This is a genomic window from Vibrio sp. SG41-7, assembly GCF_014164465.1.
Lineage (GTDB): Bacteria > Pseudomonadota > Gammaproteobacteria > Enterobacterales > Vibrionaceae > Vibrio > Vibrio splendidus.
Window position 1 is genome coordinate 1 of record NZ_JACJFF010000042.1, and the last position, 42496, is coordinate 42496.

Annotated in this window: 42 protein-coding genes; 24 read left to right on the forward strand and 18 right to left on the reverse strand. The window is 43.8% G+C overall.

The window, feature by feature from the left end; all coding sequences use genetic code 11:
* Positions 1-288: 288 nt before the first annotated feature.
* The 3 genes from H5300_RS12825 to H5300_RS12835 form a co-directional block, all read right to left on the reverse strand.
* Complete coding sequence (locus tag H5300_RS12825; RefSeq protein ID WP_102566678.1) at positions 289-2013, reverse strand: ATP-binding protein; 1725 nt, start codon at positions 2011-2013, stop codon at positions 289-291.
* Positions 2013-3197 (reverse strand): FIST signal transduction protein, encoded by a 1185-nt coding sequence (locus H5300_RS12830; RefSeq protein ID WP_004733673.1) that lies wholly within the window; start codon positions 3195-3197, stop codon positions 2013-2015. Before H5300_RS12830 ends, H5300_RS12825 begins: the two co-directional genes overlap by 1 nt.
* 115 nt (positions 3198-3312) lie before the next feature.
* Positions 3313-3678, reverse strand: a complete 366-nt coding sequence (locus tag H5300_RS12835) for a hypothetical protein (RefSeq protein WP_017083692.1) — start codon at positions 3676-3678, stop codon at positions 3313-3315.
* A 258-nt stretch (positions 3679-3936) separates the two neighbouring features.
* Here H5300_RS12835 and ccoN point away from each other — a divergent pair, with 258 nt between their 5' ends.
* The 10 genes from ccoN (at position 3937) to uspE (ending at position 12932) form a co-directional block, all read left to right on the forward strand.
* A complete protein-coding gene (ccoN, locus tag H5300_RS12840; protein ID WP_032497766.1) occupies positions 3937-5364 on the forward strand; it encodes a cytochrome-c oxidase, cbb3-type subunit I in 1428 nt (475 codons plus the stop codon).
* 11 nt (positions 5365-5375) lie between these two features.
* Positions 5376-5996: a cytochrome-c oxidase, cbb3-type subunit II gene (gene ccoO, locus H5300_RS12845; protein WP_004733677.1), complete on the forward strand. Its 621-nt coding sequence runs from the start codon at positions 5376-5378 to the stop codon at positions 5994-5996.
* Positions 5997-6005: 9 nt separating this feature from the next.
* The gene (locus H5300_RS12850; RefSeq protein WP_004733679.1) at positions 6006-6179 is read left to right on the forward strand and encodes a CcoQ/FixQ family Cbb3-type cytochrome c oxidase assembly chaperone; all 174 of its coding nucleotides are present in this window, start codon (positions 6006-6008) and stop codon (positions 6177-6179) included.
* Positions 6179-7153, forward strand: coding sequence for a cytochrome-c oxidase, cbb3-type subunit III (gene ccoP, locus H5300_RS12855; protein WP_004733681.1), 975 nt, complete (start codon positions 6179-6181; stop codon positions 7151-7153). Before H5300_RS12850 ends, ccoP begins: the two co-directional genes overlap by 1 nt.
* A gap of 108 nt (positions 7154-7261) precedes the next feature.
* Positions 7262-7741 carry a FixH family protein gene (locus H5300_RS12860; RefSeq protein WP_004733683.1) on the forward strand — a complete coding sequence of 160 codons (480 nt, stop codon included), beginning with the start codon at positions 7262-7264 and terminating at the stop codon, positions 7739-7741.
* Between the two features lie 5 nt (positions 7742-7746).
* Complete coding sequence (locus tag H5300_RS12865; protein WP_054542106.1) at positions 7747-10119, forward strand: heavy metal translocating P-type ATPase metal-binding domain-containing protein; 2373 nt, start codon at positions 7747-7749, stop codon at positions 10117-10119.
* The gene (ccoS, locus tag H5300_RS12870) at positions 10119-10355 is read left to right on the forward strand and encodes a cbb3-type cytochrome oxidase assembly protein CcoS (RefSeq protein WP_017087782.1); all 237 of its coding nucleotides are present in this window, start codon (positions 10119-10121) and stop codon (positions 10353-10355) included. Before H5300_RS12865 ends, ccoS begins: the two co-directional genes overlap by 1 nt.
* A complete protein-coding gene (locus H5300_RS12875; protein WP_004733688.1) occupies positions 10345-11019 on the forward strand; it encodes a sulfite exporter TauE/SafE family protein in 675 nt (224 codons plus the stop codon). The genes ccoS and H5300_RS12875 overlap by 11 nt, the downstream gene beginning before the upstream one ends.
* 86 nt (positions 11020-11105) lie before the next feature.
* Positions 11106-11852: an FNR family transcription factor gene (locus H5300_RS12880; RefSeq protein ID WP_004733691.1), complete on the forward strand. Its 747-nt coding sequence runs from the start codon at positions 11106-11108 to the stop codon at positions 11850-11852.
* 132 nt (positions 11853-11984) lie between these two features.
* Positions 11985-12932: a universal stress protein UspE gene (uspE, locus tag H5300_RS12885; RefSeq protein WP_004733693.1), complete on the forward strand. Its 948-nt coding sequence runs from the start codon at positions 11985-11987 to the stop codon at positions 12930-12932.
* A 100-nt stretch (positions 12933-13032) separates the two neighbouring features.
* Here uspE and ttcA read toward each other — a convergent pair whose 3' ends face one another.
* The 4 genes from ttcA to H5300_RS12905 form a co-directional block, all read right to left on the reverse strand.
* Complete coding sequence (ttcA, locus tag H5300_RS12890) at positions 13033-13926, reverse strand: tRNA 2-thiocytidine(32) synthetase TtcA (RefSeq protein ID WP_004733695.1); 894 nt, start codon at positions 13924-13926, stop codon at positions 13033-13035.
* 342 nt (positions 13927-14268) lie between these two features.
* Complete coding sequence (locus H5300_RS12895; protein WP_182796130.1) at positions 14269-14919, reverse strand: DUF2987 domain-containing protein; 651 nt, start codon at positions 14917-14919, stop codon at positions 14269-14271.
* A gap of 123 nt (positions 14920-15042) precedes the next feature.
* Positions 15043-15891, reverse strand: coding sequence for a glucosaminidase domain-containing protein (locus H5300_RS12900; RefSeq protein WP_102441569.1), 849 nt, complete (start codon positions 15889-15891; stop codon positions 15043-15045).
* Complete coding sequence (locus H5300_RS12905; RefSeq protein WP_004733700.1) at positions 15884-16738, reverse strand: membrane protein; 855 nt, start codon at positions 16736-16738, stop codon at positions 15884-15886. The genes H5300_RS12900 and H5300_RS12905 overlap by 8 nt, the downstream gene beginning before the upstream one ends.
* A gap of 329 nt (positions 16739-17067) precedes the next feature.
* On the opposite strand from H5300_RS12905, the gene potA reads away from it, so the two are divergent.
* The 6 genes from potA (at position 17068) to H5300_RS12935 (ending at position 23122) form a co-directional block, all read left to right on the forward strand.
* Entirely contained in the window at positions 17068-18183 is a 1116-nt protein-coding gene (gene potA, locus H5300_RS12910) for a spermidine/putrescine ABC transporter ATP-binding protein PotA (protein ID WP_017077234.1), read from the forward strand.
* A complete protein-coding gene (potB, locus tag H5300_RS12915; protein ID WP_004733704.1) occupies positions 18167-19024 on the forward strand; it encodes a spermidine/putrescine ABC transporter permease PotB in 858 nt (285 codons plus the stop codon). Before potA ends, potB begins: the two co-directional genes overlap by 17 nt.
* Complete coding sequence (gene potC / locus H5300_RS12920; protein ID WP_009846722.1) at positions 19024-19794, forward strand: spermidine/putrescine ABC transporter permease PotC; 771 nt, start codon at positions 19024-19026, stop codon at positions 19792-19794. Before potB ends, potC begins: the two co-directional genes overlap by 1 nt.
* Before the next feature lie 148 nt (positions 19795-19942).
* Positions 19943-20977: an extracellular solute-binding protein gene (locus tag H5300_RS12925; RefSeq protein ID WP_017080468.1), complete on the forward strand. Its 1035-nt coding sequence runs from the start codon at positions 19943-19945 to the stop codon at positions 20975-20977.
* A 227-nt stretch (positions 20978-21204) separates the two neighbouring features.
* Positions 21205-22242 carry an extracellular solute-binding protein gene (locus tag H5300_RS12930; RefSeq protein ID WP_004733709.1) on the forward strand — a complete coding sequence of 346 codons (1038 nt, stop codon included), beginning with the start codon at positions 21205-21207 and terminating at the stop codon, positions 22240-22242.
* A gap of 91 nt (positions 22243-22333) precedes the next feature.
* Complete coding sequence (locus tag H5300_RS12935) at positions 22334-23122, forward strand: GGDEF domain-containing protein (protein ID WP_102566872.1); 789 nt, start codon at positions 22334-22336, stop codon at positions 23120-23122.
* 144 nt (positions 23123-23266) lie between these two features.
* On the opposite strand, the gene cobB is transcribed toward H5300_RS12935, so the two are convergent.
* The 11 genes from cobB to H5300_RS12990 all read right to left on the reverse strand — a co-directional run bounded on the left by cobB (position 23267) and on the right by H5300_RS12990 (position 34968).
* Positions 23267-24001, reverse strand: a complete 735-nt coding sequence (gene cobB / locus H5300_RS12940) for a Sir2 family NAD+-dependent deacetylase (RefSeq protein WP_182796131.1) — start codon at positions 23999-24001, stop codon at positions 23267-23269.
* A gap of 260 nt (positions 24002-24261) precedes the next feature.
* Complete coding sequence (locus H5300_RS12945; protein ID WP_017077239.1) at positions 24262-25482, reverse strand: ammonium transporter; 1221 nt, start codon at positions 25480-25482, stop codon at positions 24262-24264.
* A 453-nt stretch (positions 25483-25935) separates the two neighbouring features.
* Positions 25936-26352, reverse strand: a complete 417-nt coding sequence (locus tag H5300_RS12950) for a hypothetical protein (RefSeq protein WP_017083675.1) — start codon at positions 26350-26352, stop codon at positions 25936-25938.
* Positions 26336-27409: a formate dehydrogenase subunit gamma gene (locus H5300_RS12955; RefSeq protein ID WP_061024186.1), complete on the reverse strand. Its 1074-nt coding sequence runs from the start codon at positions 27407-27409 to the stop codon at positions 26336-26338. The genes H5300_RS12950 and H5300_RS12955 overlap by 17 nt, the downstream gene beginning before the upstream one ends.
* Before the next feature lie 13 nt (positions 27410-27422).
* Positions 27423-28031, reverse strand: coding sequence for a formate dehydrogenase FDH3 subunit beta (fdh3B, locus tag H5300_RS12960; protein WP_004733723.1), 609 nt, complete (start codon positions 28029-28031; stop codon positions 27423-27425).
* A gap of 11 nt (positions 28032-28042) precedes the next feature.
* Complete coding sequence (locus H5300_RS12965; RefSeq protein ID WP_004733725.1) at positions 28043-30898, reverse strand: formate dehydrogenase subunit alpha; 2856 nt, start codon at positions 30896-30898, stop codon at positions 28043-28045.
* 10 nt (positions 30899-30908) lie between these two features.
* Positions 30909-31109: a twin-arginine translocation signal domain-containing protein gene (locus H5300_RS12970; protein ID WP_004733728.1), complete on the reverse strand. Its 201-nt coding sequence runs from the start codon at positions 31107-31109 to the stop codon at positions 30909-30911.
* Between the two features lie 76 nt (positions 31110-31185).
* Positions 31186-31854: a molecular chaperone gene (locus H5300_RS12975; RefSeq protein ID WP_372179097.1), complete on the reverse strand. Its 669-nt coding sequence runs from the start codon at positions 31852-31854 to the stop codon at positions 31186-31188.
* Positions 31855-31863: 9 nt separating this feature from the next.
* Complete coding sequence (locus tag H5300_RS12980) at positions 31864-33525, reverse strand: 4Fe-4S dicluster domain-containing protein (RefSeq protein WP_182796133.1); 1662 nt, start codon at positions 33523-33525, stop codon at positions 31864-31866.
* A 299-nt stretch (positions 33526-33824) separates the two neighbouring features.
* The gene (locus H5300_RS12985) at positions 33825-34514 is read right to left on the reverse strand and encodes a DUF3306 domain-containing protein (RefSeq protein WP_182796134.1); all 690 of its coding nucleotides are present in this window, start codon (positions 34512-34514) and stop codon (positions 33825-33827) included.
* Positions 34504-34968 (reverse strand): DUF3305 domain-containing protein, encoded by a 465-nt coding sequence (locus tag H5300_RS12990; protein WP_065606983.1) that lies wholly within the window; start codon positions 34966-34968, stop codon positions 34504-34506. Before H5300_RS12990 ends, H5300_RS12985 begins: the two co-directional genes overlap by 11 nt.
* A gap of 370 nt (positions 34969-35338) precedes the next feature.
* Between H5300_RS12990 and fdhD the strand changes: the two genes are divergently transcribed.
* From fdhD to cydB, 8 genes are all read left to right on the forward strand, one after another.
* On the forward strand, positions 35339-36163 hold the full coding sequence (gene fdhD / locus H5300_RS12995) for a formate dehydrogenase accessory sulfurtransferase FdhD (RefSeq protein WP_102441559.1): 825 nt from the start codon (positions 35339-35341) through the stop codon (positions 36161-36163).
* A gap of 333 nt (positions 36164-36496) precedes the next feature.
* On the forward strand, positions 36497-37438 hold the full coding sequence (locus H5300_RS13000) for an MBL fold metallo-hydrolase (RefSeq protein ID WP_182796135.1): 942 nt from the start codon (positions 36497-36499) through the stop codon (positions 37436-37438).
* A 1-nt stretch (position 37439) separates the two neighbouring features.
* Entirely contained in the window at positions 37440-37754 is a 315-nt protein-coding gene (locus tag H5300_RS13005) for a hypothetical protein (protein WP_017112074.1), read from the forward strand.
* 98 nt (positions 37755-37852) lie between these two features.
* Positions 37853-38755, forward strand: coding sequence for a DUF692 domain-containing protein (locus H5300_RS13010; RefSeq protein ID WP_182796139.1), 903 nt, complete (start codon positions 37853-37855; stop codon positions 38753-38755).
* The gene (locus tag H5300_RS13015) at positions 38748-39515 is read left to right on the forward strand and encodes a putative DNA-binding domain-containing protein (protein ID WP_182796136.1); all 768 of its coding nucleotides are present in this window, start codon (positions 38748-38750) and stop codon (positions 39513-39515) included. The genes H5300_RS13010 and H5300_RS13015 overlap by 8 nt, the downstream gene beginning before the upstream one ends.
* Positions 39512-40120: a DoxX family protein gene (locus H5300_RS13020; RefSeq protein WP_102327410.1), complete on the forward strand. Its 609-nt coding sequence runs from the start codon at positions 39512-39514 to the stop codon at positions 40118-40120. Before H5300_RS13015 ends, H5300_RS13020 begins: the two co-directional genes overlap by 4 nt.
* 108 nt (positions 40121-40228) lie before the next feature.
* Positions 40229-41845 (forward strand): cytochrome ubiquinol oxidase subunit I, encoded by a 1617-nt coding sequence (locus H5300_RS13025; protein ID WP_182796137.1) that lies wholly within the window; start codon positions 40229-40231, stop codon positions 41843-41845.
* 9 nt (positions 41846-41854) lie between these two features.
* A partial coding sequence (gene cydB, locus H5300_RS13030) for a cytochrome d ubiquinol oxidase subunit II (RefSeq protein WP_182796138.1) occupies positions 41855-42496 on the forward strand: 642 nt, incomplete at its 3' end.

Sequence of the window (42496 nt, forward strand, 5' to 3'; positions counted from 1 at the left end):
GCCATATGAGACAGACCAGCAAGCAATGGAACATGCACGTAAAACCTTGTCAGTAACAACGTTCAGAATCTCTGTATGAGCCCAGAAAGCCCCTCAAAAGCAAACTAGTCTTAGTGCGTATTATGTATATTATGTTAAATTGATTTTGGCATTTATAAGGCAGGTATCTTTGTGTGATGCCCTGCCTCTTGTTTATCTACCAAATTGGTGTTCTATTTAACAGTAAGGCTATTTACCATAAAATACCTAATAAACATATATCCTAATCTTCGATTAAGAATACGTTTATTAGATTTCAAGCATTAATCGATCAATAGCCTCTGTGATCTCTTTGGTTCTTACTGGTTTGGTAACGAAATCATTCATGCCTACATCTAAGCACGAACATTTATCTTCTAGTGATGTGTGTGCTGTTAGCGCGACAATTGGCGTTGTGATGTTCGCATCTCTCATGTATTTAGTTGTCGTTAGGCCATCCATTACTGGCATAGACACATCCATCAAGATAATGTCTATCGAGTCGTTTCCTCTTTCAACAAAGCCAATTGCTTCTTCACCGTTACTTGCGATGAAAACTTCGTGGCCTTGTCGCGTTAGAATCAATTTAATCACCATTTGATTTGTAGGATTGTCTTCGACAACTAAAACTGAATAGCGGCTTCTGAGTTCTCTTGAAGATTTGTCTTCTTCACAGTGAGCTAGATTGTTCGTGACTCTGGTAAGCACTGGTAACTGTACTTCGAATTTAGAGCCTTTACCTGGCTCACTTTCTACAGATATGCGTCCTCGCATCAATTCTACCAGTCGTTTGGTTATCGCCAGGCCTAAACCGGTACCACCAAATCTGCGTGTGATTGTGCTATCAGCTTGCACGAATGGGCTGAATAGCGACGAAAGTTGTTGTGAGCTAATGCCAATCCCGGTGTCTTCTACTGTTATATAGAATGAGCTCTGCAGGTATTTGATAGAAACATGGACATGCCCACGCTCAGTAAATTTAATCGCGTTGCCAATCAGGTTAAATAGGATCTGTGCCAAGCGGCTTGGATCGATGTAATGAAGTTCACCTTCAGGGATATCGCTGGTTACCGTTAGCGCCAACCCTTTATCGTCTGCTGTCTTCTTTTGTTCAGACAATACAAACGTTACAGTGTCTCTTACGTTGCTCCATTGAGGCGCAAGCGAAAAACATCCTGACTCGATCTTAGAAAAGTCCAATACATCACTGATAATTGCCAGTAGAAGCTCAGATGATGTGCTCATATTAAGCAGTATAGACTGTTGTTCGTCGTTCAGAGGTGTGGATTTTAGGGCGTCTATCAAGCCAATGATGGCATTTAACGGGGTTCTTAATTCATGACTCATCATTGCTAAGAATTCAGACTTGGCCTTGTTGGCTCTTTCTGCGTCTTTTCTTGCTGTGACAAGCTCTGCTGTACGCTCTCGAACGGTCGCTTCAAGCTTTTCTTTGTTTTCAATATCGAAAACAGCACGCTCAATCAGTGGTCTAAAGCGGTTTAGGGTTGCTTTGGTTTCAACACTAAAGTGCTTGGTATTGGAGTGGATAAAGATGATGACGGATTGTGTTAGTCCGCTATCGATACCAGTAATTAGAACAGAGTTGATTTGATCGAGAATAATAGGATGTAAGGAATTGAATTCACCCAGAGACTTTGGTTCAAAAAGGATGGCGCATTCTCCATTGATCACTCGAGATAGCTTGCCACAATCACTCCAATTCATTTGTTCGAAGACTTTGTTATTGGTTAACAGGGTTTTGAAATTGCCTTCGTTCCCTACCCTAGATATTACGATAAAGTCATCAAATTTAATGTATTTTTTGAGCACAAATTCAAGACTATAAAATATCTCAGATATGTTACTTGCCTTACTGATCGCAGAGATGGTTGATAAGATCACCCTGTTCTCTTCAGCCAGTTTTCGCTCACGGGCTTTTAGTTTTTGCAGTTCAATACGTGCTTCTTGCAGCGCTTCTTGACCTTCAGAACCCATTACTTTTTCAACCTATAAAACGTAGCAGACGATACCATTAAATTTCCGTGCGCACTCTCACCGCCAGATAACCTTCCTTGTTCACCAAAGGTGAATGGGCATATGTATGGGAGTCCGTTAAGTGCTTGATTTATTTGATCGCATACTTCGTCCATATCTTGCTTAAGGTTCAACATTGGACCTGCACAGAAGATGTTGATCGCACCTAGTTTCTCTTCTAAATCCATGTCGTTGTAGTAAGAAGAGTGAATAATATTAGCGGCACGGCTTATCAATTGCTGTTTAGAACCCTGCATCAAATAAATGGTGTCGCCTTCACTGATATCTGTGAATAGCTCGATTCCATTGCACTCTGTTTCTCTGATTGAGTGGGACAATTTGAAATATGGGTAGTCGTATGAAGAGCCAACTTTTCGCCCTAGCGGATACACAGACGACTTTTCGAATATATAGCCATCATCACTACCACCTAGATGGAAATTGGTCCATTCGTTATAAACGGTGACGGCTGGTCTATGGTCAATCTCCAACAATATTCGGTTTCTTACTTTAGTCACGGTCCCAGAATAGCGCGTGGGCGTATGGCCTGCACTAAAAGACGAATAGATGGACTGAGAAGCAAATACCACAGTTAAAGATACGCCATTGATAGAGAGTGACTCTTCGGTAAAGATACTCCAGTTTCCAGAAACCTGATTGTCCGCCGCGCTGCCACCAATAACAGGTACCTCAGTACCAAACTTCTTATCGATAGCCGCCATGACCTTCTCTTCATTGCCAGGAGTGGAATGCAGTAAGATAAGATCAGGGATTTCACCTTCTCGGTTGGCGTTCTTAAGTGCTTTATCGATGGCGCTGAAGGTGCTTTGGTTTATGGAGTCGCTAAAGTGCTCGATACCCGTACCATAGGCGTTGATCCCGGAGTCATAGATGATGAGTACGCCTATCACTGGGCCGGAGTGGAACCCAGTTTCGGTCATAATGCCGTGACAAGTGGTGCAGCCATGTATTGGGGTGTTAGGGAGAGCATCTACGAAATATCTCTGCACAGCGAGTGTTGAGTACTCTTCTGTGCAGTAGCAAATAAGACAGGCAATATCGTCAGGGTTTTCTACCCCATTGAGCAACTCATCTACTGCGATTTTATCGTCTAGGGAATAAGAGACTTTTGATAGAAATTTCATAGATTCCGGGAAACTTTATTAATGTCCTCTTTATAACACTTTAATGCATGGTGTTTCACTGATTTGGTACATATTTCTATCAAAAGAACCGAGGCGTGACTCAGTTTTCCCTCTATTACTCTTTAGAAAGGTTTACGGAAAACGTGCTTATCTGTTGTGGAAATGTAACTGTTATTGAGGAGGTCTTATCATTAGTTTGTAACAGCCAATTCGATGGCCCTTTTTCTTCTAGAATTCCGCTCTCATTGTAGCTAATGATAAATTTGCCAGTTTTAGATGTTTCGATTGAATACCCTGATCTATCGCCCGAAATTAAAACATTATGATTATCAATACCAAATTCACACGGTTTTGAAATTATACAGCTTACTGTTTCGTTATTGTCGTATGTTACTGTTCTCCAAGTAAATGCCGCTATTAAAATAACCAACATGCCGATAATTTGTACGAGCCTGCCCTTTGTTAGCTTTTGTGCCGCCATTATAATCTTTACTCCTTGTTACAAAGTTCAAAGTTTTTAAATAAAAATCCAATTCCAGACCAAGCGTAAGGTTACTACTCTGTCATTGATTTGTTAATTCAAGTATAGTGTCGCGTTGAAAATGCCACTTTTTTTCAAAATCAGCAAGTGGAAATAAAGCCCTGAATAGGCTGAATTTCCTTTTCTAATTTGGGTGGCATTACGACGTGAGTCGTGTTGGAAGTAAAGTGTAGTAAATAAGAAATTGGAAGCATGCAAATGAGCCAAGAAAAGCAGCTTGAACAAAACTACAACTATACGGTCGTCCGTCAATTTACCCTCGTTACAATTTTGTGGGGTATTGTCGGTATGGGCGTTGGTGTTTTGATTGCCGCTCAATTAGTTTGGCCACAGCTAAACTTTGATACGCCGTGGTTGACGTACAGTCGTTTACGTCCCCTGCATACTAATGCGGTTATTTTTGCGTTCGGTACAAGTGCGCTGTTTGCAACATCATATTATGTTGTGCAACGTACCTGTCAGACGCGTCTCTTTGGTGGCCCTCTCGTAGCCTTTACCTTTTGGGGTTGGCAAGCGATTATCCTGTCCGCTGCAATTACTTTACCGTTAGGTTTAACCTCTGGTAAAGAATATGCAGAACTTGAATGGCCAATCGATATTGCTATTACTCTTGTGTGGGTAGCTTACGCAGTCGTGTTCTTTGGAACCATGATTAAACGTAGGACATCGCACATTTATGTAGCAAACTGGTTCTTCGGAGCCTTCATCATCACGGTTGCCGTGTTGCACATAGTTAACAGCTTAGCTGTTCCTGTATCTGCGTTTAAATCTTACTCGATTTATGCAGGTGCAATTGATGCAATGGTGCAATGGTGGTACGGACACAATGCGGTAGGCTTCCTATTGACAGCTGGTTTCCTAGGTATGATGTATTACTTCGTTCCTAAACAAGCTGGTCGCCCTGTTTACTCTTACCGTTTGTCGATTGTTCACTTCTGGGCTCTTGTGTCACTGTATATCTGGGCTGGTCCTCACCACCTACACTACACTGCACTTCCAGACTGGACTCAGTCTCTAGGTATGGTTATGTCTTTGGTTCTGTTTGCTCCATCTTGGGGTGGCATGATCAACGGTATTATGACTCTATCTGGTGCGTGGCATAAGCTACGTTACGACCCAATCCTACGTTTCCTTATCGTTTCTCTATCATTCTACGGCATGTCGACTTTCGAAGGCCCTATGATGGCAATTAAAACGGTTAACGCGCTATCTCACTACACGGACTGGACTATCGGTCACGTTCACTCTGGTGCGTTAGGTTGGGTTGCTATGGTTTCTATCGGTTCGGTTTACCACTTAGTTCCTAAACTATTTGGTCAAGAGCGTATGTACTCTGTATCCCTAATCAATGTTCACTTCTGGTTAGCAACGATTGGTACGGTTTTCTACATTGTTGCAATGTGGATTTCTGGTGTGATGCAAGGTCTGATGTGGCGCGCAGTTAACTCTGACGGTACATTGACTTACAGCTTCGTAGAGTCTGTAGAAGCTTCTTACCCGTTCTACTTTGTACGTTTCTTAGGTGGTCTTATCTTCCTATCTGGTATGTTCTTACTGGCATACAACACGTACAAAACTGTTTCTGCACCTAAAGATAGCCTTAAAGCTATCCCTCAACCGGCTTAAGGAGATTTAGAATGAGCTCAAATTCAAATAATCGCCATGAGTTGGTCGAGAAAAACGTTGGTCTACTCGCGATCTTAATCGTTATCGCAATCAGCTTTGGTGCTTTAGTAGAAATCACCCCGCTTATTTTCCAAAAGCAAACGACTGAACCTGTAGAAAACCTACGCGTTTACTCTGCTCTGGAAATGGAAGGTCGTGATATTTACATTCGTGAAGGTTGTAACGTATGTCACAGCCAAATGATTCGTCCTTTCCGCTCTGAAACTGAACGTTACGGTCACTACTCTGTAGCTGGCGAAAGTGTTTGGGAACATCCATTCCTATGGGGTTCTAAGCGTACTGGCCCAGATCTAGCGCGTGTTGGTGATCGTTACTCTGATGAGTGGCACCGTGTTCACCTTCTCGACCCTCGCGAACTTGTTCCTGAATCAAACATGCCTGGTTTCCCATGGCTTGCTGAGAATGTACTTGATGGCAAATTGACTAAGCAGAAGCTTGAAATCTTCCGTAATCAATTTGGTGTTCCTTACACAGACGAACAAATTGCTAACGCTAAACAAGATGTTGAAGGAAAAACAGAGATGGATGCAATCATCGCTTACCTTCAATCGCTTGGCCACGCAATGAAATAAGGAATAATTATGGACATTATTACATTTCAAAGTGTTTGGACTGTTACTGTTTTTGCTTGTTTCATCGGCATCGTTTGGTGGGCTTTCGGTAAAAATCGTAAGTCGCGCTTCGACGAAGATGCAAACCTAGTGTTCGCTGATGAAGCACCTGCGAAAGATAAAAATCAAGGAGTGACGAAGTAATGAGTACATTCTGGAGTATTTGGGTAACAGTCATCACAATCGGTACGCTGATTGGCTGTGCAGCCTTACTTCGTTGGTGTTCCAACGATAAAACAGGTGTAGAAGAAGGTCATGACATGGGCCATGAATACGATGGTATTCGTGAGCTTAATAACCCACTACCTAAATGGTGGACATACCTTTTCGTTAGCACAATTGTGTTTGCAGCTGTTTATCTTGCTCTATACCCGGGCCTTGGCAACTTTAAAGGTCTACTAGGTTGGACGAGTTCAAACCAAACAGTTCGTAGCGTAGAAGAGTCTCGCTCTGCAATCGCTGCAGCTCAAGCTAACAAACAGTTAGATGAGTACGCAAAAGAGCTTGATGACGCGAACACTTACTTTGGCGAAGCATTTAAAAAGCTAGCTCATGATGAGAACGGTCTTCGTTCTGTTCCTGACATTGCATCAGATGCTGACGCAATCAAAGTTGGTCAACGCTTGTTCCTGCAAAACTGTTCTCAGTGTCATGGTTCTGATGCTCGTGGTCAAAAGGGCTTCCCTAACTTGACTGACGATGCATGGCTATATGGCGGTGAACCACAAGCGATCGTTACTACCATCATGCATGGTCGTGTCGGTCAAATGCCAGCGTGGAAAGACGCACTTGGCGAAGAAGGCGTTAAAGAAGTGGTTAGCTACACTCTTAGCCTTTCTGGTCGTAGCGTGAACGTACGTGAAGCAGAAGCTGGTAAAGCACGTTTCGTAGTGTGTGCTGCGTGTCATGGTACAGATGGTAAGGGTAACCCTGCTGTTGGTGCACCTGACCTAACAGACCGCGATTGGTTGTTTGGCGATTCTCGTGCTGATGTAACTGAAACAGTAATGAACGGTCGTTCTGGTGTAATGCCGGCTTGGAAGGACATCCTCGGTGAGGATAAGGTACAGCTCGTCGCTGCCTACGTCTGGAGCCTCAGCAACTCAGATAAAGAGTAACATAATAATAACAGCCCCTTCTTAAGGGGCTGTCTTTCTTTTACAGTTATAACCTTAAGTGTTTGTAAAAATTAGTTTTATTTCATTGGATATATTGAGAATAATAATATGGTACAACCTTGGTATAAGCAGTTTTGGCCGTGGTTTTTGATCTTCCTAACCGTTGGCGTTTCTATGCTAACATTGGTTCGAGTCGCGATACTTACCAACCATTCAGTTAACGTTGTCACTGAAGATTACTATAAAAAAGGTAAAGGTATTAATGTCGACATTTCAAAAGTAAACGTTGCTAAAAAGCTTGGCCTATCAGCTTCAGTTAGCGAGAAAGGTAACTCAGTTATCATTACCCTAGACAAAGGCAAGCTAGACCACTTCCCTGCTATTAGCGCAATGTTCGTGCACCGAACGCTCCCTGACCGTGATTTTACTCAGCTACTGACCGCTGATGCGAGCGGCAACTACACGTTGACTCTGGACCATGAAATGCAAGGTCCATGGTTTATCGAGCTTTCTCCGCATGATTCTGAATGGTTAGTGCAAGGTCGCATGAACTTCCCAATTGATACTCCTACTCAACTAACGAACTAAAGCTTATGTGTGAATCCTGTTATCACTGCGGTGAAGATGTACCAGCGGAAACGGATTTTAAAGTAGAAATCTTAGGATCGGTTCGACCGATGTGTTGTCCAGGTTGCGAAACCGTAGCCCAGACAATCGTTGATAGCGGTTTGGTCTCTTATTACCAATATCGTACCGCTCCGGCTGAGAAAGCGGATCTAGTTCCAGAGCAACTTCTAGCACTCAGTCATTACGACAACGAAGATGTTCAATTGGAGTTCGTCCGTAACTCTGAAAATACTTCTGAAGTGACATTGTCACTAGAAGGTGTCTCTTGTGCTGCTTGTGCATGGCTTATTGAGAAGCAAGTCTCTTCAAAGTTAGGGGTTGTTAGTATTCGTGTTAATACCACGACTAACCGCGCCCTGCTCAGCTGGGACAACACTCAGGCTAAACTGAGCGAGCTGTTGTCTGCAATCCATACCCTAGGCTACAAAGCCGCTCCATTCGAGGCTGATCAACAAGAAGCCGCCTATCATCGATCGATGAAGAATTATCTCTATCGTCTTGGTATTGCTGGTTTAGCGACCATGCAAGTCATGATGTTAGCTGTAGCACTCTACCTCGAAGTATTTGGCAGCCTTGAACCTGAATTCAAAAGTTACTTCCGTTGGGTAAGTTTGATCTTCGCAACACCTGTTCTCCTATACTCTGCGTTGCCTTTCTATATTAATGCGTGGCGCAGTATTAAAGGCCGAACATTGGGTATGGATGTACCCGTTTCGATCGCTCTGCTATTTGCTTACGTTGCGAGTTTAGTGGCAACAGTGACAGAGCAAGGTGAAGTGTTCTTTGAATCTATCTCGATGTTCACCTTCTTCTTGTTGCTTGGTCGTTTCCTTGAGATGCGCGCGCGTCGTAAAGCTGCAGCAGCTAGCGGTAACCTGCTTAAGCTCGTTCCTGCGATGGCGACAACGCTAGATGGTGAGCAAGTACCGGTAAAAACCTTAAAAGTTGGCGACCAGATTCGCGTTCTACCGGGGGAACATATTCCCGCAGATGGCAAAGTATTGTCTGGCAGAATTCATATCGATGAATCCATGCTGACTGGCGAATCTATCCATGTGGTTAAGAATGAAGGTGATACGGTCTTTGCTGGCACATTGAATGGTGATGAATCGTTTGAATTGGAAGTGATGACCTCTAAAGCGGATTCGGTTATTTCTAATATCGTTCGTCTTCAAGATGAAGCTCAATTGTCTAAACCCCGAATTGCTGAAATCGCCGATGTGGTGGCTCGATACTTTGTCGCGGTTATCTTAATCATTTCATTCGGGACTTGGTTCTACTGGCATCAAACACGACCAGAGGACGCTTTCTGGATCATGCTTTCAGTATTAGTGGCGACCTGCCCTTGCGCTCTTTCTCTTGCGACGCCGACCGCGATTACTTGCTCAACTTCTCGTATGGGTAACTTTGGTATTTTGCTGCGCAAAGGTCACGTATTTGAAACTTTGTGTAAGGTAAACCACTTGATCATCGATAAAACGGGCACTCTGACTGAAGGTGATATTCGTATCAGTAAAGTTGAGACGTTTGCTGACCTTGATAAAAACACTTGTTTGCAAGTTGCAGCAAGCCTAGAGCAACACGCTAACCACCCTATCGCTAAAGCGTTCAAAACTTATATTTCTGATGGTATCGAAGTAGAGTCGGTAAACAACGTGATTGGCTCGGGCATTACTGGCGAGTTGAATGGGCAAGAAGTGGCGATTGGTAGCAGCGAGTTCATTCTAGGTGAAGCTCAGCCATCTGAAAGTAATGGTATTTACTTGTCGATGTCTGGTCGTCATATTGCAACATTCACTTATGAAGATCCGATTCGTAAAGAAAGTATCGAGTTCATTAAGCAATTCAAAGAAGCGGGAATCAAAACCACGCTGCTGACTGGCGACTCTTTGATTAATGCGAAGCCTGTTGCAGCAGAGATTGGTATTACTGACATTGTTGCTAACGCGAAGCCGGAAGACAAGCTGGCTTATTTAAACTCTAGAGACGCAAGTGACATCACCATGATGGTTGGTGACGGTATTAATGACGCCCCTATTCTGGCCGGTGCTCACCTGTCTGTTGCTATGGGCGGCGGAACTGATGTGGCGAAAGCCTCTGCGGATATGGTGCTATTGGGTGATAAGCTCGATAGATTACTTAAGTCCCGTACTTTGGCGCTAAAAACGCGTAGGATAATCCGTGAAAACCTAGCTTGGTCACTAGGATATAACTTACTTATTCTTCCATTGGCTGTCGCAGGCTTGGTTGCTCCATACATTGCCGTTGTTGGCATGTCTGCTAGCTCTATTATTGTAGTATCTAACTCGTTAAGGCTTTTAAAAGAGCAAGGTAAATAATGGAAAGTTTATACATACTCATTCCAATTGCGATCGTACTTGTATGTATCGCGGTTGGAATCTTTCTATGGGCAGTGAAGAGCGAGCAGTTTGAAGACCTTGAACGCCAAGGCCATAACATTCTGTTTGATGAAGATACTAATGTTCATCATCATTCTGATAGTAAACCTGTCAAGAATGAGAAAGCTAACGTAGAAAGCCAAACTAACTTAGACAAAAATAACGATGACGCCTGATTGGATTGGCGCTTTTGTTGTTGGATTGATCGGCGCAGGCCATTGCATGGGAATGTGTGGTGGTATTGCGTCGCTTCTTTCGATTGGCAACAGTAAACCTTCCCCTGTCATTCCCCTGCTTTATAACTTAGGGCGCTTGCTAAGCTATGCTGTGATTGGCGGTGTGATTGGCGGTGCAATCTCTTCGATAGGTCAGCTAAGCGATTTTAACGCTCTGCTAGGTTGGCTGCGATTATTTGCTGCTGGCTTTATGATCGTCTTAGGTTTGTATATCGGTAAATGGTGGTTCGGCTTGTTGTTCTTTGAAAAAGTCGGACAGAAGTTATGGCGCTATATCTCTCCTTTAGGCAAATCATTTCTACCATTGAAGCACCCTAGCCATGCTTTACCTTTTGGTTTTATCTGGGGTTGGCTTCCATGTGGCCTTGTTTACTCAATGCTAACGTGGGCGGCAGTGTCAGGAAGTTGGTATAACGGAGCGGGTATCATGCTTGCTTTCGGTTTAGGTACTCTTCCAGCAATGCTCACGGTTGGAATGGGCGCCAATTTCCTCAAAAAACTGCAACAAGCTGACTTATTTCGCCAGTTTGGCGCAATTTTAATCCTTATTTACGGCTTCTATACCGGTTATATGGCGCTACAGCTCATTATTTATACCGTATAGCGGAGTCTTTAATCCGGTTTTTTTACTACCCTTTAGGATTAAGGAATGCTAAAATATTGACGTATATCAAATAGTGAAAGATTGTTATGATTTCTGAAAAGCCTGTGACGAAACGAGTTCAGTCTGGTGGCTGTGCGATCCACTGCCAAGATTGTAGTATTAGCCAACTCTGTATCCCATTTACTTTGAATGAATCTGAGCTAGATCAACTTGATCAGATCATTGAAAGAAAGAAACCTATTCAAAAAGGCCAAGAGCTATTTAAAGCGGGAGACGAACTTAAATCTCTTTATGCTATTCGCTCTGGAACGATTAAAAGCTATACGATTACCGAGCAAGGTGATGAGCAGATTACTGCATTCCACTTAGCGGGCGATCTTGTTGGCTTTGACGCGATCACGGGTGACGAACACCCTAGTTTCGCTCAAGCTTTGGAAACTTCTATGGTATGTGAAATTCCATATGAGATTCTCGATGACTTATCAGGGAAAATGCCTAAATTGCGTCAGCAGATTATGCGTTTGATGAGTAATGAGATTAAAGGTGACCAGGAAATGATTCTGCTTCTTTCTAAAAAGAACGCGGAAGAGCGCCTTGCGGCATTCCTTTACAACCTTTCAACTCGCTTCTCTCAGCGTGGCTTCAGCCCTCGTGAGTTCCGCTTAACGATGACTCGTGGCGATATTGGTAACTACCTTGGTTTGACTGTTGAAACAATCAGCCGTCTGTTAGGTCGTTTCCAAAAAGCGGACATCTTGAGCGTTAAAGGCAAATACATCACTATCGAAGATCACGATGCGTTGATGGAACTTGCTGGCGTTTCAAAAGAATAGTCTAGATATCAATGATGTAGTTCAATAATGAGCTACATCATGTTTCTCTCTTAAAACCTCTTATATTTCTCTTATTCTCTCCATAACTACGCTACATTATTTATATGTTCGGTCTGAAAAGTAGGCTTAGTTATGAGTATCTATAACAAAATTTTAGTTGTCGCAGACATTAATCACGATGAGCAACCTGCTCTAGTTCGTGCTATCCAACTTGCCAAGAAAAGCACCTCAACAAGCCACATCACTTTCTTTTTGTCGATCTACGATTTCTCGTATGAAATGACATCTATGCTCTCTGTCGATGAGAGAGACGCAATGCGCAAAGGCGTAATTCATCAGCGTGAAATTTGGATGAATAAGGTTGCTGCTCCTTACCTTGATGATTCTATTGAATTTAACGTACAAGTGGTTTGGCATAATCGCCCGTATGAAGCGATCATTGCTGAGGTTTACAGTGGTGAGCATGACATTTTGATCAAAGGCACGCGTAAGCACGATACCTTAGAATCGGTCATATTTACTCCAACCGACTGGCATCTATTAAGAAAGTGCCCTAGCCCAGTGCTGTTGGTTAAAAATGATTTCTGGCCAGAACACGCGAAGATCTACGCTTCCGTTCATGTAGGCTCTGAAACAGAAGCTCACTTAGAGCTCAATGATACGATGGTCGACAGATTACTTGAGATCACTGGTCGTTTGGATGCTGAACCGTTCTTGGTGAACGCCTACCCGGTGACACCGGCGAATATCACAATCGAATTGCCAGAGTTTGACCCAACCTCTTATACTGATGCAGTTCGTGGCCACCACTTAACCGCGATGAAAGCACTACGCCAGAAACACGGTATGTGTGAAGAGCAAACCGTGGTTGAGCAAGGCTTGCCTGAAGATGTTATTCCTCGTGTAGCGTCTGAACACAATGCGGCTATGGTTATCCTTGGTACAACAGGCCGTACTGGCTTGTCTGCTGTGTTTATCGGCAATACTGCGGAACATGTCATCGACAAGATTAACTGCGATGTACTTGCTCTTAAACCGTCAGGTTACGTTAGCCCGCTCGATCCGAACCTGTCTAAATAGCTGATTTTTTAATTATAAAAAAACGCCTCAAGCAATGCTTGAGGCGTTTTTGTTTATCTAAAGCTTACGCGACTCCAACAACAGAATTGTTTATATCGCGTTATACGTTAGTTACGTCGATGAACATTGACTCATCAATGTTTGAAGACGAGATTTCAGCTTCTTCGAATTCGTATGCTTTGCGATCTTCGCTACGATCCAGTGGAAGGTTAATGAAATCAAACAACTCACGGTCAGCCAATTGGCTTGGGCTCACGTTCTGAATTGACTTGAAGACCTTCTCAACACGGCCTGGAGTCTGTTTATCCCAATCAATTAGCATCGCTTTGATGTTTTGACGTTGCAGATTTTCTTGAGAACCACACAGGTTACATGGAATGATCGGAAACTCTTTATGCTCTGCGTATTTGATTAGGTCCGTTTCGCGACAGTAAGTCAGAGGACGGATTACAACGTTACGACCATCGTCAGAGCGAAGCTTAGGTGGCATAGCCTTAAGGCGAGCACCGTGGAACATGTTCAGGAACATAGTCTCAACAATGTCGTCTAGGTGGTGACCTAGAGCAATCTTCGTTGCGCCAATCTTCTCTGCAAACGAGTACAAAGTACCACGACGAAGACGAGAACATAGACCACACGTTGTTTTACCCTCTGGCACTTTTTCTTTTACCACTGAGTACGTATCTTTATCTACGATGTAGTAAGGAATGTTCAGAGTTTCAAAGTACTCAGGAAGAATATGCTCAGGGAACCCCGGTTGTTTTTGGTCTAGGTTTACGGCAACAACATCAAATTTGATGGGTGCTGCTTCACGCAAACGTAGCAAAATGTCTAGCATCGCAAATGAATCTTTACCGCCACTAATACACGCCATTACTACGTCATTCTCTTCGATCATGTTGTAGTCGACGATGGCATTCCCAACATTTCTTCTTAGAAGTTTCTGAAGCTTGTTGAATTCAAGTGTATCTTTTTTATTTTCGTTTTGGTTCATTGCGACTCTCACACCGTCGTATTACCGACTGTAGATTGCTAGTGGGACTGTTTTAGGGCGTGGATTATACGGATTTTTATTTCAGGTTGGAACAGCAACGACAGGATAAACAAGCCAAGCAGGAGAAAGATTCCGCCTTATCATACGATCTGTCCTCTAGCGGTGAGAAAAATATGTCTTAATAAGAGGTTAGAATCAAAGATGAAAGGCCGTTGAGATATGTGATTTGGCAAGATTTAAAGGTTTAGGTTTAAGACTTTAAACGAAAACAGCCTGTTCAAAGAAGAACAGGCTGTTTCGTCAAGATCTTAAGCTGAGCAAACAGCTTCTGGCCGGTAGTTATTATTGCGCAGGGATGTAGGGCAAAACGCGAACTGTGGCTTCGGGTAACGTGATGCTGTCACTTCCGTTCAGTTCGTCCAGCGTGAATTTCGCACGCCCTTCTTTGATTGGGATTTGCTTACCATTAGACAGGGCAATATTGCCTTCAAGTTTACTATCAAACTCTAGCGTCAAACCTTGAATATCAGGAGTGAACCAACTAGAGAACATGCCGCTGACGTCTTCTAGCATCGCTTGCATCTGTGGTAAAAGGTTTTCTAACTGTGCAACCTCAACCGTTCCAGCCAAAGGCTTCTGAGTCATTACGACGAGCGAATACGCACATTCTTGTTCTTGGGTTTGTACAAAGATAAGAGGGTTTGCTGAGCGTAGGTTTTTATCTACCGGTAGAAGCAGCTCATTCGCAGGAGACACTTTTAACTCTTCGTAATGCTCTTCTTTCTCCATCCAAGCTTTGCTGATGTGACAGGTTTTCTGTGCTTGTTGGTCAACAAAGAAGACCGCAACTTTGACATCATCGTGCCTTTCTTTGGTGTTGTTTTTCAGCTGAGTATAGAGTTTAGAATACGTGAACATGTATTCTTGCGCCGAAGCAGGAAGAGAAACGCCAAGGCTTAAAGTGGCTAATAGAGCGAGTACTGTCTTTTTCATTATTATAATCTTGTCGAAGTTGAGCGTTTATAAATAGAAAGAGCAGCCAATGAGCTGCTCTTTTTGTGATGTTACTTGGTGTAAGCCGACTTTCGAAGGCAACCAAGTTGGTATCAAAATGAGTTACTTTTTCCAGTATACCTTGTTGTGACGGATCATAGCTTGTAAATCAGTCACATAGTCTGAACCTCGCTCAGAATATTTTAATAAGCCGTTGGTGAGCTCTGTCGCTGTTTCGGTTGTTAAAAGGTCATCACCTTGTGCAGCAAGTTTTGCGCGAATGGCTCTTAAATCAGAGTAAGCACGGTTGCGGTTAAGGTTCATGAAGTAACGATGCACCGATTCTTGGCTTGAAGAGAATGTTGCTACTTCATGCGAGCTACCTTCGTTACGTTGTAGCGGAACAAGTCCACAACCTTTGGTGTAACACCAGTGTCCGAAATAGTTGTTGGCTTTGGTGGCGAAACGCGATGTCCCCCAAGCCGATTCATTAGCAGCCTGTGTCAGTACCAGCGCCTCTGGCAGTACGTTGACACGGCTCAGCATCTCTGTCAGCCATGCCTGATTTAAACCTTCACTAGGTACTGGTAAGCTGTACAACTTCCCTAGCCTTTTCGCATAAGACGCGTCTTCAGAGTCAATATTGCTCAAACCAGATTCAGATAGCTTAGTTAAAAACGCGCGCTCTTTGGTGATACGTTTGTTTTCAATATTGATGCTTGGGCGAAGGAACGAAAAGAATGTGTCTTTTTTCACGTTCACATCTTCGATAGCAGCAAAATTTGGTCGATCTGAAGCCACGGTCAAATCACCAAACTCACTTGATGTATTTGAACTTTGGTCTGCCGAACGTCGGCGCTCTTCTTCTTGGTAAATGTATGGACCAACCAGTGAGATAGACCCCACAATCGCTAGTGCAGTTACCTTTAGCGCAAGTGATTTACTTGCGCTGCCTTTGACATTATTACGCATCGAACACCTGAGGGTTTTTGTTTTTGTTACCATCGTTACTGTTGTTGCCGTCGTTATTACTGTCGCCGTTGCTGTTGTCGTCATCACTATTAGGTCGATCTGACGCAATAACCTTCAGTTTGATACCAAACATTTCACGGTAGATGATGCCTTTCACATGAAAGAAGAACGGAAGAACGAATATCAAGCCAATGCCGTACATCATTGCTGCCACAATGAACATCAGCATAACCATTAAGTAGATAGATGCGACGACGAAGATTTTCTTATTTACCGCTCTTAGAGAAAGCAGCAACGATTGCATTGGCGGTACTTTCTTATCACAAATCAGCAGAATTGAATTGCTGAATGCTAGTGAGAAGTAGATAGACAAAAATGGCAAAAGCATACCTGCGATACCTTGAAGCATGAGGCTGAACAAAGTAACGAGAATGACTGGAACCGTGAACTGTAAACCTTTTCCGATATGACGCACTTTGGTTTGTAAGCCTGCGACGTGGCTCATTGCCATTAAACAGATGCCAGCATAGATAGGCGCGCTGATTACTTCGTAGCTAAAGTTAGCAATAAAAATGGATTCAACGACCTGTGGTGTAAATGCCTCTGGGTCGATAACCGCGTCTAAGATAATCGCGGGGTCACCAAGCTGCAGTTTTAGTGCGATATAAAAGATAGCCAATTGCACGAACATTAGCGCAACAATCGCAGGGGAAAACGAAAGAAAGTGACTTATCGTATGTTTCCAAGCTTCTTGGAATACAGCCGTTGCTTTGAGCTCATAATCGCCGGAAAGTGCACGGTCGATACTACCGCCCAAATTAAAATCTTTTTCGATGTCGTTGTTCATATTGATACCTAGGTGCGCCAACTAAACGAAGCCACCTAACTTATTGATAAAAAATTGCCTTCATTATACCCATATGTCGGCTGCAAACTAAAATATGAATCTGTAACAAGGCTTGCTTTTGCGTCTTAATGGTTAATAATTAGACACTTGTTAGGGTGTGAACCCAATAAATAACAGTATGGTAAAGGATGTTTACTTTTACCTGCGAATTTTTTTATCTATGAATGGTAAAAAATGCTTTGAATTCACGTTTTTGGTGATTATGATGCGCGCCTTAAAGGTGTATAGCAACAGGTCTCAAATAGAACCAAGGTGGAGAAAAACAGACGTTGAACGCTAAAAAATCAGTAGGAAAGCCAGTCGTACAGTTAACTGGCATTAGTAAAAGTTTCGATGGTAAGGAAGTCATCGGCAATCTTGATCTAAACGTAAATCATGGTGAGTTTCTCACGATATTAGGCCCGTCTGGTTGCGGTAAAACCACGGTACTAAGGATGATTGCAGGGTTTGAAACGGCAGATAGTGGTGAAATACTATTAGCTCAACAGAATGTAACCCAAGTTCCTGCTGAACAAAGGCATGTTAACACTGTATTCCAAAGCTATGCCCTATTCCCACATATGACCGTTTTCGACAATGTGGCATTTGGTTTACGCATGCAAAAAGTGCCAAACACCGAGATTGAACCTCGTGTCATGGATGCTTTAAAAATGGTGCGCCTAGAACAAATGGCACAACGAAAACCACACCAGCTATCCGGTGGCCAACAGCAACGTATCGCAATCGCTCGTGCTGTCGTTAATAAGCCTAAAGTTCTTTTGTTGGATGAGTCTCTCTCTGCTCTAGATTACAAACTACGTAAACAGATGCAAATCGAGCTTAAACAACTGCAACGCCAACTTGGTATCACGTTCATTTTTGTAACGCATGACCAAGAAGAAGCATTGTCCATGTCTGATCGTATTATTGTTATGCGTGATGGCGTGATTGAACAAGACGGAACACCAAGAGAAATCTACGAAGAGCCTAAGAACTTATTTGTTGCTCGTTTCATTGGTGAAATTAACGTATTCGAAGCGACAGCGAAATCTCGTCAAGATGAAAAGCGCATTGTTGCGACAATCGAAGGTGAAGAGTCAATTATCTATCATGATAAAGACGTAGCACCGGGCCAAAAACTGCAAGTACTACTTCGCCCTGAAGATCTTCGTATCGAAGAAATTAAAGAGTCGGATCAAAGCGGTATTGTCGGCCACATTGTCGAGCGAACCTATAAAGGCATGACATTAGATTCAGTCGTAGAACTTGAATCAGGTATGCGTGTCATGGTTAGCGAATTCTTCAACGAAGATGACCCTGATGTTGATCACTCACTGGGCCAAAAAGTTGCAGTAACTTGGGTTGAGAGCTGGGAAGTGGTGTTAGAAGATGAGCAAGAAGTTTAATTTACAAAACGCGATTGTTGCTTTAATCACAGGTTGGTTAGTGCTGTTCGTGATGATTCCAAACATCATGATCATCGGCACTAGCTTTCTAACTCGTGATGAAGCGAACTTGATCGAGATGACCTTCACTCTCGATAACTACTTGCGTTTGGCTGATCCGCTGTATTTTAAAGTGCTGATGCACTCTTTCTATATGGCGATTGTCGCAACCCTACTTTGTTTAATTATTGGTTACCCATTTGCCTATATCGTGGCAAAAATGCCTACGAAATGGCGCCCAATCATGTTGTTCTTAGTGATTGTGCCATTCTGGACCAACTCTTTGATTCGTACTTACGGGTTAAAAGTGGTTTTAGGTACACAAGGTGTGTTGAACAAAGGTTTGTTGGCGTTAGACATTATCGATAAGCCACTTCGTATCATGTATTCAGAAACGGCAGTAATGATCGGGTTAGTGTATATCCTATTGCCTTTCATGATTTTGCCGTTGTACTCAGCGATTGAAAAGCTAGACGATACTTATTTAGAAGCGGCTAAAGACTTAGGTGCGAACAAACTTCAAACGCTATTGAAGGTTGTTCTACCCCTAACGATGCCAGGCATTATCGGTGGTTGTTTACTTGTATTGCTCCCTGCGCTTGGAATGTTCTACATTTCAGACTTGTTGGGCGGTGCTAAGAACCTTTTGATCGGTAACGTCATTAAGAGCCAAGTGCTGAATGCCCGTGATTGGCCGTTTGGCGCCGCAACCAGTATTGCACTGACTACCGCTATGGCCGTGATGCTTTATGCCTACTACCGTGCAGGCAAGTTATTGAATAAGAAAGTGGAGCTAGACTAATGGGTCGCACAGTTAAGTTCAGCTTTATGGCGCTAGTATACGCTTTTCTATACCTACCTATTATCGTGTTAATTGCCAACTCTTTTAATGCCAATAAGTTTGGTATGAAATGGGGTGGCTTTACCACCAAGTGGTATGACGCGCTGATTAACAACGATAGCCTAATGCAGGCTGCGTGGCACTCGATCAACGTAGCGGTATTCTCAGCAACTGCCGCAACGATTGTTGGCAGCCTGACAGCAGTAGCCCTATTCCGTTACCAATTTAAAGGTAAAGGCATAGTCAATGGCATGTTGTTCATCGTGATGATGTCTCCAGATATCGTAATGGCGATTTCGCTTCTTGCGCTATTCTTAGTTATGGGTGTACAACTTGGGTTCTTTACCCTACTTGCGGCGCACATTACTTTCTGTCTGCCGTTCGTTGTTGTTACGGTTTACAGTCGCTTGAATGGCTTTGATGTGAAGATGCTAGAAGCTGCAAAAGATTTAGGGGCAAGTGAATGGACGATTCTAAAACAGATCATCTTGCCTCTTGCTAAGCCAGCTGTTGCTGCGGGTTGGTTATTGAGCTTCACTCTGTCTTTGGACGATGTGATCATCAGCTCTTTCGTAACGGGCCCAACGTATGAAATATTGCCACTGAAGATTTACTCGATGGTTAAAGTCGGTATATCTCCAGAGGTCAACGCCCTAGCAACAGTGATGTTAGTGGTGTCGTTAGTACTGGTGATCATTTCCCAGTTGTTAGCGAGAGAGAAAATCAAGTAAGTCTCCTACTCTTTACTGAGGCTGACTTGATAAGAAGTTAAGATACTTCAAGTTTAACAAAAGTGTTATTCATAAACAGAATGGTAAATTGCCATTCTGTTTTTCTATCTACTGCCTTCGGGCAACGTTTAGTTTGGAGCTAACGTCAATGAAAAAATGGGCTACTCTATTAGCTGGTAGTGCATGTGCGCTTTCAATGTTATCTGCACCATCATTTGCAAAAGATAACAAAGAATTGGTATTCATGAACTGGGGACCTTACATCAATAGTGAGATCTTAGAACAGTTCACTGATGAAACTGGCATCAAAGTGATTTACTCGACTTACGAATCGAATGAAACTTTGTACGCAAAATTGAAAACGCACAATAAAGGTTACGACCTTGTGGTTCCTTCGACCTACTTCGTGTCTAAAATGCGCGACGAAGGCATGCTTCAAAAGATCGACAAAACCAAGCTAAACAATTTTGCGAATCTAGATACGAACTACCTAGATAAGCCATATGATCCGAACAACGACTACTCGATTCCACATGTTGTTGCTATTACGGGCCTAGCTGTTAACACAGACATGTACGATCCAGAAGATTTTCAAAGCTGGGCTGACCTATGGAACCCTGAGCTTGAAGGTCAGCTGATGATGATGGACGACACGCGTGAAGTGTTCCACATCGCACTGCGTAAGTTAGGTTACTCAGGTAACACGACTAACGAAAAAGAAATCGACGAAGCCTACGCTGAACTGCGTAAGCTGATGCCGAACGTTCTTGTGTTTAACTCAGATAACCCAGGCGCGCCATACATGTCTGGCGAAGTTGGTCTTGGTATGCTTTGGAACGGTTCTGCCGCAGCAGCGCAAAATGAAGGGCTACCGATTAAACTGGTTTTCCCTAAAGAAGGCGGCATTGGTTGGGTTGATAACTTTGCTATCAGTTCTGGCGCAATCAACGTAGAAGCAGCTCATAAGATGATCGACTTCCTACTTCGCCCAGAAATCGCAGAACAAATCTCTCGTGACACCGGTTACCTAACGGCAGTTAAAGCGTCTAATGAAAAGTTCAAAGACAGCCCTGCTCTGTTCCCGTCGCAAGAAGATCTTGACCGTGTTGAATGGCAAGCCGCGGTTGGCGATAAGACAGTGAAGTACGAAGATTACTTCATGAAGCTTAAAGCGGGTCAGTAAGCGAGTTCGTTATCTCATTGCTCTGGTCAACAGACGCTGATAAGTAACTGGTTTACTTAACAACCCGAGTTAGGTAATCAACACGTTAAAAATAAGAATATCAATGAATAGGCAGCTTAGGCTGCCTATTTTGTTATATCACTGCTATAATCTAGCGCGATTTTTAGAAATCCATTTACTTTGGGTTCACTACCCAGCTCCAAATCAAACAAATGAACGGAACAGTAATGAAAAAAACACTGTATACCGGCGCATTGTGTGCTGCTACTTTACTTTCTACACCCTCTTTCGCAGCTGACCAAGAACTGTATTTTTACAACTGGTCTGAATATATTCCAAATGAAGTACTAGAAGACTTCACAGAAGAAACTGGCATTAAAGTCTATTACTCAACTTATGAGTCTAACGAAAGCATGTACGCTAAGTTAAAAACTCAAGGTACGGGTTACGACTTAGTGGTTCCTTCTACTTACTTCGTTTCTAAGATGCGTAAAGAAGGCATGCTTCAAGAGCTTGATAAAACTAAGCTAAGCCACTTTGCAGATTTGGATCCAAATTACTTAGATAAGCCATTTGACCCAAACAACAACTACTCGATCCCATACATCTGGGGCGCAACGGGTATTGGTATCAACTCAGATATGCTAGACAAGTCTTCAGTTAAAAACTGGGGCGACCTGTGGGATACACAGTGGGAAGGTCAACTGATGATGATGGATGACTCTCGTGAGGTTTTCCATATCGCACTGTCTAAACTGGGTTACTCTCCAAACACGACGAACCCTGAAGAAATCAAAGAAGCGTACGAAGAACTTCGTAAGCTGATGCCAAACGTATTGGTATTTAACTCAGATTTCCCAGCTAACCCTTACCTAGCAGGTGAAGTATCTCTTGGTATGCTTTGGAATGGCTCTGCTTACATGGCACGCCAAGAAGGCGCGACAATTGACATCATCTGGCCAGAGAAAGGCGCTATCTTCTGGATGGATAGCCTAGCGATCCCATCAGGTGCTAAAAATGTTGAAGCGGCACATAAGATGATCGACTTCCTTCTTCGTCCTGAAAATGCCGCTAAGATTGCTTTAGAGATCGGTTACCCGACGCCAGTTAAAACGGCTTACCCTCTTCTACCTAAAGAATTTTCTGAAGATAAGAACGTTTTCCCACCGCAATCTGTGATGGATAACGGCGTTTGGCAGGATGAAGTTGGCGAAGCGAGCGTTATTTATGACGAGTACTTCCAAAAACTTAAAGTAAACAACTAGATTGTTACTGCCAGGTTAATAAAGCGGCGTAAGCCGCTTTATTTTTATCTAAGTATTATAAATAATCATAAACGATTGAAACGTAACTGATATGCCAGCAAACCCTCTTTTATTGTTAACTGCTCTTATGCTAATGGCATCATTTATGGCGCTTGGCTTAAGTTCGATTATTCAAGTAGATTCCATTTATGATTTGTTTTTTGAAACGAATACTCTTGTTATTGCCTTGTATATTTACTTCATCGCACGTAGTGCGATTAGTCCACAAAAAGTGCTTCATTATGGTGCTTGCCTACTTATTCTAAGCCTTATTTACGATGTATCTACAGAGTTTAGAGTTTTCGATGAATGGTCTGATAAGCATGAACTATGGAATACGTTGCTCGATGATGGCTTGTTACAAGTCGCTTTTTTACTCATTGCATACGGGCTCACGGAGCTTATTAGTAAGTTAAAAGATCAAAGTAAATTAGATGAACTTACGGGTTCATATAATCGCAAAAAGTTCGATGCGATTAAGCTTGAAGAGTTTGAACTCATCTACTTCGATTTAGATGGTCTAAAAATGGTGAATGACCGTAAAGGACATCAAATGGGTGACTTAATGATTGTTCGTTTCTCTCAAGCCTTGAACCAAGTGACACTTGAAGATGAAATGGTATTTCGTGTTGGTGGCGATGAATTTGTAGTAACGGCTCAACTTGGCCGTGGTGGTAAGTTTGTTAAGCAAGTAAGTCGCTTACTCCAAGGGGAGGAGATATCGTTTTCATATGGTATTGAGGTCACTTGCAGGGATAATTTTAAGCAAGCATTGGTTGAGTCGGACAGAGCCATGTATGAGATGAAAAAAGCCCAGCGTTCTGAAACTGACAAGTCTTAGGTGTTATATGAATAGCAGAAACAAAAAAACAAACACCCATCTGACTTAGTTGCAGTCAGACACGCATTTGCCTTTTTAGCTAAACGTAATAAACATTTTGTAACTGTTGTAACTGTTGTAACTGTTGTAACTGCTATAACGGGTTTAAGCCGTCAAAGAGCCCTTCTCTGAACACAACAGCTCACCCACTAATTTCGGCACTTCAATACTGGCTTTACCGTAGCGTTTCTCTTCAAACTCACTTTCAACTGCACTAGGTTCGAGATTTATCTCGATGGTATGCGCACCATGCATTCTAGCGTCATGTACAAAACCTGCGGCTGGATAAACCACACCTGACGTGCCAATCGAGATAAACAAATCAGCTTCTTCTAACGCTGAATAAATGTCGCCCATTCTTAATGGCATTTCGCCAAACCAAACAATATGAGGACGCATTTGAGCTGGTATCTGGCAACAATGGCACAATTCGCCGGTATGGATGTCGTCTTTGTGTTCTAGAACTTGGTTTGATTCGCTGCAACGTGCCTTAAGAAGTTCACCATGCATGTGAATAATATTGTTGCTACCGCCTCTCTCGTGCAGGTTGTCGATGTTTTGAGTGATGATTGTTACTTTGCCGTCTAGTTTGTCTTCAAGCTCTCCTAGCGCCTTATGGGCAGAGTTTGGCAGAATACTTTCGTTCTGTAAGCCATGGCGACGCTTATTGTAGAACTCTTGCACCAAGTCTGGATCTTTTGCAAAACCCTCTGGTGTCGCGACATCTTCGATTTTATGGTTCTCCCATAATCCGTCTTGTGCTCGGAATGTTTGAATCCCCGACTCCGCAGAGATTCCGGCACCAGTAAGAATTACGATATTTCTGTATGGGAAATGCATATAACGTCCTTTTAGATATGTCACTTGGTAACAGCTTAGCACTGTTCAAATTCCAACAATAGTTTTAGGGATTAGACCATAGTCTTAGCCAACTGAATTCATTGATTATTTGTGACATAACTCGCTTGTTCTCTTTCGTTCTTTCTTTCTGACTCGTATTGCTTTCTATTTCCCCTAAACGCAAAAAAGCGGCCGAAGCCGCTTAGTTATAATTTAATTTGTGTCTAGCAAGGGCTTAACACTCATCAAGGTTGATGACGTTAGTCTTCGTTAATCGAAGAGATCTTGTGGATGGAAAGATCCGCACCGTTGAACTCGTCTTCTTCACTTAAACGTAGGCCTGTCACTTTACTTAGAACACCGTATACAACCAATGCACCGGCTAGAGCGACGATAATACCTGCAAGTGTTCCCATTACTTGCGCACCAAAGCTCACGCCACCTAGTCCCCAGAGTGCTTGCTGGCCGAAGATGCCAGCTGCAATGCCACCCCAAGCGCCACACACGCCGTGCAATGGCCATACACCCAGCACATCATCAATCTGTGTTTTGTTCTGCATGTAAGTAAACAGGTAAACGAACAATGCGCCCGCTACACCACCTGTAACGAGAGCGCCAAGTGGGTGCATTAAGTCTGAACCTGCACAAATCGCTACGAGACCAGCCAAAGGACCATTGTGGATGAAGCCTGGGTCATTTTTACCTGCGACTAAAGCCGCTAGAATGCCGCCGACCATCGCCATAAGTGAGTTCATGGCTACTAGGCCACTGATGCCATTGATCGCTTGAGCTGACATCACGTTGAAGCCAAACCAACCCACACATAAGATCCAAGAACCTAGTGCTAAGAATGGGATGTTAGATGGTGCGAAGTTAGTGTGTTTACCTGCACGAATACGACCTTTACGCATACCTAAGAAGTAAACCGCGACCAAAGCAATCCAACCGCCAACGCCGTGAACTACTACAGAGCCTGCGAAGTCATGGAATCCATAACCGAATTGCGCTTCAAGCCAATCTTGGAAACCAAAATTACCATTCCAGATGATGCCTTCAAAGAATGGATAAACAAACCCAACGGTGAAAAGTGTTGCGATGAGTATTGGATAGAAACGTGCACGCTCAGCGATACCACCAGAAACGATCGCTGGAATCGCCGCCGCAAACGTCATCAAGAAGAAAAACTTCACCAGCTCGTAACCATTACCTTGCGATAAGGTTTCTGCATCTGCAAAGAAATGCGCACCGTAAGCCACCCAGTAACCGATAAAGAAATAGGCAATGGCAGAAACGCCGAAATCCGAGAGGATCTTAACCAGCGCGTTCACTTGGTTTTTCTTTCTTACTGTACCGACTTCCAAAAATGCAAAGCCTGCGTGCATTAAGAAGACCATGATGGCGCCTAATAATAGAAATAGAGTGTCTGAACTCTGCGTCAAGCTCTCTACTGCGCTATGAACTTGGGTAACCGTTTGACTCATTAAAGCTCTCTCCCTTAGCTTTGTCTCAATTGCACTAGAACCGTGCGAATTGATGTCGTAATTAATTAAAGACTCAACAGTAAACGCAAGATGCGTTCCAATACGCTCACGTAATTTTCGTGCAACAGGTTTTCATTCTAAGCTTATGATTTTAATGGGTTAAAATTACCACTGCACTTTTTTGGATATTTTAGATGGAGGGGTGTTTAAAATTAATTGCACCAATTAAGGGAGTTGCACCATATTGGCGCGGTCAATATCAGGCTTGGTTCTGTTTTAGAACTACCCCAAACATTTTGAACAATTCACTAAAAACCTTCTTCTAAGTTGACTAGACACTTGTTCTAGGTGGACAAAAAAAGCCCAGCGACTCGAATCACTGGGCTTTCTATACGATGGTTGTTTTGAGTAAATCGCTCTAGATAATTTGTTATCTAGTTCGTCTGATACACACTACAGGTTTGGTCCTGTTGTCGGGTTTTGCGGCAGGTTTTGACTTAAACGCTGCATGCCTTGATACATACGAATAAACCACACCACAATCGCCACACCACCAAACAACATGCCGACATAGGGAATGTAGTAAGCGATGTCATCGATTATATGGTTTTGATACCAGTAATCGTTCACACCGATCAACACGCCATTAGAGGTCGCTACCGTGACGATAAGCACGACAAAGAACGTTAAGTTCAAGAAGAACGAGCGAATCAAGCCATAGTAATGCGTATCCACTACTTCACCGTCTTCACCTTTATCTAAACGATAACCCGCGTAGACAATCGCAATCACGCCAGAGATCAGACAAGTAAATGGTGTGAAGCAGCTTAGGATGTAAGCGACCCAAATACCTTTATGAGGTTTGTTCATTCTTATTCACCCCTTCTGTTTTCTCTGTTGCTGCGTTTGCGCTTTGTTCAGCGCCGTTTTTCTCTTGTTCCATCACTTCTTTGTACCAAAGGTCATGGTGCTCTTTAGCCCAAGTTTCATCAACTTCGCCTGTTACCATACCCTCAAGTGCACCTTCCATACCGAACAAGCCGATGTAGATGTGGAACACAAAGCCACAGATAAGGATTAAAGCAGCCAACATATGGACTAGGTTTGAAAGCTCCATATCACGACGGGTTTGGCCGAAGATTGGGAAGTCTAAAACCAAGCCACTGATCGCAGCGACACTACCCATAACAATCAATAGCCAAAATAGCGCTTTTTCCCCCGCGTTCGAAAACTCTGCAGATGGATGAGAACCTTTGTGTTTCCCTACCATGCCGCCTAGTTTGATGAACCACTGGATATCGACCATTTTGAAGATCGACTTACGCCACCACTTGATAAGAACAGCCATCAACAGCACATAGAAAATAGGGCCGATGTAGTTGTGGTATTGCTTCGCCAATAGAACGATGAAGCCCCATAAATCGGTTGGAATATAAGGTTTCAAGAAGTGTTTACCGTAAACCAACATCAAACCACTGAACGCCAGTGTTAAGAAGGTAAACGCCATGCTCCAGTGCAGTGCGCGATCAAGTCGAGACCAACGTTTGATCTTACGACCCGTTCTTGGCGCACTAAGCATTAGTGGGCCAATCACAACGTACATTAAGGTAACGAAAGCAATACTGCCAAAGATAGCGACAGCACCGGCTGGTGACATCCACTTCTCTTTCAATATGTACCACGTTTGACCTGGAGTACTGATCAACACACCGTGCTCAGCAGATTGAGATGTGGTGTAACCTTCTTCACCGTTTCTTACTTGTCGCCAAAAATCGGCGCCAGCAAGTTGTGTGATTTCTCTTTCTGCACTACTCGATTGAGTTTGTGATGAGTTCGTCTCTGATGCATGGCTCAAAGGAGACAGCATTGTTAGTGCTGCCAACATTGGCAGCACAACAAGGAAGAGACGCTTAAACATTGTAAGCATATGTCTCTCCTAACTAGCTCTTCATCGCATCGTAAGAAAGGTCATTGCCGTCTGTCCAGCCTGCACCCTTCGCACCACGCTCAACAACACGCTGACGGAATACATCAGAGACTTTCTCTGCATCACCCGCTAGTAGTGCTTTGGTCGAACATAAAGAAGCACACATTGGTAGCTTGCCTTCAGCAATACGGTTCGCACCGTACTTCTGACGTTCTTCCACAGAACCTGGCTCTGTTTCTGGGCCGCCAGCACAGAAGGTACATTTGTCCATTTTACCGCGCTCACCAAAGGCTTCCTGTTTAGGGAATTGAGGTGCGCCAAACGGACAAGCAAACAAGCAGTAACCACAACCGATACATAGATCTTTATTGTGAAGTACGATGCCGTCTTCTGTATGTTCAAAACAGTCTGCAGGACAAACTGCCATACATGGCGCATCAGTACAGTGCATACATGCTACAGAGATAGAGTTTTCACCCGGTTCACCATCGTTCAGTGTGACAACGCGGCGACGTTGAATACCCCATTCCAGAGCATCATCATTTTCATTCTTACATGCAGTGACACAACCGTTACATTCGATACAACGTTTGGTGTCACAAAGAAATTTCATTCTAGCCATTTTAAGACTCCTTACGCTTTACGAATATTACAAAGGGTTACTTTCGTTTCCTGCATCAACGTGACAGGGTCGTAACCATATGTGGTTGCTGTATTGGCTGCTTCACCAATAACGTAAGGATCGGTGCCTTCAGGATATTTAGAACGCAAATCTTCGCCTTCAAACTTACCACCGAAGTGGAACGGCAAGAACGCTAAACCCGGTTTCACACGACGAGTGACCATCGCTTTCACCTTGATACGGCCTTTCTCTGCACCCTCAACCCAAACATCATCGCCATCTTTGAAGCCAATGTCGTTTGCATCTTTAGGGTTCACTTCAACAAACATCTCTTGTTGTAGCTCTGCTAGCCAAGGGTTAGAACGTGTCTCTTCACCACCACCTTCGTACTCAACCAAACGACCAGACGTAAGAATAATCGGGTATTCACCAGACTTATCTTGGTCTTGAATGGATTTGTACAGCGTAGGAACACGGAAGATTGCTTCCTTGTCATCCCACGTTGGGTAGTCAGCGACTAGATCACGACGTGGTGTGTAAAGTGGTTCACGGTGCAGTGGTACGCGGTCTGGGAATGTCCAAACAATCGCACGCGCTTTCGCGTTACCAAAAGGAATACAACCATGCTTGATAGCAACACGTTGGATGCCACCAGAAACGTCAGTCTTCCAGTTTTTGCCTTCAGCAGAGGCTTTTTCTTCTGCTGTTAGGTCGTCCCACCACCCCAGTTGTTTCAGCAGTTTGTCACTGAACTCTGGGTAACCATCTTTGATTTCGCTGCCTTTTGAGTAGCTGTCTTCAGCCAATAGGCTTTGACCTTCAAATTCCACACCGAAACGAGTACGGAAGTTACCGCCGCCCTCAGCAACCGGTTTAGATGTATCGTAAAGGATATGCGTCCCTGGGTGTTTCATTTCTGGGTTGCCCCAACATGGCCAAGGCAGACCGTAAGTTTCGCCATTCGCTGGGCCGCCTTCTGCAGCAAGCGTTGTTTTGTGGAACGTGTGCCAGTTTTGTTGGTGTTCTTTCAAACGCTCTGGGCTTTGACCTGTATAGCCGATCGTCCACATACCTTTGTTGAATTCACGAGTGATGTCTTCAATCAATGGTTGATTGTTCTCAACACGGATGTTTTTGAACAGTTGATCAGAGAAACCAAGCTTCTTAGAAAGAAGGTACATGATTTCGTGGTCAGGCTTAGATTCGAACAGAGGATCAACAACCTTATCACGCCACTGTAGAGAACGGTTTGACGCCGTTACACTGCCGTAGGTTTCAAATTGAGTGGTTGCTGGAAGTAAGTAAACGCCGTCGGTGCGATCGTTCATTACTGCCGCGACTGTTGGGTATGGGTCAACGATAACCATCATATCCAGCTTCTGCATCGCCTTCTTCATCTCTGGACCACGAGTCTGAGAGTTCACCGCGTGACCCCAGTAGAACATGGCGCGGATGTTTTCGCGTTGACGAATCTTGTCTTTGTCTTCAAGCACGCCATCAACCCAACGAGAGACAGGAATACCTGCACTGTTCATTGGTTTTTGACCACCGTATGCGTTGTCGTCAAATCGTCCTTTAACCCAGTCAAAGTCGATATCCCAAACTTTAGACCAATGGCGCCAAGAACCTTCAGACAAGCCGTAGTAACCCGGTAGTGTGTCTGATAGTACGCCAAGGTCAGTTGCGCCTTGTACGTTATCGTGACCACGGAAAATGTTTGCACCGCCACCTGATTTACCGATGTTACCGAGCGCAAGCTCAAGTACACAGTAAGCACGTGTGTTGTTGTTACCCGTAGTATGTTGAGTACCACCCATACACCAAACGATACAACCCGGACGGTTTTCTGAAAGCAGTTTTGCTGTGTGGTAAACGTCTTCTTCGCTAACGCCTGTTACACGCTCAACTTCTGCTGGGTTCCACTTCGCAACTTCTTCACGGATCTCGTCCATGCCGAATACACGTTGGCGAATGAATTCTTGGTCTTCCCACTTGTTAGCAAAGACATGCCATAACAGACCCCAGATAAACGCAACGTCTGAACCTGGGCGTAGAGAAACATAGTGATCAGATTTCGCAGCAGTACGCGTACGACGAGGATCCGCAACAACGATCTTACAGTTGTTCTTCTCTTTCGCGATTAGGATGTGTTGCATCGCAACCGGGTGAGCTTCTGCAGGGTTCGAACCAATGAACAGCATCGACTTACAGTTATGCATGTCATTGAACGAGTTTGTCATCGCGCCGTAACCCCAAGTGTTTGCAACACCGGCTACTGTGGTTGAGTGACAAATACGCGCTTGGTGGTCAACGTTGTTGGTACCCCAAAGCGACGCCATCTTACGGAATGCGTAAGCTTGCTCGTTACTGTGTTTCGCACTACCTAGGAAGTAAACGGAATCAGGACCAGACTCTTTACGAAGTTCTAGCGCTTTATTACCGATCTCTTCAATCGCTTGTTCCCAAGAAAGCTTCTTCCACTTACCGCCTTCCAATTTCATTGGGTACTTAAGGCGACGTTCACCGTGGCCGTGCTCACGCAGAGCTGCGCCTTTCGCACAGTGTCCACCAGCGTTGAATGGGTGATCGAATGCAGGCTCTTGACCCGTCCAAACACCGTTTTGAACTTCAGCGTAAATACCACAACCCACAGAACAGTGGGAACAGATAGTGCGTTTCACTTCTGTTTTCGCTTCAGGGTCGACTGACTTAGCTTGCGCCTTTTTCATCATACCCGGAGCGAATAGACCAGCGCCTACTACCGCACCACCAGCCGCTAGAGAGGTATTTTTCATGAAGGCACGTCGAGACACACCCAGTTGATTGGTTTCTTTGCTCACACTATCGGAGCGTTTGACAAGTTTCATCCGTTATCTCCTAAAGCGTGTCGTAGTAATCGCGAATGTGTTGCGTTTCACGATAGCCCGTCTTCTTCATGTCTTCTTTCGGCATTTCAACCGTTTCTGAAGCAGTTGCCACCTTCGTTGTTCCAGCGACAACGGCACCCGCTACGGCTGCAGTTGTTAAGCCTTTGAGTAAGTCCCTACGGCTTGTGTTTATTTCTTTATTATCTTTCATCATTGCTTCCTTACCTTGCGGTAGATCTTTTTGGAGGCTTAATGCCCCTCTATCGATATAATCGCGTACTGCTCGATTACTCGTAATCAGTGACGTTTTTCACATCAATCTTTAATTTATGTTTACTGCTTTTTGTATTAACGCTAAAACGCACTTGCTCTAACGTTAGGAATGCTTCACACAGCTGAGCTACCGATTTGTAGAAGTTCGCACTTTCTGCACTTTCAAGCTGACGCGTAAAAGAGTTGAACCAAGGACCAAGGTGCTTATTGAAAACGGCTTGTTGAAGCGCTTCTTCTTCACCGGTTAGCATTGCCATTACTTCACACAATGCAGCAATATGATCTTCAGGCTCTTTCACTTGATCATCACGTTCAATGCCTAAAAGCTCTAAATCATGACGAATCTCTGCTAATGGTTTTTCCATCATGGCGCCAGTTCTATGCCAAGAACCAAATGGAACTATCTCTCCACGGCCAATGCCAATGAACAGATCTTGATATTCGTCTTCTAACGCTTCGCGATTTGATTCCGTTGCCGCTTGTTGAATGGCAATCCAAGCTTTTTGCATTGCACTCTCAGACGCTTCAATGTCTAACGTCTTTAGGAAATCAATGACCTCTTCAGAAGGTGCGCTACGGAACAATGCAGAAAGAACCAAATAGATTTCAGTTCTTAGTGTCTGTTCTTGCTTTAATTCTTTTGCGAGCTCAGGCTCTTGTGCCTGATCCAAATTAGTATCCAATGCCAACTCCTAGTATTTCAATTGATTCAATGGGTCTTGAGCCATTGAGTCGAACATGTCCACTACACGACAGTCTTCACACATCGCAATCCGATTAATCGCAGTTTCATCTGAAAAATGAGAGTGACCGCGTAACTTGTTCTGTAACATGTCAATCATAGACTGTGGAGCGAATGGCTTATGGCAACGTAAGCATTCCGCCGCTTTCTCTTCATGAATCACAACTGCTTGTTGACGTTCTTCTTTCACCCAATTCATACGAGGTGTCAGAGTGAGAACATTCTCAGGGCATGCCTTTTCACACAAACCACATTGAATACAGTCTTGTTCTACAAACTTAAGTGATGGAGAAGCACCGTCGGTATGAAGAGCACGTGTAGGACAAACCGCCACACAACTCATGCATAACGTACAATCTTTGCTTTCACACGAAACCGTGCCGTATGGTGCATTCGAAGGAAGTTCAACGATATTCTCGACAGGAATGCGAGATGAAGACATAGCATCGAGAGCAGTGAATAGACGTTGACGTTTGTTGCCTTGAAGATCGCCAAGTGCAAGGTCGAATGAATCAACGCACAGTGTTGGAGGCCCTTCACGTAGAGATTCTAAATACAGGATATCGATGGTTTCTTTTGGAACACCGATTTGGTCTAGTAGCTCTTGAGCAATCCCTACTTCGTTATTCAGAACACGAATGATCGTCTCTGGCATAAAACGAGAAGCAGCAAACAGAACCTGAGTCGCCCCATTCACTAATGCTGCAAACCAAGTATCAATACCAATAGAAGGCAGTTCTTCAACCACGATTGGAATCACGTTATCTGGTAGTGCTTTTAGCGCCATTACATTGTAAGTCTCATGACGAGAGCTACAGATAAGTACGATTGGATCCAGACCGCCCGCATGTTCATAGTTAGCTAGCGTACGTTCAATGAACTTTTGAGTATCGTCAGGGTTTGGAAGCGCATAGGTAATCGCTTCTGTAGGACAGCTTGTTGCACAAGTTCCGACGCCTTGACATAGATAAGGGTTAATCTCGATCTTGTGACCTGTTTTGTCTGAGCCTTCACTTGATAGTGCGCCAGCAGGACAAGCATCAACACAACGTTCACAGCCTTTTACGCCACGCGAACTGTGCGCACAAAGGTCAGTGTCTAAACGGAAGAACTTAGGCTTATCAAATGTGCCCATTAGCGTTGGAATCTCTTCCAGTGCTTCGGCCAGTTTTGGATAGCCACGGCCTACTGGGTAATAACCCGGTACAGGCACTTCTTCTGTCATGCAGCTATTCAGACATAGGTCTAGAACAACATCGAAACAATCGTGATTAATCGCGATTTTCGCCAAGTTGCTTGATGTGCCTTTACTCTCAATCATAACTTCAAACGTGCCAAGGAAACCGGATACTTGAACCGAATTCGCGAAGTACAGTTCTGGGTTTTTGCCCTTTTCGCCGTCTGTCGACAATAAGGTTAAGCTCGTCAATTGAGGTAATTGAGCCGCAGCACTTTCAATGATCGCAGTTGGACCAATAACAAGAGTATTACCGCCGCTTTCGTAGCTAACAGTAGGTGGAATCAGATTTGTTAACTCAACTGTATTTTCAAATGCATACAGTCTTGCTTTAGCGTTATTTGAAGTTGCTTGTTCTAATAATTGTTTAAGCATTGCTCAGTTCCATCTTTGGACATGGATAATCTGTTCAACCTTCATTGTAGTAAGCGATAGAGAACTTGCTGAGTAATCCGTTAACAACTAACCCTTTAGCCAGTGTCCCGCTAGTCAGACTATGAATTCGTCTATCTACAAAAAAGTTGATAATAAACGTTATTTAGCAAATGCCATGCCAATTTAATAAGCCTTATATATCAATAATTTAATTCTTTATAGCGTTTATTGTGCGTATAAAAAAACCGCTTGGGACATTTTGTCGCAAGCGGTTCATTGAGTATTTAGTCAAAATGTACCTATTCTTTGTGTGGTATATTTTGTCCCATCTCTTTCAGGTCAGCTCCGTCTGACATTGTAGCGCTATCATCTGATACTGTATTTTTATACAGTTCTTTTTCTTGTTCGGTTATTTCGGCACTTTCTGGCGTTTCAAATTCATTATCAGATACCTCAAGATCGCTTTCAGAATGTTCTAAAACTTCACTTTCATCTTTACTATCAATGACTTGCTCTTCCTCTAGTGTGGTTTCTTCTTCCGTTTTGTCTTTAACCCAATCACGCAAGGTTTCCGCAACCCCTTCAGAAAGAGACTTCAAATTACTGTAATCGTCGTCGTAATCATCTAAACCATCACGAACGTTAAACTCTTCGGATAGAAATAATTTACGCAATGCGGCTTTTTTTACGCTTTCTGAGGCTTCTGATACCAATAATTGAGCAACAGACAAGTCTTCAGTGGCTTCTGGTGCGGGATCTTGAACGTCAGAAGCATTAACTTCTTCATTGGTTTCTAAAGCATCACTCTCTAAAGACTGAGGCGCTGCTGATTCCATTTCAGACGAAAGATCTGCAGGCGAAATCTCAGAAGATGAAGAATCAGAGGAAGTGAGTTCTGTTGCTTCCAGTGTTTGCTCTACTTCCAAAGGTTCGTCGGTCGATTCATCAAGCTTTCTCTGAGACCAGCGGCTGAAAAAGTTAGTTGCCATTAGATCTACCCGCACCTTTACGTTTCTTACGTCTTGCTTCTAGCAACTCACCATGACGGCCGATGAAGGCTTCCATCCAAGCCTGTACGGGCAAAGGAATATCGTAAGACAACACTTGATTGTCACCGTCCATGTATTGCCCTGCAACGGTTTGTGATGCTGTAAGTAACTGAATAACTGGCTTTACACCAGAATCGACATTATCCATCACTAAGAAAAGCTTAGGTTGCTGAGAGCTTAGGTTGAAACGATAGTCTGTACGCTCGTCTTTATGTAGTTGGAGCAAACAAACGTCTTGGGCATCGTCTTCTGGCGACAGTTCAAACCCCGTCAATTCCCATTGCGTCGTTACCCAGATACCTGTTTTGATCTCTTTCTCTATTCTTCGGACACCTATCGGCCAAGCTGCTTCTGTTTTTTCATATTGTTCTTTGAATTCTTTTATCTCAGACATACTTCACCCAATTGATTTTCTTTGGTCTGAATGTGCTTAGGACATTTTGTACTTAGCTCAATCATATAAGCGCTATAAAGCAATAAACACGCCAATACGGATTAACCGCAAGAGCGTATCTATAGCGTTCGTTATCAAGTTGTCACTATAACGTTAGTCGATACTGGTTATTTCAGACAACTCCACTCGGTGAACTCTCATATTTTGCGCTATTTTAATCGAATGCTTCATGTTTTCCTGAATACCCGTTATTTTGGAATAAGATTTGCTTTAAGCATGAGTTAAAGAATCGATGAACAAGAACGGCGTTAGACCCTCTTGTTAACTTCTTATCTCTTAAAATCGCTATCTCATTAAGTAGGACGTGACTGTGGTAAAACCAAACATAATAAAAACTAGTGAAAACCCACTTCAAACAATCGAAGTTGAAGTGTTTGATGAATATGGTGAGAAGCTAACCAAACAGATCGCTTGTGAACGCCCTCTTACCGTTATGTTGAACTGGAAAGAGATCGTAACCCTGATGACGCTTGGCTCGCGCCCTGAATCTTTAGTCTTGGGTTATTTGAAGAATCAAAGTTTCCTTTCTGACCCTGAAGCGGTTGAATCTATCATCATCGATTGGGAAACCAGCTCTGCAGCGGTTATCACCAAAGAAGATACGAGCCAACTTGAACAAGCGCTTAAGAAGAAGACGGTGACCTCTGGCTGTGGTCAGGGCACCATGTTTGGTAACGTGATGAAGCAGTTGGAAGATTACCAAGTGCCTCAGACCACAATTAAGCAATCTGAAATTTACACGGCTTTAGAAGCACTGACTCATTACAACGACACGTACAAGAAAGCTGGCGCGGTACATGGTTGCGCTGTTTGCAAAGACGACAAGGTTCTATCGTTTGTTGAAGATGTTGGCCGACATAACGCGGTTGATACTTTGGCCGGTGAGATGTGGCTTAACAAAGAAGACGGCACAGACAAGATTTTCTACACCACAGGTCGCCTTACATCGGAAATGGTCATCAAAGTAGCGCAGATGGGTATTCCTGTTCTGCTATCACGCTCTGGCGTAACGCAAATGGGCTTAGACTTGGCTCAGCAATTTGGTATCACGACCATTGCTCGCGCTAAAGGCCTGCGATTCCAAGTGTTCACTGGCGCAGAGAAGATTGAATTCGATGTAAAAGGTGATCAGTAAACGATAATTCGTTTTAGACATTGGTTATCTATTAGAAGAAAGGTGCAAGTGTAAGCTTGCACCTCAATTCCACCTTTCTTTTCGTTCCAAACTCTTAATCTCCCCTCTATTTCTCAAGTACATTTCCCTTTTAAAAACGAGTTCGATCTTTTCGTTTTGTTTTATTGAACGTTATTTTCAAAATTACTAGATATACCGAACGTTAACAATTCTTTATCTTGTGCTCTGTGAACAGAACGAAGCACGCACTTATTGTGCTGCTTGGCGAAAGTTTCACTTCTTTGAATGCTCACTTCGAAGAAAACACATAAGAAAAAAGAATTGGATAACAACATGAAACAGCCTTTAAAAGCTCTAGCAATAGCTCTCGGATTGACCTTGGGCGCCAACTGTCACGCAATTGAACTTAAGCCAGTCGATACAGACTTTACATTACAAATACTGGGTTCAGGTGGTCCTATCTCGGATGACCTACGTGCATCATCAGGTGAAATCGTATGGTGGAAAGGCAAGTCACGAATCATGATTGATGCCGGTGGCGGTGTTTACCTACGTTTCGGTCAAGCGGGTGCAAAACTTGAAGACCTAGATTTCATGGGTATCACTCACTTCCATACCGATCACGTAAATGACATGCCCGCTCTTCTTAAAGGTGGCTACTTCTTTGAGCGTGAAAAGGCGTTGGAGATTTCAGGTCCAGCCGCAGGTTCAGCGTTCCCTAGCCTCAACGGTTACTTCGCAGCGAACTTTGACCCAGACCACGGCGCATACGCTTACCTTGCCGGCTTATATGATGGAACGGATGGTCTATTCCCAGTCAATCTTACCGATGTTGACTATCAATCCACAGAGCCAACCGTCGTTTACGAAAAAGATGGTTTGAAGATCACTGCTCTGGGTATTCCTCATGGTGATGTGCCTTGTCTCGCTTACCGAATTGAAAGTGAAGAAGGCGTGATGGTGATTTCAGCTGACCAAAACGGTAGCAACCCTGCGTTCTTAGACTTCGCTCGTGGCGCCGACATCATGATGATGCCAATGGCGATTCATGAACAAGCCGATGGTGTTTCTACATTCATGCACGCCAAGCCTTCTGTCATCGGTGAAATTGCTAAAGAGATCAATCCAAAAATGTTGGTACTTAACCACTGGATGGGTCTAGGCCTTAAGCGCAAATCTGAATCGATCAAAATCGTACGCGAATACTACGACGGGCCAATCATGTCTGGTCGTGATTTGGCTAGTTTCCCTATGTCTGCTGTAAAGGAGAAATAATATGAACAACAAAATCGCCCTATCAATCGCGATCACGTCTGTGATTAGCCTTAACTCTGCAATGGCGTTTGCTGATGCACCTGCCGAAGCGCCTGTTGAAGCGAAACAATCTTCAGGACACGGAGGTAAATGTGCCGCGGGTAAATGTGGTACAGAAAAACGCTTCGAAAAAGCAGAACTTACAAGCAACCCTCAAGACCGTTTAGTGCGTGCACGTGATGGGAAATGTGGCTTAACGGCTGAAGGTATCTCGCCAAGTAAAGAGCGTATCTTAATGGCGAATAGTAAGGTGACAGGTGGTGTATGTGGCCAGTAGAAACGCATAAAACTAACGCTTTAAAAACTAAAGATTTAAAAACTAGAGCTTCAGCATCAAACGACCGAGCTCCTAAAAGCAGAGAGTTAAACCATAAAGTGCGAATGATTCAGAATACAGACAAAGGCATTGGGCTACGCAGTGAGCATATTGAACTGCTCGCTCGTTCCCCAAAGCACCCTGATGTTGATTTTCTGGAGTTGGCTCCCGAGAACTGGATGAGCTTAGGCGGACTTAAGCGCGAACAACTACAGGATATAGCGAAGCAATACCCTTTGATCGCACACGGTTTGAGCTTATCCATTGGAGATTGTCAGCCGCTTAATACGAAGTTTGTTCGTCAGGTTGGTCAATTTCTCGATGAACTGAATATTCAGGTATACAGCGAACATTTGAGTTTCTCTCGAGACAGCCAAGGGTATCTGTATGAACTATTACCTGTGCCACGCCGCGCAGAAAACATCGGCTATCTAGCGGACAGAATCAAGCAAGTCCAAGACATCATTCAACGTCCTTTGGTCATGGAGAACATCTCTTATTACCACAATTACGGAGATGAGATGCCAGAGGGCGAGTTTATCGCTGAAATAGCAAAGCGCAGTGGTTGTGAGTTGTTGGTCGATATCAACAATCTTTATGTGAACAGTCAGAATCACCACTTTGATGCGGCTGAAATGCTTAAGGCTTTGCCAAGTGATGCTATTCGCTATTACCACATTGCTGGGCATTTGGTTGAGGGTGACAGATCGGTTGCAGGTAACACAGCGGTTGAAAGTAACAAGTCGCTACTTGATACCCACGGTATGGAAGTACAGCAAGAGGTTATCGATTTGGCGCGTTATGTGTTCGATCTTCATGGCAGCAAACCGTTGTTACTGGAAAGAGACAACAACGTACCTCCTTTGGTTGTGCTTAGTGAAGAGTTACGAACAGTGCATCGTCAGGTATTGAACGCAGGTGTTGCTCATCGTCCAATGAATCAGGAGTTGGTTTATGCATAACCCTCCTAGCATGATGATCACTCAAACGCAGGCGTTAACCGCATTGATACGTTCGCCACTTGAAGACAATACCGTGTGTCGATACAGCGAGTTCATTAGAGACAACGTATTTGGTGTATTGAACAACACATTCCCGCTGTTTTGTAAGCAAGTCGACCAAGACCAACTACTGATATTGGTTGATGAGTTTGTTGTGGTGCATTACGCCTCAGAGCCGGAGTTTCATCATATAGCAACTGAGTTTGTCAGCTTTGTTCAACGTCGAACTCAACCAATGTACATCTCTAGCTTAACTGCAACACATGAGCTTACAGCCGATCAACTGGCGGTGTTGGAGTACGAATGGTGTGCCTTTTACGTTGAGATTGATCCTTTAAAGCAGGTACTGCCTTTGTCATGTTCGGGTGACTTTCACGTCGATGAACGGCAGCTTCAATTGGGTTTGCTAGTCAACAGTACGATGAAGCTCGTGCAGGTACCTTTCATTGTTCATGGTGAATCGCTGACGTTTCTAACACAAAGGCGGTATCCCGTTTATTACGCGATTTATCGCGACTCTGACCAACGCGTCAACACGATAAAACTAAGAGAAATTGATGTTGCGATTATCCAAATAATCCAACAACAACCAAATCGTTCTTTAGCCGATATAAAACAAATAATTGCTCAACAATTGGCGAGATTCGAATTTATTAATTGGGTCGAACACTTCAGTGAAGTTGAACTGATTGGCGTTCACTCTTTAGGAGAGAAATTATGATTAAGTCAGCCCTCAGCTGGTACGACGCTATTGTCGAAAAATGCAAACAATACGATTACTTAGTACTGCTTTCAGTACGTCTCTATCTGATTCCGGTGATTTATGTCGGAGCACGCTCTAAAGTACTGGGCTTCTCGGGAACGGTTGCGTGGTTTGGTGCTTCGGCGGCCGACGGTGGTCTTAACCTTCCCTTCCCAGAGCTACTGGCATTCCTAGCGGCAGCAACCGAAGTTTTAGGTTGTATCTGTATCGCGTTAGGTCTGTTTACTCGCTTTATCTCGATTCCAATGATTTTCATGATGAGCGTCGCGAGTGCAATGGTTCACTGGAAACACGGTTGGGATGCGATTGCGACTGGCGATATGGAAGCAACCATTCGACTTAATGGCTTCATCGAATGGCTCTCGGTTAACTTCCCAGGTCGATACAACTACATCACTGAACTTGGCGACCCGGTAATGCTGAACAACGGTATGGAGTTCGCAGGCACCTACTTCGTGATGCTGTTAGTACTGCTTGTTTACGGTGGTGGTCGTTACGTGAGTGCAGATTACTGGCTACGTAAACAGTTCTCTAAAAAACAAAACAAAGCACTTCGTTGGTAATAGATTCTTTTCACACAGCTACATGTAAAACCCTTAATTAGTTCTCTCTAATTATCATCTTATTTTCCATTATCTTACCCGTCACACTCGTGGCGGGAAGGAGTTTTTATGCTTACAGATGTCGTTGATCTGTCGCGGTTTCAATTCGCAAGTACCGCTCTTTATCACTTTATATTCGTCCCCCTAACTATAGGCCTCTCCTTCTTACTCGCAGTGATGGAATCGCTGTATGTCATGACCAACAAAACCATCTACAAGGACATGACCAAGTTCTGGGGTAAGTTGTTTGGTATTAACTTTGCTGTCGGTGTTGCGACCGGCTTAACCATGGAATTCCAGTTCGGTACTAACTGGGCTTATTACTCGCATTACGTAGGCGATATCTTTGGCGCTCCGCTGGCCATTGAAGCCTTGATTGCGTTTTTCTTGGAATCAACCTTAGTCGGCATGTTCTTCTTTGGTTGGGACAAGCTCTCTAAGCGTCAGCACTTATCGGTAACGTGGTTGACGGCGTTGGGTTCGAACTTCTCTGGTCTGTGGATTCTGATGGCCAATGGCTGGATGCAAAACCCAGTGGGCGCAGAGTTTAACTTCGAAACCATGCGTATGGAGATGACAGACTTCGTCGAAGTGATCTTCAACCCAGTGACTCAAGTGAAGTTCGTGCATACCGTTGCGGCAGGTTACACAACCGGCGCGCTATTTATTATGGGTATCAGTGCTTACTACATGCTTAAAGGGCGTGATTTACCGTTCGCTCGTCGTTCATTTGCAGTAGCAAGTGCTTTTGGTATGGCTGCGATTGTTTCGACAGTGATGCTAGGTGATGAATCTGGTTATGAATTGGGTGATGTTCAACAGGTGAAGCTAGCGGCTATCGAAGCTGAATGGCACACAGAAGAAGCCCCTGCCTCATTCACACTGTTCGGCTTCCCGAATCAAGAAACCATGGAAACGGACTACGCGATTAAGATCCCTTACGTGATGGGTATTATCGCAACGCGATCTCTGGATACGCCAGTTGTCGGGATTCATGATCTATTGGCAAAGAATGAAGAACGTGTTCGTAGCGGCATCTTAGCTTATGGGCTATTAGAAAAACTGCGTTCTGGTGATAAATCACAACAAAATATCGATGATTTTGAATCGGTTAAACATGACTTAGGTTATGGATTACTGGTTAAGAAATACAGCGACAACGTGGTGGATGCAACAGAACAACAGATCAAACAAGCAGCCAAAGACACAATCCCAACGGTAGCCCCTCTATTCTGGAGTTTCCGCATCATGGTGGTGTGTGGCGTCTTAATGTTCGCCATTATTGGCCTTTCATTCGTACAAATTTGTCGCCGTAAGATTGGTACCAATCGTTGGTTACTGAAAGCAACGATATGTGCGATTCCACTTCCTTGGATTGCTTGTGAAGCAGGTTGGTTTGTTGCGGAATATGGCCGTCAACCATGGGCAATTGGTGAGATTCTACCAGTCAACATGGCGGCTTCTAATCTACCCGCTTCAAGTCTGTGGATCTCTATCGGCTTGGTTTATTTGTTCTACACCGCGTTCTTGATTATAGAAATGTTCCTGATGGTAAAGTTTGCAAAAATGGGCCCGAGCGCACTGAAAACGGGTCGCTATCATCATGAGCAATCAAACCAAGATCTAGCTATTGCAGGTGAACAAAGCACACCGCGTCAGCTAGATAAAACTATCGATCTTCATTAAGGAACTCAGATGTTTGATTACGAAAATCTTCGCCTGTTTACATGGGCAGTTATTGGCGTGTTGTTGATCGGTTTTATCATTACCGATGGATTCGACATGGGCGTTGCGGCGTTGCTCCCTGTTCTAGGGAAGTCGGAAGTTGATCGACGAATCATGATTAACTCGATTGCCCCTCACTGGGATGGCAACCAAGTATGGTTGGTTACCGCGGGTGGTGCTATCTTTGCGATATGGCCTGCAATCTACGCGGCTGCGTTCTCCGGGTTCTATTTAGCCATGATTATCGTGTTGGCGACCTTGTGGTTAAGACCGCTCGGTATGGATTACCGCGCTAAAATCGACAACCCACAATGGAAGAAAGCTTGTGATATTGCACTTATCGTCAGTGGTTTCATTCCTCCGGTTATCTTTGGTGTTGGTTTCGCTAACTTGATGATTGGTGTTCCGTTTGAATTTAACGAATTGCTAATGATGTCATACCAAGGTGGTTTCTGGGATCTACTCACGCCCTTCCCACTGCTATGTGGCTTGGTGAGCTTGGCGATGGTTGTCACGCAAGGCGCGGCATTCTTACAGATGAAAACGACGGGTGATCTAAAACAACGCGCGCAGAAAGTGATCGTATGTATGGCGCTTGTCACTGTCGGACTG

Bases quoted from the DNA above. Each gene is read 5' to 3' on its own strand.
- H5300_RS12875 (WP_004733688.1), top strand. From the start codon at position 10,345: ATGACGCCTGATTGGATTGGCGCTTTTGTTGTTGGATTGATCGGCGCA.
- H5300_RS13015 (WP_182796136.1), top strand. From the start codon at position 38,748: ATGCATAACCCTCCTAGCATGATGATCACTCAAACGCAGGCGTTAACC.
- cobB (WP_182796131.1), bottom strand. From the start codon at position 24,001: ATGCATTTCCCATACAGAAATATCGTAATTCTTACTGGTGCCGGAATC.
- ttcA (WP_004733695.1), bottom strand. From the start codon at position 13,926: ATGAACCAAAACGAAAATAAAAAAGATACACTTGAATTCAACAAGCTT.
- ccoP (WP_004733681.1), top strand. From the start codon at position 6,179: ATGAGTACATTCTGGAGTATTTGGGTAACAGTCATCACAATCGGTACG.
- H5300_RS12905 (WP_004733700.1), bottom strand. From the start codon at position 16,738: ATGAACAACGACATCGAAAAAGATTTTAATTTGGGCGGTAGTATCGAC.
- ccoN (WP_032497766.1), top strand. From the start codon at position 3,937: ATGAGCCAAGAAAAGCAGCTTGAACAAAACTACAACTATACGGTCGTC.
- H5300_RS12990 (WP_065606983.1), bottom strand. From the start codon at position 34,968: ATGTCTGAGATAAAAGAATTCAAAGAACAATATGAAAAAACAGAAGCA.
- uspE (WP_004733693.1), top strand. From the start codon at position 11,985: ATGAGTATCTATAACAAAATTTTAGTTGTCGCAGACATTAATCACGAT.
- H5300_RS12860 (WP_004733683.1), top strand. From the start codon at position 7,262: ATGGTACAACCTTGGTATAAGCAGTTTTGGCCGTGGTTTTTGATCTTC.
- H5300_RS12965 (WP_004733725.1), bottom strand. From the start codon at position 30,898: ATGAAACTTGTCAAACGCTCCGATAGTGTGAGCAAAGAAACCAATCAA.
- fdh3B (WP_004733723.1), bottom strand. From the start codon at position 28,031: ATGGCTAGAATGAAATTTCTTTGTGACACCAAACGTTGTATCGAATGT.
- H5300_RS12880 (WP_004733691.1), top strand. From the start codon at position 11,106: ATGATTTCTGAAAAGCCTGTGACGAAACGAGTTCAGTCTGGTGGCTGT.
- H5300_RS12935 (WP_102566872.1), top strand. From the start codon at position 22,334: ATGCCAGCAAACCCTCTTTTATTGTTAACTGCTCTTATGCTAATGGCA.
- potB (WP_004733704.1), top strand. From the start codon at position 18,167: ATGAGCAAGAAGTTTAATTTACAAAACGCGATTGTTGCTTTAATCACA.
- H5300_RS12900 (WP_102441569.1), bottom strand. From the start codon at position 15,891: ATGCGTAATAATGTCAAAGGCAGCGCAAGTAAATCACTTGCGCTAAAG.
- H5300_RS12850 (WP_004733679.1), top strand. From the start codon at position 6,006: ATGGACATTATTACATTTCAAAGTGTTTGGACTGTTACTGTTTTTGCT.
- H5300_RS13005 (WP_017112074.1), top strand. From the start codon at position 37,440: ATGAACAACAAAATCGCCCTATCAATCGCGATCACGTCTGTGATTAGC.
- H5300_RS12925 (WP_017080468.1), top strand. From the start codon at position 19,943: ATGAAAAAATGGGCTACTCTATTAGCTGGTAGTGCATGTGCGCTTTCA.
- H5300_RS12895 (WP_182796130.1), bottom strand. From the start codon at position 14,919: ATGAAAAAGACAGTACTCGCTCTATTAGCCACTTTAAGCCTTGGCGTT.
- H5300_RS13000 (WP_182796135.1), top strand. From the start codon at position 36,497: ATGAAACAGCCTTTAAAAGCTCTAGCAATAGCTCTCGGATTGACCTTG.
- H5300_RS12835 (WP_017083692.1), bottom strand. From the start codon at position 3,678: ATGGCGGCACAAAAGCTAACAAAGGGCAGGCTCGTACAAATTATCGGC.
- H5300_RS12830 (WP_004733673.1), bottom strand. From the start codon at position 3,197: ATGAAATTTCTATCAAAAGTCTCTTATTCCCTAGACGATAAAATCGCA.
- ccoO (WP_004733677.1), top strand. From the start codon at position 5,376: ATGAGCTCAAATTCAAATAATCGCCATGAGTTGGTCGAGAAAAACGTT.
- H5300_RS12980 (WP_182796133.1), bottom strand. From the start codon at position 33,525: ATGCTTAAACAATTATTAGAACAAGCAACTTCAAATAACGCTAAAGCA.
- ccoS (WP_017087782.1), top strand. From the start codon at position 10,119: ATGGAAAGTTTATACATACTCATTCCAATTGCGATCGTACTTGTATGT.
- H5300_RS13020 (WP_102327410.1), top strand. From the start codon at position 39,512: ATGATTAAGTCAGCCCTCAGCTGGTACGACGCTATTGTCGAAAAATGC.
- H5300_RS13025 (WP_182796137.1), top strand. From the start codon at position 40,229: ATGCTTACAGATGTCGTTGATCTGTCGCGGTTTCAATTCGCAAGTACC.
- H5300_RS12930 (WP_004733709.1), top strand. From the start codon at position 21,205: ATGAAAAAAACACTGTATACCGGCGCATTGTGTGCTGCTACTTTACTT.
- H5300_RS12955 (WP_061024186.1), bottom strand. From the start codon at position 27,409: ATGCTTACAATGTTTAAGCGTCTCTTCCTTGTTGTGCTGCCAATGTTG.
- H5300_RS12945 (WP_017077239.1), bottom strand. From the start codon at position 25,482: ATGAGTCAAACGGTTACCCAAGTTCATAGCGCAGTAGAGAGCTTGACG.
- potC (WP_009846722.1), top strand. From the start codon at position 19,024: ATGGGTCGCACAGTTAAGTTCAGCTTTATGGCGCTAGTATACGCTTTT.
- H5300_RS12985 (WP_182796134.1), bottom strand. From the start codon at position 34,514: ATGGCAACTAACTTTTTCAGCCGCTGGTCTCAGAGAAAGCTTGATGAA.
- H5300_RS12865 (WP_054542106.1), top strand. From the start codon at position 7,747: ATGTGTGAATCCTGTTATCACTGCGGTGAAGATGTACCAGCGGAAACG.
- H5300_RS12950 (WP_017083675.1), bottom strand. From the start codon at position 26,352: ATGAACAAACCTCATAAAGGTATTTGGGTCGCTTACATCCTAAGCTGC.
- H5300_RS12970 (WP_004733728.1), bottom strand. From the start codon at position 31,109: ATGAAAGATAATAAAGAAATAAACACAAGCCGTAGGGACTTACTCAAA.
- H5300_RS12825 (WP_102566678.1), bottom strand. From the start codon at position 2,013: ATGGGTTCTGAAGGTCAAGAAGCGCTGCAAGAAGCACGTATTGAACTG.